This is a genomic window from Turicibacter sp. GALT-G1 (genome assembly GCF_025594995.1).
Lineage (GTDB): Bacteria > Bacillota_I > Bacilli_A > MOL361 > Turicibacteraceae > Turicibacter > Turicibacter bilis.
Genome location: NZ_JAMQUS010000011.1, coordinates 1 through 57,671, shown reverse-complemented (window position 1 = coordinate 57,671; position 57,671 = coordinate 1). Strand labels below are relative to the sequence as shown.

At 33.7% G+C, this 57,671-nt stretch carries 51 protein-coding genes, 1 pseudogene and 1 riboswitch; of the genes and pseudogenes, 12 read left to right on the top strand and 40 right to left on the bottom strand.

The features are described 5' to 3' along the window. Positions 1-276 precede the first annotated feature (276 nt). The 4 genes from NEH74_RS03025 to NEH74_RS03010 all read right to left on the bottom strand — a co-directional run bounded on the left by NEH74_RS03025 (position 277) and on the right by NEH74_RS03010 (position 5,369). Positions 277-918, bottom strand: coding sequence for an HD domain-containing protein (locus NEH74_RS03025; RefSeq protein ID WP_055242526.1), 642 nt, complete (start codon positions 916-918; stop codon positions 277-279). Positions 919-1,026: 108 nt separating this feature from the next. After that, positions 1,027-1,923, bottom strand: a complete 897-nt coding sequence (locus NEH74_RS03020) for an ROK family protein (protein ID WP_082417942.1) — start codon at positions 1,921-1,923, stop codon at positions 1,027-1,029. A 144-nt stretch (positions 1,924-2,067) separates the two neighbouring features. After that, positions 2,068-3,858, bottom strand: coding sequence for an aminopeptidase P family protein (locus NEH74_RS03015; RefSeq protein ID WP_055305069.1), 1,791 nt, complete (start codon positions 3,856-3,858; stop codon positions 2,068-2,070). 98 nt (positions 3,859-3,956) lie between these two features. Beyond that, complete coding sequence (locus NEH74_RS03010; protein ID WP_055242488.1) at positions 3,957-5,369, bottom strand: DUF6930 domain-containing protein; 1,413 nt, start codon at positions 5,367-5,369, stop codon at positions 3,957-3,959. A gap of 259 nt (positions 5,370-5,628) precedes the next feature. On the opposite strand from NEH74_RS03010, the gene NEH74_RS03005 reads away from it, so the two are divergent. After that, entirely contained in the window at positions 5,629-6,420 is a 792-nt protein-coding gene (locus tag NEH74_RS03005; RefSeq protein ID WP_055242487.1) for a YidC/Oxa1 family membrane protein insertase, read from the top strand. A gap of 638 nt (positions 6,421-7,058) precedes the next feature. After that, positions 7,059-7,853 (top strand): YidC/Oxa1 family membrane protein insertase, encoded by a 795-nt coding sequence (locus tag NEH74_RS03000; RefSeq protein WP_055275281.1) that lies wholly within the window; start codon positions 7,059-7,061, stop codon positions 7,851-7,853. Between the two features lie 111 nt (positions 7,854-7,964). Here the strand turns inward: NEH74_RS03000 and NEH74_RS02995 are convergent, their stop codons facing one another. Further along, positions 7,965-9,323 carry a DUF6930 domain-containing protein gene (locus tag NEH74_RS02995; RefSeq protein ID WP_147614348.1) on the bottom strand — a complete coding sequence of 453 codons (1,359 nt, stop codon included), beginning with the start codon at positions 9,321-9,323 and terminating at the stop codon, positions 7,965-7,967. A 303-nt stretch (positions 9,324-9,626) separates the two neighbouring features. Between NEH74_RS02995 and NEH74_RS02990 the strand changes: the two genes are divergently transcribed. Next, the gene (locus tag NEH74_RS02990) at positions 9,627-12,245 is read left to right on the top strand and encodes an FAD-dependent oxidoreductase (RefSeq protein ID WP_055275285.1); all 2,619 of its coding nucleotides are present in this window, start codon (positions 9,627-9,629) and stop codon (positions 12,243-12,245) included. A 686-nt stretch (positions 12,246-12,931) separates the two neighbouring features. Here the strand turns inward: NEH74_RS02990 and NEH74_RS02985 are convergent. The 8 genes from NEH74_RS02985 to NEH74_RS02950 all read right to left on the bottom strand — a co-directional run bounded on the left by NEH74_RS02985 (position 12,932) and on the right by NEH74_RS02950 (position 23,873). Then, on the bottom strand, positions 12,932-14,314 hold the full coding sequence (locus tag NEH74_RS02985) for a DUF6930 domain-containing protein (protein WP_055305066.1): 1,383 nt from the start codon (positions 14,312-14,314) through the stop codon (positions 12,932-12,934). A gap of 230 nt (positions 14,315-14,544) precedes the next feature. Next, positions 14,545-15,111 (bottom strand): DapH/DapD/GlmU-related protein, encoded by a 567-nt coding sequence (locus NEH74_RS02980; RefSeq protein WP_055242477.1) that lies wholly within the window; start codon positions 15,109-15,111, stop codon positions 14,545-14,547. Between the two features lie 132 nt (positions 15,112-15,243). Continuing rightward, complete coding sequence (locus NEH74_RS02975; protein ID WP_055305065.1) at positions 15,244-16,083, bottom strand: prephenate dehydrogenase; 840 nt, start codon at positions 16,081-16,083, stop codon at positions 15,244-15,246. A gap of 201 nt (positions 16,084-16,284) precedes the next feature. Next, a complete protein-coding gene (adhE, locus tag NEH74_RS02970; RefSeq protein WP_055305063.1) occupies positions 16,285-18,945 on the bottom strand; it encodes a bifunctional acetaldehyde-CoA/alcohol dehydrogenase in 2,661 nt (886 codons plus the stop codon). A 263-nt stretch (positions 18,946-19,208) separates the two neighbouring features. Further along, complete coding sequence (guaA, locus tag NEH74_RS02965) at positions 19,209-20,744, bottom strand: glutamine-hydrolyzing GMP synthase (protein ID WP_055242471.1); 1,536 nt, start codon at positions 20,742-20,744, stop codon at positions 19,209-19,211. A gap of 197 nt (positions 20,745-20,941) precedes the next feature. Continuing rightward, the gene (locus NEH74_RS02960; protein ID WP_055242470.1) at positions 20,942-22,237 is read right to left on the bottom strand and encodes an NCS2 family permease; all 1,296 of its coding nucleotides are present in this window, start codon (positions 22,235-22,237) and stop codon (positions 20,942-20,944) included. Positions 22,238-22,447: 210 nt separating this feature from the next. Next, positions 22,448-22,549: riboswitch (purine riboswitch) on the bottom strand. 193 nt (positions 22,550-22,742) lie between these two features. Continuing rightward, the gene (locus NEH74_RS02955) at positions 22,743-23,399 is read right to left on the bottom strand and encodes a VanZ family protein (RefSeq protein WP_055242468.1); all 657 of its coding nucleotides are present in this window, start codon (positions 23,397-23,399) and stop codon (positions 22,743-22,745) included. Between the two features lie 24 nt (positions 23,400-23,423). After that, entirely contained in the window at positions 23,424-23,873 is a 450-nt protein-coding gene (locus NEH74_RS02950; RefSeq protein ID WP_055305076.1) for an RDD family protein, read from the bottom strand. Between the two features lie 232 nt (positions 23,874-24,105). Between NEH74_RS02950 and NEH74_RS02945 the strand changes: the two genes are divergently transcribed. Beyond that, positions 24,106-25,146, top strand: coding sequence for a M42 family metallopeptidase (locus NEH74_RS02945; RefSeq protein ID WP_055242467.1), 1,041 nt, complete (start codon positions 24,106-24,108; stop codon positions 25,144-25,146). Between the two features lie 33 nt (positions 25,147-25,179). Here NEH74_RS02945 and dusB read toward each other — a convergent pair whose 3' ends face one another. The 3 genes from dusB to NEH74_RS02930 all read right to left on the bottom strand — a co-directional run bounded on the left by dusB (position 25,180) and on the right by NEH74_RS02930 (position 28,061). Continuing rightward, positions 25,180-26,187, bottom strand: coding sequence for a tRNA dihydrouridine synthase DusB (dusB, locus tag NEH74_RS02940; protein ID WP_055242465.1), 1,008 nt, complete (start codon positions 26,185-26,187; stop codon positions 25,180-25,182). Between the two features lie 326 nt (positions 26,188-26,513). Next, complete coding sequence (locus tag NEH74_RS02935) at positions 26,514-27,470, bottom strand: calcium/sodium antiporter (protein WP_055242464.1); 957 nt, start codon at positions 27,468-27,470, stop codon at positions 26,514-26,516. Positions 27,471-27,494: 24 nt separating this feature from the next. Beyond that, positions 27,495-28,061, bottom strand: coding sequence for a manganese efflux pump MntP family protein (locus tag NEH74_RS02930; protein ID WP_055242462.1), 567 nt, complete (start codon positions 28,059-28,061; stop codon positions 27,495-27,497). Positions 28,062-28,493: 432 nt separating this feature from the next. On the opposite strand from NEH74_RS02930, the pseudogene NEH74_RS13670 reads away from it, so the two are divergent. Both NEH74_RS13670 and NEH74_RS02925 read left to right on the top strand, forming a co-directional pair. Then, positions 28,494-28,610: pseudogene (locus tag NEH74_RS13670) on the top strand (hypothetical protein); the annotation flags it as partial. 211 nt (positions 28,611-28,821) lie between these two features. Next, entirely contained in the window at positions 28,822-30,039 is a 1,218-nt protein-coding gene (locus NEH74_RS02925) for a phosphodiester glycosidase family protein (RefSeq protein WP_055242520.1), read from the top strand. 185 nt (positions 30,040-30,224) lie between these two features. Here NEH74_RS02925 and folK read toward each other — a convergent pair whose 3' ends face one another. The 7 genes from folK to galU form a co-directional block, all read right to left on the bottom strand. Then, positions 30,225-30,707, bottom strand: coding sequence for a 2-amino-4-hydroxy-6-hydroxymethyldihydropteridine diphosphokinase (folK, locus tag NEH74_RS02920; RefSeq protein ID WP_055277645.1), 483 nt, complete (start codon positions 30,705-30,707; stop codon positions 30,225-30,227). A gap of 11 nt (positions 30,708-30,718) precedes the next feature. Continuing rightward, positions 30,719-31,081 (bottom strand): dihydroneopterin aldolase, encoded by a 363-nt coding sequence (gene folB, locus NEH74_RS02915; protein ID WP_055305061.1) that lies wholly within the window; start codon positions 31,079-31,081, stop codon positions 30,719-30,721. Positions 31,082-31,096: 15 nt separating this feature from the next. Continuing rightward, on the bottom strand, positions 31,097-31,936 hold the full coding sequence (folP, locus tag NEH74_RS02910) for a dihydropteroate synthase (RefSeq protein WP_055305060.1): 840 nt from the start codon (positions 31,934-31,936) through the stop codon (positions 31,097-31,099). A 98-nt stretch (positions 31,937-32,034) separates the two neighbouring features. Beyond that, positions 32,035-32,637 carry a rubrerythrin gene (gene rbr, locus NEH74_RS02905; RefSeq protein ID WP_055277651.1) on the bottom strand — a complete coding sequence of 201 codons (603 nt, stop codon included), beginning with the start codon at positions 32,635-32,637 and terminating at the stop codon, positions 32,035-32,037. 138 nt (positions 32,638-32,775) lie between these two features. Then, a complete protein-coding gene (locus NEH74_RS02900) occupies positions 32,776-33,195 on the bottom strand; it encodes a DUF3908 family protein (RefSeq protein WP_055277653.1) in 420 nt (139 codons plus the stop codon). Between the two features lie 51 nt (positions 33,196-33,246). Beyond that, entirely contained in the window at positions 33,247-34,215 is a 969-nt protein-coding gene (locus tag NEH74_RS02895; RefSeq protein WP_055305058.1) for a hypothetical protein, read from the bottom strand. Between the two features lie 122 nt (positions 34,216-34,337). Next, positions 34,338-35,321 carry a UTP--glucose-1-phosphate uridylyltransferase GalU gene (galU, locus tag NEH74_RS02890; protein WP_055305056.1) on the bottom strand — a complete coding sequence of 328 codons (984 nt, stop codon included), beginning with the start codon at positions 35,319-35,321 and terminating at the stop codon, positions 34,338-34,340. 194 nt (positions 35,322-35,515) lie between these two features. On the opposite strand from galU, the gene NEH74_RS02885 reads away from it, so the two are divergent. Continuing rightward, entirely contained in the window at positions 35,516-35,605 is a 90-nt protein-coding gene (locus NEH74_RS02885; protein ID WP_082411259.1) for a sporulation protein YjcZ, read from the top strand. Positions 35,606-35,663: 58 nt separating this feature from the next. On the opposite strand, the gene NEH74_RS02880 is transcribed toward NEH74_RS02885, so the two are convergent. The 4 genes from NEH74_RS02880 to NEH74_RS02865 form a co-directional block, all read right to left on the bottom strand. Next, the gene (locus NEH74_RS02880) at positions 35,664-36,536 is read right to left on the bottom strand and encodes a hypothetical protein (protein WP_070099778.1); all 873 of its coding nucleotides are present in this window, start codon (positions 36,534-36,536) and stop codon (positions 35,664-35,666) included. A gap of 163 nt (positions 36,537-36,699) precedes the next feature. Continuing rightward, positions 36,700-37,560 carry a class I SAM-dependent methyltransferase gene (locus tag NEH74_RS02875; protein ID WP_055305052.1) on the bottom strand — a complete coding sequence of 287 codons (861 nt, stop codon included), beginning with the start codon at positions 37,558-37,560 and terminating at the stop codon, positions 36,700-36,702. An 18-nt stretch (positions 37,561-37,578) separates the two neighbouring features. After that, positions 37,579-38,439, bottom strand: a complete 861-nt coding sequence (locus NEH74_RS02870; RefSeq protein ID WP_262941057.1) for a hypothetical protein — start codon at positions 38,437-38,439, stop codon at positions 37,579-37,581. A 400-nt stretch (positions 38,440-38,839) separates the two neighbouring features. After that, positions 38,840-39,340: a lecithin retinol acyltransferase family protein gene (locus NEH74_RS02865; RefSeq protein WP_055276995.1), complete on the bottom strand. Its 501-nt coding sequence runs from the start codon at positions 39,338-39,340 to the stop codon at positions 38,840-38,842. 151 nt (positions 39,341-39,491) lie between these two features. Here NEH74_RS02865 and NEH74_RS02860 point away from each other — a divergent pair, with 151 nt between their 5' ends. After that, positions 39,492-39,779, top strand: coding sequence for a hypothetical protein (locus tag NEH74_RS02860; protein ID WP_055242438.1), 288 nt, complete (start codon positions 39,492-39,494; stop codon positions 39,777-39,779). Positions 39,780-39,868: 89 nt separating this feature from the next. Here the strand turns inward: NEH74_RS02860 and NEH74_RS02855 are convergent, their stop codons facing one another. Then, on the bottom strand, positions 39,869-40,651 hold the full coding sequence (locus NEH74_RS02855) for a tyrosine-protein phosphatase (RefSeq protein WP_055305048.1): 783 nt from the start codon (positions 40,649-40,651) through the stop codon (positions 39,869-39,871). A gap of 178 nt (positions 40,652-40,829) precedes the next feature. Here NEH74_RS02855 and NEH74_RS02850 point away from each other — a divergent pair, with 178 nt between their 5' ends. Both NEH74_RS02850 and NEH74_RS02845 read left to right on the top strand, forming a co-directional pair. Further along, positions 40,830-41,081, top strand: coding sequence for a hypothetical protein (locus tag NEH74_RS02850; RefSeq protein WP_082411238.1), 252 nt, complete (start codon positions 40,830-40,832; stop codon positions 41,079-41,081). Between the two features lie 116 nt (positions 41,082-41,197). After that, positions 41,198-41,770 (top strand): hypothetical protein, encoded by a 573-nt coding sequence (locus NEH74_RS02845; RefSeq protein ID WP_055242433.1) that lies wholly within the window; start codon positions 41,198-41,200, stop codon positions 41,768-41,770. A gap of 34 nt (positions 41,771-41,804) precedes the next feature. Here the strand turns inward: NEH74_RS02845 and NEH74_RS02840 are convergent, their stop codons facing one another. The 6 genes from NEH74_RS02840 to NEH74_RS02815 form a co-directional block, all read right to left on the bottom strand. Then, positions 41,805-42,365 (bottom strand): class D sortase, encoded by a 561-nt coding sequence (locus tag NEH74_RS02840; RefSeq protein ID WP_055305045.1) that lies wholly within the window; start codon positions 42,363-42,365, stop codon positions 41,805-41,807. Between the two features lie 53 nt (positions 42,366-42,418). Further along, on the bottom strand, positions 42,419-44,074 hold the full coding sequence (locus NEH74_RS02835) for a hypothetical protein (RefSeq protein WP_055305043.1): 1,656 nt from the start codon (positions 44,072-44,074) through the stop codon (positions 42,419-42,421). Between the two features lie 705 nt (positions 44,075-44,779). Further along, a complete protein-coding gene (locus NEH74_RS02830) occupies positions 44,780-45,754 on the bottom strand; it encodes a siderophore ABC transporter substrate-binding protein (RefSeq protein ID WP_055305041.1) in 975 nt (324 codons plus the stop codon). Positions 45,755-45,791: 37 nt separating this feature from the next. After that, positions 45,792-46,547 carry an ABC transporter ATP-binding protein gene (locus NEH74_RS02825; RefSeq protein ID WP_055305039.1) on the bottom strand — a complete coding sequence of 252 codons (756 nt, stop codon included), beginning with the start codon at positions 46,545-46,547 and terminating at the stop codon, positions 45,792-45,794. Further along, positions 46,544-47,494, bottom strand: coding sequence for an iron chelate uptake ABC transporter family permease subunit (locus tag NEH74_RS02820; protein ID WP_055277008.1), 951 nt, complete (start codon positions 47,492-47,494; stop codon positions 46,544-46,546). The genes NEH74_RS02825 and NEH74_RS02820 overlap by 4 nt, the downstream gene beginning before the upstream one ends. Continuing rightward, positions 47,481-48,437 (bottom strand): ABC transporter permease, encoded by a 957-nt coding sequence (locus NEH74_RS02815; protein ID WP_055277010.1) that lies wholly within the window; start codon positions 48,435-48,437, stop codon positions 47,481-47,483. The genes NEH74_RS02820 and NEH74_RS02815 overlap by 14 nt, the downstream gene beginning before the upstream one ends. Positions 48,438-48,635: 198 nt before the next feature. On the opposite strand from NEH74_RS02815, the gene NEH74_RS02810 reads away from it, so the two are divergent. Then, the gene (locus NEH74_RS02810) at positions 48,636-49,007 is read left to right on the top strand and encodes a helix-turn-helix domain-containing protein (RefSeq protein WP_055305037.1); all 372 of its coding nucleotides are present in this window, start codon (positions 48,636-48,638) and stop codon (positions 49,005-49,007) included. Between the two features lie 29 nt (positions 49,008-49,036). Here NEH74_RS02810 and NEH74_RS02805 read toward each other — a convergent pair whose 3' ends face one another. Then, entirely contained in the window at positions 49,037-50,320 is a 1,284-nt protein-coding gene (locus NEH74_RS02805; protein ID WP_055305035.1) for an alkaline phosphatase family protein, read from the bottom strand. A 166-nt stretch (positions 50,321-50,486) separates the two neighbouring features. On the opposite strand from NEH74_RS02805, the gene NEH74_RS02800 reads away from it, so the two are divergent. Then, positions 50,487-50,663, top strand: a complete 177-nt coding sequence (locus NEH74_RS02800; RefSeq protein ID WP_156343902.1) for a hypothetical protein — start codon at positions 50,487-50,489, stop codon at positions 50,661-50,663. 44 nt (positions 50,664-50,707) lie between these two features. Here the strand turns inward: NEH74_RS02800 and NEH74_RS02795 are convergent, their stop codons facing one another. The 5 genes from NEH74_RS02795 to tilS form a co-directional block, all read right to left on the bottom strand. Then, positions 50,708-51,010, bottom strand: coding sequence for a CAAX protease family protein (locus NEH74_RS02795; protein ID WP_262941056.1), 303 nt, complete (start codon positions 51,008-51,010; stop codon positions 50,708-50,710). A gap of 16 nt (positions 51,011-51,026) precedes the next feature. Further along, positions 51,027-51,896 carry an Hsp33 family molecular chaperone HslO gene (gene hslO / locus NEH74_RS02790; protein ID WP_055277014.1) on the bottom strand — a complete coding sequence of 290 codons (870 nt, stop codon included), beginning with the start codon at positions 51,894-51,896 and terminating at the stop codon, positions 51,027-51,029. A 629-nt stretch (positions 51,897-52,525) separates the two neighbouring features. After that, positions 52,526-54,559 (bottom strand): ATP-dependent zinc metalloprotease FtsH, encoded by a 2,034-nt coding sequence (gene ftsH, locus NEH74_RS02785; protein ID WP_055242410.1) that lies wholly within the window; start codon positions 54,557-54,559, stop codon positions 52,526-52,528. Between the two features lie 15 nt (positions 54,560-54,574). Next, on the bottom strand, positions 54,575-55,114 hold the full coding sequence (gene hpt / locus NEH74_RS02780) for a hypoxanthine phosphoribosyltransferase (RefSeq protein ID WP_055242408.1): 540 nt from the start codon (positions 55,112-55,114) through the stop codon (positions 54,575-54,577). Further along, complete coding sequence (gene tilS, locus NEH74_RS02775) at positions 55,107-56,486, bottom strand: tRNA lysidine(34) synthetase TilS (RefSeq protein ID WP_055305033.1); 1,380 nt, start codon at positions 56,484-56,486, stop codon at positions 55,107-55,109. The genes hpt and tilS overlap by 8 nt, the downstream gene beginning before the upstream one ends. Between the last annotated feature and the right edge of the window lie 1,185 nt (positions 56,487-57,671).

Sequence of the window (57,671 nt, the reverse complement as noted above, 5' to 3'; positions counted from 1 at the left end):
CAAAATTCGAGTTTAGACTACGAACTACGACCTGTATGAAATTTCAATTGCCACTTTCAGCTTTTTAAATAAAAAATCCTCTTTCAGCTAACTTAGGTAGGCCAAAAGAGGATACACGAATTCCATTAAAGGAAGATATAGTTCTATTATCTTTTAAACGTGTTCTTCTCAGCCTCACGGGACCGAATTAAAGCTTTCTCAGTAATTATAGGAGAAACAGGAAAAAAAGTCAACCTTTAATCAATTTTAATCACAATATTCGACTCTATTTTTTATTTAGGCTTGTCCCTTCCATTCATTCAAAAATTCCTCGACGAACGTCACCATGAATTCATGGCGCTGATTAGCGATTTTTTTCGCTGTTTCTGTATTCATTAAATCTTTTAATTTAAATAATTTTTCATAAAAATGATTAATAACTGTTCCTTTATGTTGGCGATAAGCCGTCTCATCTTCAAACTCCATTGGTAGGATATTTTCATCATACATTTTAGTTCCTCTTGATCCACCATACATAAATGTTCGACCAACTCCAATTGCTCCAATGGCATCTAATCGGTCCGCATCTTGAACAATTTTGGCTTCAAGTGTGTGAACAGGTTCACCTGTTCCCCCCTTATAAGAAATATTTTCAATAATGTAGAAAATTTCTTTAAGCTCTACTTGGCTACATCCAAGTGTTTGCAAAAAGATTAATAATTTAGCCTGTTGCTCTCTTGAATCTTCAAATAACTTGGAGTCAATGACATCATGAACTAACGCTGAAATTAAAACGACACGTTCATTTCCACCCTCTGATTTTAAAATAGCTTTAGCATTTTTATAAACACGAATCGCATGATCTAAACTATGACCACTCGTATCTTTGCCTAGCTCCTCTTCTAAAAATTCAACAATACGTGGATAGACTTGTTCCATTTTATTCAGTCCTTTCATAGATGCTTGATTAAACTTATTATATCACCCTCACTTTAAAACGTCTTTTAAATTCATCAAACAAAAAAAGGAAGTCACTAAAGACTTCCCTTAAGCTGTATATGTTAAATAATGATAAAGCGCACCTATTAAATTCGAATCATTTCTAAACGTACATGGAACTACTTGGACACCAGGTTTATAGTTCCCAAAATTATCTGAGAAACTATCCACATTTTTTCTAATATATTCTAGCAATAATGGTTGAGCACTAATTCCCCCACCAATGGCCACACGCTGTGGATCAATTACACATTGAAGGTTAACAATTTGTGCTGCGATTTGTTTTGTAAATTCATCTAAAATTGCTAAAACTTCTTCATCTCCTTCATTTGCTTTTTCAAAGATGAAATAACCATCCACCTCATCTGGATTTAACTGTTTTACTTCAGCCACTTTACTTGATAATTGTCTTGCTCCACCGCTAAATCCCCACGTATATTCACCATCATCTAATTTTTGATTATTTAAACGCATTGAGCTAAACTCTCCTGCAAATGATGACGAACCTTTATGAACCTTACGGTTAATGACAACCCCTCCGCCAATACCTGTTCCAAGAACAATGACAATCGCATCATTCACATCTTGCAAGCTACCTCTCCACACTTCTGCTAAAGCTGCACATTTCCCATCATTTTCAATTGTGACCTTAACAGGACAGCGCTCTTGAATTAATTTGACAATTTCCACGTCTGTATTATATCTTAAAAATCCTCCACTATAAGCATAACCACGTTCAACATCTAAAACCCCTGGCATACTAATGGCTATTCCTTCAACTTCATCTTGATACTGATCATACAAAGAGCCAATAACTTCAATTAAACTTTCAACTTTATCAAGTGGTGTTTTAACACTACCTTTTTCTAAAATGGTAGCTTCTTCATCCATTTTTGCATATTTAACTGCACTTCCACCGATATCTAAAACTAAATACTTTTTCACGTAAAATCCCCCTCACTTAAAAATGAATTCGTTTACAGGGTTATCATATCACTTTAAGTCAGCAAAATTTCAAGCATTTTGTTAGTTTTATCTAATATTTAGTAATTCATTCGCACTCTCTCTATATTATAAGGATAAGGTTTATCATCTGCTTAATTGAATAGCCTCACGTTTTAACCATTCTAAAGCTTTTCCTGTTAAATGAGGAGATAAGGTTTCGACTACTTTTTGATGATACTGATTAAACCAAGCTAATTCTTCATCATTTAACATCTCAACAATGATTGCTTTTGTATCAATTGGGAAATACGAGATCGTTTCAAACTCATAAAACTCTCCATATTCAGTTGCACATTTTTCAACAACGAGTAATGTATTTTCAATGCGAATTCCATGGCGACCCGCTTCATAAACCCCTGGCTCATTTGTTGTCATCATTCCTGGTTGCAGAGGAACAGTTTGTGTTAATCTAAATCCTTGTGGCCCTTCATGAACACCACCAAAGTAAGAAACACCGTGTCCTGTTCCACAACGATAATCTAAACCATGCGACCAAAGTGGCTGGCGTGCTAAAATATCTAAATTTCCTCCTGAGCATCCTTTTTGGAAGACTGCTTTACTCAAATTAATATGGCCTTTTAACACTAGGGTATAATGAATTTTCTCTTCTTCTGTTAATTCACCTAAGACAAATGTACGTGTAATATCTGTTGTTCCATCTAAATATTGACCTCCAGAATCAATGAGTAAAAACCCTTTTTTCTCAATCAGTGAGCACTTTTCTTTTGTCGGATTATAATGCATCATCGCCGCATTTGCACCATAAGCAACAATGGCCCCGAAACTTGATCCATAGTTTAACGGCTGATGTCGACGATAAACTTCTAAAATTTCACGCACATCGTATTCTGTCACTAATTCCCCAGCATCTAATTTTTCATAAATCTCTTGCATGGCACCGACTAAGGCACAACTATCTTTGACTTGGGCATTGTGGGTATTTTTAATTTCGGTTTCATTTTTGACCGCTTTTAAGTTGTTTACAAGATCAAATCCCGCTACAACTTCAGCCCCTTCATGATTAACTAGCACATGATATAAATAATAATTCACCGTCTCAAGTGGACATAAAATACGCCCAGACACAACAGATGAGGCCAATATCTCATCGATTTCATCGTACTCCTTCAAGGTCACTCCATTAGTTGTTAAGTAGTTAGTCACCTCATCTGATAAGCGATGCGAATCAACAAATAAATAAGCTGACTCTTCTAATACAAGTGCATACGATACCACTAACGGATTAAATAAAATATCATCCCCACGAACATTAAATAACCAAGCGATACTTCCTAATGACGTTAACACATATCCGTTTAAGTTTGATTTTTTCATCTCTTGACGAACCATGTTTAACTTATCAGCACAGCTGTATCCCGTATATTTGGTCTCATGAATAAAAACATCTGTACTTGGAATCGCTGGACGATCCGTCCAAATTGAATCTAATAAGTCATGTTCTCCACAGACTTTGATTTTTTTTGGCTCAAATGTTTTTAACATTTCTAAAACATTTGAAGCGGCTAATACTTTTCCATCAAACCCCACACAACTTCCTTCCTGTAATGTATTAGCTAAATACTCAGTAATTGTCGGGACACCTGATTGTCCCATTTTAAATAATTGAACTTCACTACCAGCAAGCTCTGACTCTGCCTGAATAAAGTAACGACCATCTGTCCAAAGTCCACTTTCTGTCTCAGTAACAACTAGTGTCCCTGCTGAACCTGTAAATCCTGATAAGTAGGCGCGTCCTTGCCAATGTGTTGCGACATATTCACTTAAGTGCGCATCTGCACTCGGAATAATGTATGCTTGTACCCCAATTCGTTTCATTTCTGTTCTTAATGCTTTAATCTTTTCATTGACGTTCATAGTTTTCTCACTCCTTATTCACGTTAAGAAGATTGTAGCACGTTTCCTATCAACAGTCATTTATTGGAAAAAGAAAAAACGACTAAATCGTCGTTTCCTCAAAGACAATTATTAATCACGAGTAATAATGACCGATAATTCGGGATAATTTCATCTTCACCTAAAACGGTAACAAAGTGTGAGAGGACGGGTTTACACTGTGCTAAAACATCCTTTTCAAGTTGTTCTGGCAACACATTTAGACAAATATCTTTCACAGCATCTCCTGTCCATTCACTTGGAATTTGATCTCGAATCGTATACATCGCTAAGACAAATGTTTGAGTAATTAACTTATATTGTTCCTTCGCTTGTTCACTCAAATCATCAAGTGCTTGTTGGATTTGAAGCGTATCTGTAATTTGGTCTGCAAACATAATTAACTTATCAATATCTGACTGTTCACTCTCAATGACTTTAACTGTGTTAGAACTTGCATTCTGTAATTCTTCAAAAATATATTCGGCAAATTCATGAGCTCGCGCTGTATGATAATCGATAGAAAGTTTTACATCAATTTGTTTACAAACATCTTCAAGTAGTGCATAAGTATCTTCATCCTCTGCAATAATTTCACACGGTCTAATTTTAAGTTCAAGAAATTGCTTTGCTAGTTCTGTAACAGTATCTGTCAAGTAAAGCGCAGCTGTTTCCTGAACATCCAGATAAAAAAGTTGTCCTTCTTCAGAATCGACAAGTGCAGTAACAAGCATAAAAAATGGTTGGCCAGAACCGACCTCAACGACAGGATTAGGCAAATAAAACTGAATTGCTTCTAATGTAATTAGTAATTTAGGTAGCTTCTTCACTCGATAAGCTAACAAATCATTTTGAAAAATAGTTTTCTTAGGAGTAGGTGCTTTCTTATACAATGTAGCATCGACAAAAGTACCTTCCCATCCTTTTTCTTCTGTATAATATCTTAAATAATATTTACTATCATAAATCTCTGGAACTTGTAGATCTTTCGTCAACTCTAATCTTGCGATAATCATTGCTTGCTCTAATGCTTTCGTTAAAAATCGACATTGCCACCCATCCGTTAGATACCATGAATAAATTCCTGGATGATGATAACGAAATCTTGGACATTCATTTTTCCCTTTAAACTGATAGCCTAAAAACATCGCCTGCTCATCATCATGCTCTGTCAAAGTTTCTGGGTTTTCAAAGCTGACGGTTAAACAATTTTTCTTAACCTCTGCTTTCATGAAAATATGATCCATATACGCTAAACTCGCCTTATCATATAAATAGCGATACGATTGATAACCGGCCTCTCCTAAATAGACTGATAATGAAAAATGCTCTCCCATCATTCCCATAATGCTACAAAATCCATCTATATCTCTCTCATCATCGTGAATGATAAATACTTGAGAGGCATACATCCATTTCCATGGTTGTAATTTTCGAAAAGCAATTGCTGCTTCATACAATTTGTGCAGCTCAACATTTGTCGCAATCCCCATTACACATCACCCTCTCTATGCCCATTTTAAATCCCTCTACTTAAATAATATGTCGTTACATCAAGAATCATGTTAAATTAAAACATTTTCACATTTAGGGGGAATTTTAACACGATTTTTATTGAATTAGACCTTGTTTTAACTTATAATACGGGTATTGTAGGTATTTTATAGCATTATTTAGTTTATAGTATTGTTGATTATATTCTCATTATTTAACAATATACAAAATACACATTAGGGGAAAGAAGGAATTTAGTTGAAAAAGAAGTTAAGTTTAGTACTATGTTTTGTATTAGCAATTGGACTATTATCGGGATGTGCAATTTCACCAGAGCCAATTACTGCAGAGACAGCGTCTGGATTATGGGATAAAGTTTTCGTTTTACCATTAGCTTCATTTATTACATTACTTTATAAATTATTAGCTAATAACTTAGGTTTCGCGATTATCTTAGCAACAGCAATCGTTCGTTTAGTATTAATGCCATTATATTCAAAATCAAATAAATCAATGGCAGTTATGCAAGAAATCCAACCAGAAATGCAACGTATTCAAAAGAAATACGAGAACAAAAAGGATCAAGCGTCTCAAGTTAAAATGCAACAAGAGATGATGGAACTTTACAAAAAATATAACTATAACCCTATGATGGGATGCGTGCTACCATTCTTACAAATGCCAATCTTCTTAGCATTCTACCAGGCTATTTCTCGCCATCCATTAATTAAAGATGCTGGTGCAGCTGAGTTCTTTGGAATCAATTTAGGAGCAACAGGTACAATACCAAACTACGTTTTAGCATTCATCGTGGCTGGATTAACAATTTATTCTCAACGTTTAATGAATAAAAACATGGCTGCTAACATGAATTCTCAACAAAATCAAACAAGCAATATGATGATGAAGGTTATGACTTATTACTTCCCGTTTGCAATGTTCTCAATCACGATTGGGACACCATTCGCATTCGGTTTATACTTCTTAACTGGACAAATTATGACAATCGTTCAATCGTTAATCTTCAAACGTCCAGGAGCGAAAAAATAATAATGAATTTTAAAGCTTATTCTATTTGGAATAAGCTTTTTTTATAGCTAATCATCTCCACCCAACACCGATGTGACGAACTGGCTCTAGCAATGTCCTTAATTACTGTTTTATATGATATGTCTTTCATCTTCTTAAAATATAGCTACCAGTTGTATAACAAAAAAATTATAAAAGTATTGTATGTTCGGCATATTTAGACACATCCTAAAAAACTCTAATGTTATATTATCTATGACACAATGATTCAGAAGATGAAAAATCAATTAACTCTATAGATAAATAGAAATGTTTTTCATCTTTCTAAGTCAGTCTTAGTAATTAACCGTGTTCGATATTAAGGCATCCTATCGTCCAGGGGTCACCTAGTGATTTCTGAAAGAAATCTATTCCTCAACTGCTAGGGCTTGGGTCACCTAGCGATTTCTGAAAGAAATCTATTCCTCCATTACTAGGGCTTTAGTTTTTACACTGTGAAAAACTTATCTGAACTTATATATTTAATTTAGACAAAATCACATGTGGCGATATCCATTTATTGATCTTATTTTTTCAATTACAGTGATTTTATTCATAATAAATGAAAAATAAATTTCCTTTATGACAGTATTTCACCTTAAGAGAAAGAAGGCATTCAATTGAAAAAGAATTTTAGCTTATTATTATTTTTAGTTTTAACCATTGGATTATTATCGGGATGCAGTATTTCAACCGAGCCTATTACAGCCGCAACAGCAACAGGACTTTGGGATAAATTATTCGTATTACCACTAGCTAACTTTATTACCTTTTTATATAACATCCTTAATAATAATCTAGGTCTTTCGATTATCTTAGCAACAGCGATTGTTCGTTTAGTTTTAATTCCATTATATTTAAAGTCAAATCAATCAACCATGGTGATGCAAGAAATTCAGCCAGAGATGGAGAAAATGAAAAAGAAATACGAACATAAACAAGATCAAGCTTCCCAAGTTAAAATGCAACAAGAGATGATGGAACTTTATAAAAAATATAATTTTAATCCTATGATGGGATGCCTATTACCGCTATTACAAATGCCAATTTTCTTAGCATTCTATCAAGCCATTTCTCGCCATCCGTTAATTAAAAATGCAAGTGCTAATGAGTTCTTTGGAATTAATTTAGGAGCAACAGGAACGCCGGCAAACTGGATTTTAGCTCTAATCGTTGCAGGTTTATCCATCTACTCTCAACGTTTAATGAACAACAATATGGCAGATACTATGAAAAATTCTCAACAAAATCAAGCGAATAATACAATGATGAAAGTTATGACTTATTACCTTCCATTTGCGATGTTCTCGATTACAATTGGAACACCATTTGCATTTGGTCTATACTTCTTAACAGGAGCCATCATGCAAATCATTCAATTTCTTATTATCAAAAAGCCACAACGAAAAAAATAACAATAAACATTAAAGCTTATTTTATTTGAAATAAGCTTTTTTATATTCTTTAACCACTTAGGTAATCTTTAATGAAGCACAAAAAGCTATCATCTATTTGATAGCTTTTCATTAAGAATAACTTTCAGTGACACATTTTTGTAAGTGAATATAATTCGGAATGAGTTCTGCTTCTCCAACGACATCTAAATAATGAGTGAGAATATCTGGGACAATCTTTAACTCTTCTTCTGTTAATAAGCCAGGTAAGACCTCTTTACACGCACGTTCCACATTCTGTACACTCCAATGATCTGGCAATTCTTGAAAATGACCTAACATAACAACATGAAATAACTCAACTATATTCGTAAACTGCTGTTTTACCCCTTCTGGTAGATGGCGACTTAAAGCATCACACTCTAAAATATTTTGACAGATTTCCCTACTTGTTAATAAAACTAAATCGATATTTTCTTCAATATCTACTTCCATTGAGGCATCAAATTGCTCTTCAATCTTCATTAAATCACAAACAAAATCTGTGGCTGCCTCTAGCTCTGGAACTTTCATAAGTGGAATTTTTGTTTTATCTGAAAAATCTTTAAACTGTCTTAAAACCGCCTCACAATCCGTGACTAAGCATTGGGGTTTAAACTCTAAATCTTTTATTAATGTATTGGCGAATCGAGATAAAATTGTTTCTTGACTTTCTAAGCTAGGGCTTGACATTTCTGCAAATACTAATTGTTTCGTTTCCTTTTCTAAAATAGCCGTAATCATCGGATAGTATGCTCTTGAATCCCCCTTCTCTTCAATAGGACGAGGCATTAAAAATCGCGCGATTTCAAAAACCATATTCGTACTTGGAAGTTTAGAAATACGATAAGCTGCTAATTCATTTTCATAACGTACCCCTGTCTCTTTCATTTGCTCTAAGAAGACAGATAATGAAATTTTTAACGTTTTCCAATTCCCTTCAAAATCTTGTAACCTCATTAAGACCTGATCATCTTCTAACGTAAATGAAGGCGTTTCTTTAACCAGCTCTGCTAATTCACCCACTTGTTTTAATGCCTGTGTTAAAAAGCGGCACTGCCAACCACCTGTCAGTGAGATTGGGACAAAACCAGCTAAACAATCTCGAAATTGTGCTACAACCTCTCGGTTACGTAACTCTGAAACTCGATTAAACCCCACTGATAAACAAGTCTCTCGAGATAGAAGACTATCGAGTGTTTTATCTTCAATCGTCAATTGGTTAAAGTCAAGCATTTCGATATAATGACGAAGCCCATCAATGCCAAGATAGACTTTTAATCCTCTTTCATCTGATTTATTTCCAATAATGCAGCAAAATCCCATAATATGTGTTTCAGGATCTTCTACCACTAATAACTGGTATTCACTGATCCATTCCCAAGGCTGCAATCTTTCAAATTCATCGGCCGCTTCATATAATGATTTCAATTCTAATTTAGTCGCCTTCACCATTATCTCTCCCTTAATATTATTTTCTATATTATGGTATTTTTTATTTGTTTTTACACATACTAGAAAAATTATTAATGTAAAAATGTAATCAAAGGATAGGCTTAAAATAAAAATGCATCTTTCTTGCGTTATATTTGCTTGTGATTTATTTTATATTTAGAAATAAATTAAAATTCTCACAATATCATAATTGTAAAATCAAGTTATCCTGATAATACTATTTCTTAGGTGAATTAAACGATCCATTAAATATCTATTGCGAGCTAATCTATTTCTTAACTTGACTATTGGAGGGACCATATGATTCAATCTGTATTATTAAAAAATGACGTATATTGGTTAGGTGTCTTAGACCCAAATCTAGATGTCTTTGATATCATCATGGAAACAAAATACGGGACAACTTATAACTCTTATTTAGTAAATACGACTGAAGGAGCTATTTTAGTTGAAACAGTAAAAGAAAAATTCTTTGATTCATACTTACAAAAAATCGAAGAAGCAATCGGTGATTTAAGTCAGATTAAGTATATTATTACCAACCACACTGAGCCTGATCATGCAGGTTCAATTGGACGCTTAGTTAAATTAATTCCTGGTTTAACAGTCATTGGTTCTAAAACAGCCATCACTTATTTAAAAGATATTTTAAATATCAGCTTTAACTATTTAACAGCTGACAGCTTAAAAACATTCACACTTGGAGAGAAAACATTCGATTTTATCCCAGCTCCATTCTTACACTGGCCAGACTCAATGTACACTTACCTCAGTTCAGATAACGTGTTATTCACATGTGATTCCTTCGGATCCCACTATAGTCCAAAACACGGAATTAAGTTATCGGAAGTGCCTGCAAGTGAAGAGGAAGCTTTCCAAGATGCTCTACTTTACTACTACACAGCCATCTTCTCACCATTTAAGCCATACGTAATTAAAGCCATCAACAAAATTAATGATTTAAAATTAGATATGGTTTGTACCGGACATGGCCCAGTCTTAGATACACGTATCGATGAAATCATCGAAACCTATCGTAACTGGTCAACTCCTGCTAAAAAAGAAGGACCTAAAAAAGTGGTCATGCCTTACGTATCAGCTTACGGATATACAGGTGAATTAGCCGAAGCTATTACAAAGGGAATTCATGAAGTCGATCCAACGATTCAAGTCATTCCTTACAACTTAGATATTTTAAATTATCCACAGAAGAAAGATGAAATCTTAGCACACTTTGCAGATGCAGATGGAATCTTACTTGGTACATGTACCATTAACGGAGATGCGCTTCCAATTATTTGGGATTTATCAATCAACTTAAACCCAATCGTTCATGGTGGAAAAATTGTGTCCGCCTTTGGCTCATACGGATGGAGCGGAGAAGGTGTGGATAACATCATGGACCGTTTACACCAACTTCGTATGAAAGTCATCGATGGATTCAAAATCAAATTCCGTGCATCTGAAAGTGAAACACAAGCAGCTATCGATTTCGGTAAATTATTTGCTAACAGCTTATTAACAGGAAAAGTCCCAGCTCGTAAAAAAGAGACAGGAGCCGCTCTAACTGCAGAAGAATTAAATCCAAGTGGTAAAGTTGTATTATGGCGTTGTATCATCTGTGGAGAAGTTTACCCAGGTGTTCTACCACCAGAAGTTTGTCCTGCGTGTGGAGTAGGTTCTGATTTATTCGAAATTTATGAAGAAGAAGTAATCAACTTCAAATCAACAGCTGATGAAAAATTCGTCATTGTTGGTGGTGGAGTTGCTGCTGTGACAGCTGCAAATGCGATTCGTGTTCGTAATGAAGTTGCATCAATCACAATGATTAGTGCAGAATCAAGCTATCCATATTACCGTCCTGCTTTATCAGATTTAATCGTGAAAGATGTTCCAGCTCAGGAGTTTAACTTAAACCCTGAAAATTGGTATACCGAGAATCATATCAACGTTCAATTAAACACGAAAGTAACAGCATTAAATGTAGATGAAAAAGTATTAACGCTTGAAGATGGAAGTACAGTGGCTTACGATAAATTAATCTTAGCAACGGGAACTTCAAACTTCATCCCACCAATCCCTGGCACAGAAGCAGAAGGTATCTTCTCAATTAAATATAAAACTGATGCATTAGCATTACGTAATTATGCAAAAGGTAAACAAAATGCCGTTATCATCGGTGGTGGCGTCTTAGGATTAGAGGCTGCTGATGCATTACAAGAATTAGGATTAAATATCACGGTATTAGAAGTTGCTGATCGTTTAATGCCTCGTCAATTAGATGAATCTACTTCATCATTCATTTCAAACATTTTAGCCGAACGTAAAATTGATGTTCGTACAGGTGTTCAAGTTCAAGAAATCATCAATTCAAATGGTCAAGTTAGTGGCGTAAAATTAGCTGATGAAACAATCAATGCTGATGTGGTTGTGATCAGTGCCGGTGTTCGTGCAAATACACAATTAGCAACGATGGCTAACATTGAAACTAATCATGGGATTGTGGTTAATAATCAAATGCAAACATCAGTGGCTGATATCTATGCTTGTGGGGATGTTGCTGAATTTGAAGGGATTTCAACAAACTTATGGGCACCTGCTATCGATCAAGGTAAGGTTGCTGGTATCAATGCTGTTGGCGATCATGCAGAATTCTCTAATAAGGTGGAGCCATTATCATTAATCGCCTTCGATACAGAAGTCTTCGCAATGGGGACATATCCAACTGAAAATATTGAAGAGTACCAAATCTTATTAGACTCTAATGCAAAAACGGGTCACTTCAAAAAATTATACTTCAAGGAAGATGAACTTGTTTATGGTGTCTTATTCAAAGATATCTCAAAAGCAAGCGTGTTATTAACAGGTGTTCGTAACGGTGACGATTATGCAACAGTTGTTTCAAAATTATATCGTTAATTTAAAAAGGAGCTGTCTCAAAATAGCTATAAATAGTTAAAATTCGTTATAGAGAGCATCTCTTTGAATCATAAGTATTAAAATAACAAAAGGACTCTGTAGTCTACGAAAACATCTTAAATGGGCCGGGGAAAATAATTTCCCCATAAATAGCGAGCAAGCTCGCTAATCATCCCATATTTTGAGTTTTCTTGACCTTAGAGTCCCTTTTTAATACTTATTAAAAAGAATGATGAAGTTTTATTAGTTCTATAAGTTAGGATTCACTGATTACTTTAATTTTTTCTCTAATAAATGACACACTTTTTTGAAACTTTATATATTCATCTTGTACTAAAATCCTCTTCAATGAAGTAGAAATTTCATTTTTGATGATTAATAACCGATGCATTTCTTCTATTAAAATAAATTTGATATGAAAATTTTCATGATTTGAATGAGCCAATTAGTTTCAAAACCGTTGTGCCGCTTTATAGGAGAGAAAATATTTGCTAATCAGGGTATTTATATTATAGAGACCCTCTCTCTTCATATGAAGTGAGAATGGGAAAGATAAAATATCTTTGACGTGAGATGACTAGCGGCTAACCCCGCTAGTTATGCGTGAGTCGCCGACGGAATAAAGATACTAATATCGTCCCATTCTAACTTAAAAGGGGCCATCTCATTTTGAGATAGACCCTTGCTTATTTATAATATTTAGCCAATACATGACTTAAAACAAATGAATTTTTAAATAGTCCAAGCTCTTGTTGGCAATCTAAGTAAGCTTTAATTGATGAACCAATGTACGGTCTATAATCATTTTTGACACTTTCTTCTAAAAGATGAGATTGAAGTAAAGCTTCAAATCCTTCTTTACTCCACTCACCAGGAAGTTCATTAAACTCTTTATATAAAAATAAAACCGAATAAATCCAAATATCTTTCAATGCCGATTTTTGAATAGAAGTTAGCATTTGCCCTAAATCAGTCTCTAACATGACTTCATATGATTGTTCTGCAGCTTGAATAAGGTGTAAAAATGCTTGTTCTTCACCATTTAAATCTCCCATTTGAGTGGATAGAAATGAACTCATAAAAGCATCAGCTGCAACAGTCGGACCTAAATCACAGTCAATGTTCGCTTTCTCACAAAAATCACTAATTAAATCTAATAGTATTTCATCAGATACAATAATTTCACGCGGTCGGAATTGTAATCGAGTCAACATTAAATCCGCTAAACGATCACTGACTAACTCTAACTCTTCGCGAGTTGACTTATAAATTTCACCTGAATAAACTTCCCCACTTTCATGGTTAATAAATGTAGTAAGCAGCGGGAACAATTCACGATTATTTTCTTCATCCCAGAGTGGCGTAGGTAAATAAAATTGACTTCCTTCCATGATGACCGGTTGTTTAGGTAGCTTACTAACTCGATGAGCTTTTAATTCATTTGGATAAATGAAAATCTCTTCTTCACCCAGTAGTTCATCTTCTTCAGTATAGGTAAGTGTCCACTTCCCATTCTGAACACTTATTGTCAAATAAAAGTTTTCACGCAAATCAATTTTTCCTTGATCAAAATCAGTCAGTACTTGTACTAATTGATCTAAGTACATCGTTAATAATCGTACATCTTCATCTGTTTCAAGTAGCCAAGGCTTTGATCCTGGAAACAATCGTCTTAAAATGGGCCACTGAGCTTTTCCTCTAAAACTCATGCCCACTGATTTAATCCGTTCATAGTCCTCTTCAAACAGTTCATCGCGATTCGCATAAAGTAATAGAAATCCCTGTTGGCGATATGAGGACTTAATATAATTCATATCCTCTAATTCTTCAAAATCATAATTTAATGACTCTAAGTAGGCACGCATTCCGGCCTGTCCATGCAAAATATTAATCATTAACGTTCCATCTAAGGGGTCTTGTTCAACCACACAATAGCCCATCATCTTTGTAACCGGATCTTCAATTAAAATAATATCTTGATTGCTCCAAAATTCCCATGGATTTAACTTTCTCAATTTCTTACAAACCTCATACAAACGTGTCCACAACGCTATACTATCTTTGCTCATCATCTGACTCCTTCTCACATGTTTCTTTTATTATAGGTAGATTCTTAAAAAATTAACGCTATTTTTCATGCAAAATAAAAAGCAACTCTATTTTGCAGTCACTTTTCTATCCATCTTAATAAATTTTTGCTTCTATCGTTAATGTGTATAAAGGGCATTTGATAATTTTAAATCTGATATGCTAACGTACATCTCTTTGATACAAGACTGTCTTTAATTAAGGAGTTTTTTCATTCAATCATTTTAATCACTTTAGCTGGTACTCCTGCGACAACGGTATTGGCTAAAACATCTTTTGTTACGACTGCTCCCGCTGCTACAACGGCATTTTCCCCAATTGTAACACCCGGCATAATAGTCGCCGCCGCACCTACCCAAGCATTTTTCTTAATTAAAATTGGGGATGAAATAGTTGAGTGTCGACGATGAGGTTCTAATGGATGATTAATCGTAATTAAATTGACTTTTGGCCCAATTAAAACACCGTCTTCTAATGTAATTCCTCCCCGATCCATAAAGGTACAACAATGATTGATAAAAACATTTTTACCAACCCTAATATTCTTTCCAAAATCAGTATAAAACGGAGGGCGAAGGCGGAACGTTTTCTCAACTTCTATCCCCGTCAATTGAGAAAATAAACGTCTAACCTCCGGTTCTTCATGATACTTATTATTTAATTCAAAAAGAAGTTTTTGTGCCTCATCTATCATTTCACGAATCTTATGATATTCTGGATCCTGATGTGAGATTTCCTCCCCTAATTTATCTCTTTCAAAAATATCCCTTGCTTCCATCCTATTTCCCCCTTTGAATCTCCAATATCCACAGGTTATGATTTTTGAATCTGTCTCTAAATTGATTCAACCCATTTAACCCGGAACACCTTTATTCAAAATAAGTTCAATTTAATCAACTTAGACTCATTCTTACTGATCAAGCTTCTCTCTTCTTTTGGTTGATTTAATAAAGTATTGTTTTAATGTTTCTGCATCATTATCATAGATTGATTTCTTTATTAAATCTAATTCTAATTCAAAACGATTAATAGCGTTTAATAGATGGTCTTTGTTGCCTAAAAAAAGTTCACTCCATAAATCTTCATTAATATTAGCGATTCGAGTTAGCTCTCGATAACTATCCCCGATGAAACTTCCTGTATCTCTTCCTTCTATATCACTATTAATTAAAGCAACTGCCATTGCATGAGGTAATTGAGAGGTAAATCCTATCATTTCATCATGAAAGTCTGGTGTTATTCTTCTTACTTTTTTAAAGCCTATTTCATAAGCTAAATTCTCGATTAATTCAATATTCCTTTCTTGATTTCGAGGGGTTGGTGTAATCAGATAATTAGCTCCTTTAAAAACACGACTTGATGCAAAATCAATCCCTCTTTTTTCTCTTCCTGCCATCGGGTGTCCAAATACAAAATCAACTTCATTAGGTAGTATCTCTAAAATATCATTAATGAACATTCCTTTAACACCTGTTGCATCCGTAATCACACATCCAGGTTTAAAGTTATCTCTATTGCTCTGTATGAATGATTTCACTAACTTAGGATAAATAGACAAAATAATTAAATCAGCTTGCTTCAAAAATAACTCACCTGTTACCGATCCATCCTTAATTAACCCCATCTGTTTAGCTTTTTCTAGCGTCTGTTTATTCGTATCTATTCCATAAACTTGTTGATAACTCGCTTCCTTAAGAGCCATCGCAAACGAACCACCAATGACCCCTAAACCTACAACCACAATATTCATCCCAAGATTCCTCCTTTTTAAAATTTACTTCCTAAATTAGGTCAATCTCACTCCATCCTCCATGGTAACGTTTATTATCATTCCCATCTCTTTACAAATAAACTTCCATCACCATATTTCATTATATGGACAATGTTTTAATCGATATTCCTTTATAACTCTAACAAAAAAGAGCCTTTCGGCTCTTTTTATTAATGTTTATTAAAACTTACTTTCATAATCATAGATTACTCGTAAGATAGCTTCCATATCATGTACCATTGGCATTCTAGGGTTAGCTGGTGTACATTGATCTTCATATGCATTCATGGCCATACGATGAACAGATTCTTCCCAAGCTTCTTGATCAATACCTTGCGATTTGATATTAGCAGGAACTCCAACCTTTTTGCATAATTCTTCGCAAGCGTCCGCGAACATTGCAACACCTTCCGCTGGTGTTTGAGGATTTAATCCAATTAATTGAGCAAGTTCCATGTATTTCACATCTGCTTTATAGTTTTCAATTTTAGGCCAAATATTTAATTTTGTTGGAATCGTTCCATTATATCGAATGACGTGTGGCAATAAAATTCCGTTAGTACGTCCATGCGGTACATGCCACTCTCCACCAATTTTATGAGCTAATGAGTGGTTCATTCCTAAAAAGGCGTTTGCAAACGCCATCCCAGCGATTGTCCCAGCATTATGCATTTTTTCTCTTGCCTCTGGATCATTTTTACCATTTTTCACCGATCGCTCTAAGTAATCAAAAACTAATTTGACAGCTTGTTTTGCCAATCCATCTGTAAAATCAGAAGCCAAAATTGAGACATAAGCTTCAATGGCATGCGTTAAGACGTCAATTCCTGTATCCGCAGCAATTGAGGCTGGCATACTCATAGCGAACTCTGGATCAACAATCGCAACGGTTGGTGTTAAAGAATAATCAGTTAATGGATATTTCTTATTCTCTTGTTTATCGGTAATAACTGCAAAAGGTGTAACCTCTGATCCGGTTCCGGATGTCGTTGGAATACAAATTAATCGGGCTTTCTTTCCTAACTCAGGAAATTTAAATGCACGTTTTCTAATATCCATAAACTTTTGTTTAATATCATCAAAATTCACTTCAGGATGTTCATACATAAGCCACATAACTTTTGCAGCATCCATTGAAGATCCACCACCTAATGCAATAATCACATCCGGTTGAAATTTTCTCATTAATTCAACACCTGCATTAACGGTTTCAATACTTGGATCCGGTTCGACATCAAAGAATAGTTCTACATTAACTTTATTACGTCGTCTTTTAATCACATCTTCAATTTTATCCACATATCCCAGATTGTACATTCCTCGATCGGTTACAATCATGGCCTTCTCCATTTCTTTCATATCTCTTAAATAACGAATTGAATTTCGTTCAAAGTAGATTTTTGGAGGAAGCTTCATCCATTGCATATTATTGTTACGTCTTCCGATACGTTTAATATTTAATAAGTTGATTGCACTAACGTTATTAGAAACTGAATTGTGACCGTAAGAACCACAACCGAGTGTTAATGAAGGAATAAAGGCATTATAAACCGAACCAATTCCACCAAATGTCGATGGGGCATTTTCAATGACACGAATCGCTTTACATTTTAAACCGAATTCAATTGAAATCTCATGATTTTGAGTGTGAATCGCAGCTGAATGTCCTAATCCATTAAAAGCTACCATGGCCGCTGATTTAGCAATTCCATCTTCCGTCGATGTTGCTTTTAAAACAGCTAAGACTGGGGATAATTTTTCTCTTGTTAATGGTTCATTTGGTCCAACCTCTTCACATTCAGCACAAATAATTTGAGTGTCGTCTGGAACAACGAATCCTGCTTGCTCAGCAATCCATGTCGCAGGTTTACCAACAATAGCTGGATTTAATCGAGCTTCGTTGACTTTATCACTATAAGCAGTACATCCAAACATGTATGTTTCTAATTTAGCTTTTTCTTCATGATTTGCAAAATACACTTTGAAACGGCTCATTTCTACTTTAAATGCATCATAGATTTCTTGATCAACAATAGCCGCTTGTTCAGAGGCACAAATCATCCCATTATCGAATGATTTAGATAATACGATATCATTAACTGCTCGTTTTAAGACACAAGATTTTTCAACATAAGCCGGAACGTTACCTGCACCTACCCCTAAAGCTGGTTTTCCACATGAATAAGCCGCCTTCACCATTGCATTACCACCTGTTGCTAAAATTGTTGCAACACCTGAGTGGTTCATTAAAGCATTTGTCGCATACATTGAGCGCATTCCTAACCATTGAATACAGTTATCAGGTGCTCCAGCTGCAATAGCTGCATCTCTAATGACCTTTGCCGCTTGTACCGAACACTCATATGCCGATGGATGGAAAGAGAAAATAATTGGATTTCTTGTTTTTAAAGCAATTAATGATTTAAAGATAACGGTTGAAGTTGGATTTGTTGTTGGAATAATTCCACAAATAACACCAACTGGTTCAGCAATTTCAGTAATTCCAGTTAGGGGATCTTCATTAATAATCCCTACCGTTTTTAAGTGACGAAGGTTATTTGTCACATATTCACAGGCAAATAAATTTTTAACAGCTTTATCTTCAAAGACTCCTCGTCCTGTTTCATTCACTGCTGCTTCCGCTAAAACCCCATGTTGATCAAGTCCTGCAACCGAGCATTTTGCTACAATATAATCCACAGCCTCTTGATCAAACGATTCAAATTTTTCTAAAGCAGCTAACGCATTTTGAACTAATTCATCTACATGAGCATCAATCTGTTCATTTGTCCATTCTTGAACTGGCTTCACTTCTTGTTCTACTTTGTTTTGTTCACTCATCTTTTAAAATCTCTCTCCTGTCTTTTTAGTTTATACACGCTAGATATATTAAAAAATGAGAGCCATTATTCCAACTTCAATAAATTCAATTCACTGCTATTGAAAATTCTAGTAACTAAAGACAAAATCCGCTATCGATTGAATAATAAACATGATACTTTTAATGACTTATGCTCAAAAGTAACTCTTTCGTGTCTAACTTATCTATTCCTAAAATGTTATTTATAAAACTATAAAAAAAGAGCCTTTCGGCTCTTTTTTGATTATTCCCACTCGATTGTTGCAGGCGGTTTTGATGTAATGTCATACACTACGCGGTTAACGTGTGCCACTTCATTTACGATACGAACTGAGATTTTCTCTAATACTTCAAATGGGATACGTGCCCAGTCAGAAGTCATTCCATCGATTGAAGTTACGGCGCGAACAACGACTGTGTAATCATAAGTACGCTCATCGCCCATAACACCCACTGATTTGATGTTTGGTAAAGCTGTGAAGTATTGCCATACGTCGCGCTCTAATCCCGCTTTTTTGATTTCTTCACGTAAGATGAAGTCTGAATCACGAACGATTTCTAATTTCTCTTCTGTGACTTCTCCTAAAACGCGAATTCCTAATCCTGGTCCTGGGAAAGGTTGACGGAAGACAATTTCTTCAGGTAAACCAAGTTCTAATCCTAATTGACGAACTTCGTCTTTGAATAATGTGTTTAATGGTTCGATTAACTCAAATTCCATATCTTCTGGTAATCCACCTACGTTATGGTGAGATTTAATTGTTTGAGCTGTATCTGTACCCGATTCGATAATATCTGTATATAAAGTTCCTTGTGCTAAGAACTTCATGTCTTTTAATTTAGCTGATTCTTCATCGAAGCAGTAAACAAATTCGTTTCCGATGATTTTACGTTTTTGTTCTGGATCAGAAACTCCTTTTAATTTACTTAAGAAGCGCTCTTGTGCATCGATTTTGATGAAGTTCATATTGAATTTTCCATCAAATGTTTCAACAACACTTTCAGCCTCTCCTTTACGAAGTAATCCATGATCAACGAACATACATGTTAATTGATCCCCAATTGCGCGGTGAATTAATGCTGCAACTACTGATGAGTCTACTCCCCCACTTAACGCACATAATACATTGTCGTTTCCAACTTGTGCACGAATTTTTTCTACTTGGTCTTCAATGAAGTTTTTCATTGACCAGTTTGCTTGTGCACCACATACGTTAAAGATAAAGTTACGTAACATTTCTGTTCCATGTACTGAGTGTTGAACCTCAGGATGGAATTGTACTAAGTAAATATTGCGCTCTTCACATGAAGCTGCAGCAATTGGACAAGAGTCACTACTTGCATCAACAACAAATCCTTCTGGTAAGTTTGTTACATGGTAACCATGGCTCATCCATACGACTTGCTCTTCTGGTGTTCCTTGGAATAACTTGCTGTTATTCTTAATTGTAATTTCAGCTTTTCCATATTCACGTTGCTCTGCACGTTCAACAGTTCCACCATGCATATGAGTTGTTAATTGCATCCCATAGCAAATACCTAAAATCGGTAATCCTAAGTTAAAAATTTCAGGGTCTACTGTAAAAGCACCTTCTTGAGTGACACTGTTTGGACTTCCACTGAAGATAATTCCTTTTACATTAGACATTTTTTTGATGTCTTCAGCTGTTAATTTATGTGATTTTAATTCACTGTATACTCCAAATTCGCGAATACGTCGCGCGATTAATTGATTGTACTGACTACCAAAGTCAAGAACAATAACTTGATCATGTTGCATGCCTTTCACCTCTTTTTACTAGTATGACTATTACAATAAAAATTTATAGGTCATCACCCTAAAAATTTCTTATTACGATTATATAGTAAAAAATGAACTTTCGCCATCAAAATTAAGACAAAACGTTCACTTTTACTACTAATTACGACAAGATACCACTTTTAAATCTCCCAAATTTAAAAGTACCCAAAACGAAATTACGCTAATACGAAATGGATTAAGAAGATAACTGATAATACCCACATCACTGGATGAATTTCTTTTTCACGGCGTGCAGCTACCATCATAATTGGATATAATAAGAACCCAGATGCAATCCCTTCTGCGATTGAATATCCTAAGACCATCATAATGATTGTTACAAAGGCTGGAATTGATGTCTCTAAGTTCTTCCATTCAATATCTCCTAAAGAAGATGCCATTAAAATTCCGACTGTAATTAGTGCTGGTGCTGTTACTGCTGATGTAACAACTGATAATAATCCTGAACAGAATAACATCACTAAGAAACATAATGCTGTAAACACAGAAGTTAATCCTGTACGTCCACCTGCTTCAACTCCTGTTAATGATTCAACGAATGAAGTTGTTGAAGATGTTCCTAATACTGATCCAATAACTGTTGCAGTTGAGTCGGCTAATAATGCTTTATCTCCATCAACTAAATGACCTTTTTCATTGACTAATCCAGCACGAGAACCAACTGCCATTAATGTTCCTGCTGTATCGAAGAAATCAACAAATAAGAATGAGAAAATAACTGGAATCATTTCTGCTGTAAAAATTGATGGTAATGCTTCAAATAATGCTCCGAATGTTGGCTTTAAAGATGGAATTGGAGCAATAATTTGTGTTGGTAAATCAACAACTCCTAAAAAGATTCCTACAACAGCTGTCACAATCATACCGATAAAGATCGCTGCCGGTGTTTTACGAACTAATAAAATTAAAGTTACAATTAAACCGATAACTGTAATTAAAACGTTAGGATCTGTGAAGTTACCGATTCCGACTAGCGTTGCATCATTATTCACAATAATTCCTGAGTTTTGGAATCCTAAGAATGCAATAAAGAACCCAATCCCTGTTCCAACCGCATGTTTTAATGACGTTGGAATACTGTTAATGATTAACTCACGTAATCCTGTTGCTGATAAAATAATAAATAAAATTCCTGAAACAAAAATCCCTGCTAATGCTTGTTGCCAGCTATATCCCATCATTAAGACAACTGTATAAGCGAAGAAAGCATTCATTCCCATACCTGGTGCTAATGCCACTGGGAAATTTGCATAAAGTCCCATAATTAATGTACCCACAGCAGCTGCTAAAATCGTTGCAGTGAATACCGCTCCTGTATCCATCCCCGATGCTCCAAGCGTGTTTGGATTAACAAAGATGATGTAAGCCATTGATAAGAATGTTGTCAATCCGGCGATAAACTCTCTTGAAACCGTTGTACCACGCTCTTCTAGTTTGAAGAATTTGTTCATATAGGTTACTCCTCCTAATTGTTCATTCTTCTCTCGACTGTTTGTTTAAACAACTATAATGACCATGAATTATCTAAATTCCTACTCCCAATAGTTAGATATGAAATGGCCTTCTCCCATGATCATCATTTAAACAAAAAAAGACTTTCAGCAATTAGTACTGAAAGTCCCCACAGTGGAATGATTAAACCAGATAAACCTTGACCTGTTTATCTAGCAATTGCCACCCGTAGTCTACTCATTTACGGTGAGTAGGTAGAGACTTTCGGACCTTATTTCCGATAATATACGAGAGAAAAGATTAAATTTACTACTTAACTATAAAATCAATTAAGAAAAAAGTCAATGTAATTTCCACAAATTGTTTACATAAAATAAATAAAATCAAGCTAAAATGAAAATAACAAAAAGTTTTTTCATTAATCATTCAATATATTCTAACAAAGTATCACATGATTTCTCAAAAAATACTAAATTTCACCGATAAAAAAAGACTCCTGATTAATCAGCGAGCCTTTCGATAAAAGAATTGTATAAATTTTATGGTAATCAAAAAAAATCCTCTAACAATAGTAAACACCAAAAATCCAAAAATGACTCCTAGTGTATTCATCATCAAGTCATCAACATTAAATCCCCGATACGCATATCCTGTAACAAAATCGTAAGACAACTGGATCAATTCAATGGATAATGAAATAAAAAATCCAATGAGTATCATTCGTAAGAATCCCCAATCCCTTTTCTTAAATAATATAGGGCAATAAAAACTTAGGGGCATCAACATCAAGAAATTTCCGACTGTTGTAATATGAAAAAGATTTCCCCATTTCATAAAATCAAATAGCTGTAAATTATGTCTACGCTCCACAAGGATTCCACATTTTACTTGTTGTTTAAGCAATTCAATATATGTTTCATTAATTGGAATTGGAAAAAAAGCTAATCGAATCACATTTAACACATAAAAAATGAAGCTTGAGACAATCATAAACTGAAGTAATGACTTATTCACTGACCTCTGATGATATATAAACATAAACACTAATGTCAAAATGACTGTCATCAAAAAGCTAAAATGAATGACGGATGTTTTCTCGAGTGCAGTTACTTGATCGGCTAACTCAGATAAATTCCGACAGTCAGATAACTCCCAGTTCATAATGTCCACCTCTTTTTATCATTTTTATTTTACATGTACGACTTTCGTCTTAACTAGCATATCGTGTAACGCACGTAATTCTTGCTTACGAATGCATTGATATGTTAATAAAATCCCATTAAATAATACAATAACTCCTTGTATCAATGATGACAATAAGAACTTCACAACGAAATCACGTTGAAAATACTGTTTTGGTGTTAAATCATTTCCATCTAATGTAACTACTTTAATTTTTAATAATTTTTTACCAATTGTTTGTCCTGGCATTTTAACTGGAATATAAACAAAGTAAATCCACACATAAAATAATTGCAAAGCAACCATCATACCTAGTCCACTTAAGCTTAATGGATTATTCCCACTAGCCTGTAATGAAGTCATAATAAAACTAAAGTTCCCAAAAAAGATTAAAGCTAATAATAATGCATCCACTATAAACGCAGTCCCACGTCTTAATAACATATTAAACATTTCTATTCTTCCCTTCTCAATCATAATAAATTTCACTTTCGTTGATGTAAACTAATACTGTTTCATTATACATGAGATAAGAAAGCGTGTAAATTAAGCGCTCATATCTTTTAGCTTCTACCTATCTTTTATGCAGTAATATAGTGTAAATATTCCATATTATAGTATAATACTCTTAATAGCAGAATCTATACGGCTATTAAGAAAATCATTCGGAAAAGGGGAATTTTTTATGTCATTCGATTATTCATATTTTTATGAATTAGCTAAAGACATTTTGACAACACCAAGCCCTAGTGGCTACACACATATCGTAATCGATAAAATTAAAAATTATGCTGATGAATTAGGTCTGAAAAGCTTTAAAACGAATAAAGGAAATCTAATCGTTGAATTTGAGGGTGAAGATTCAAACAAAACTTTAGCTTTATCTGCTCATGTGGATACACTAGGTTTAATGGTTCGCTCAATCAATAGTGATGGAACATTAGCTATCACTTCAATTGGTGGGAATCAAATGATGACCTTACAAGGGGAATATTGTAAAGTTCATACACGCGACCAAAAGACATATACAGGAACAATTTTAAGCACTTCCCCATCTTCGCATGTTTATGAAGATTGTGCCCGTAAAGGTCAAACAGCTGATGAATTAATGATTCGCTTAGACGAAGTCGTTCATAGCAAAGATGATGCACTAGCTCTTGGGATTCAAAATGGTGATTTTATTTCTATTGATCCTAAAACAACTATCACGGACAGCGGATTTATTAAATCACGTCATATTGATGATAAAATTAGCGTCTCAATTATCTTTACTGTTTTTAAATATTTATTAGAAAACAACAAAAAACCAAACTACAATATCAAATTTATTATTTCAACATATGAAGAAATCGGACATGGTGCCGCACACTTACCAAATAGTATCGATCGTATGATTGCCGTTGACATGGGATGTATCGGAAAAGATTTATCATGTACAGAATATGATGTTTCAATCTGTGCGAAAGATTCATCAGGACCTTACGACTATCAAATGGTATCTGAATTAATTGAATTATCTAAAAAATATGACTTAGGTTATGCGGTCGATGTTTATCCATTCTACGGTTCAGATGCCTCGGCTGCTCTTCGTGCTGGGCATGATATTCAAGCTGCATTAATTGGACCAGGTGTTCATGCCTCACACGGTGTAGAACGTACACATATTGATGGATGTACGAATACGATGAAATTATTGCATGCTTATTTAACAGAAATTAAATTTTAATCCATAAAGAAAGGAGCCTAACGGCTCCTTTTACTATTCAACAACTAAACGTGCTGATTTATCTCCATTTAAATACGCTTGATAACGATTAATAATATCCATCATTTCTTCACGTGTTTTAACCGTTGTTACCATACGTTTAACATGAGTTGCCCCATCTAGTCCTTTGATGTACCATGCCATGTGTGAACGCATTTCAAGTAACGCTACTTTTTCACATTTTAAATCAATTAGACGATCCATATGATCCACTGCTAAGCGTAATTTTTCTTCAGCTGATGGTTCTGCGATTAATTCATCTGTTTTTAAGTAATGAACGATTTGTTTCATTAACCATGGGTTACCTAAAGCGGCACGACCAATCATGATTCCATCCACACCTGATTCTTCTAACACTTTTTTCGCAAATTCAGGTGAATTGATATCTCCATTTCCGATTACCGGAATAGTTTTGATTGCATCCTTAACATCTTTGATAATTCCCCAATCAGCTTTTCCTTCATACATTTGAGAACGTGTACGGCCATGAACAGCAATGGCACTTGCACCTGCTTGCTCAATCTTAAGTGCATTTTCTACTGCATAAATGTGCTCTTTGTCCCATCCAGTACGCATTTTTACCGTAACAGGCTTTTTACATACATCAACGACACTTGCGACAATGTCATAAATTTTATCTGGTTCCAATAATAAACGAGCTCCCGCTTCATTTTTAGTGACTTTTGGAACTGGGCATCCCATATTAATATCAATGATATCGCAATCGCAATTTGCATCAACATATTTAGCTGCCTCAACGAATGTTTCTTTATCTGCACCAAAAATTTGCATTGATAATGGACGTTCTGCTGGGTCAACATAAAGCATATCTAATGTTTTTTTATTTTGATAAACAACAGCTTTATCACTAACCATCTCAGCATAAATTAAACCTGTTCCCATTTCTTTAACAATCGTACGGAACGCTGCATTACAAACACCTGCCATCGGCGCTAAAACAACTGGGTTATCAATTTCAATCTCACGAATTTTCCAAGTCATATTTTCACCACTTTCTTTTTAATTCTCATTCATCTATATATCAATCAAAATTATTTCGACACAAAATCTCAAATCATCATTATACCTTATCCCATTGAAAACTTCAAGCCAAGCAACTTTCTCAATCCTTTTTGAAATATTACCTAGGTAATATTTTTTATTGAGATCTATTTTAAAAAAGTGTTTATATTTCTTTAAAACATACTAATTTATTTAAATTGTCGCTCCATCACTTCAAAATATAGCAGTTATTCATATCCATGTTTTGAAACCTCAACCTTTATCTCAAACACACTCAAAATAAAAAAGAGAGTCTCACTCTCTTTTTATCCTTTCCAAATAACAAATGCCATGTATGCTACATAAAGCAACACTAAGAAGGCACCCTCTGGTTTATTAATTTTACGTTTTGAAGCCGCAAATCCATAAGTAATGAATGACGCTGCTAACATAATGAACATATCAAAGAAGACGGCATTATTAATTGTGATTTCATGAATAAATGATGAAATACCTAATACGAAGAAAATATTAAAGATATTCGATCCAATTACGTTACCAAGGGCAATGTCACTTTCACCTTTACGAGCTGCCACAATTGATGTGACTAGCTCTGGAAGTGAAGTTCCCACTGCTACAATTGTTAATCCGACCATACTTTGACTCATTCCAAAGGTAATGGCAATATCAGAAGCAGCATCAACTACCCAGTCACCACCTAAAACAATTCCAACAATTCCGACTAAACATAATCCAATACTTTTTGGCATTGAGTACGTTTTAATCTCTTCTTCCTCATCCGTACCATTTTTACGAGAGGTTAAGGCTAATTCAATTAGATAGTACATAAAGATTCCAAGTAACACTAATAACATAATTCCATCTGCACGTGTTAAGACGTTATCGGGATAATTATGATATTTTGAATCATATCCTAAAACGATAAGAACGAAAGCCCCCATAATTGCAAATGGAAACTCCTTCGCAATAATGGAACGTTTAACATTTAAGGGGCAAATAAAGGCGGCTACTCCAACAACAACTAATAAATTGAAAATATTCGATCCAACAACATTCCCAACTGTAATATCATTTGCACCTGCAAATGCTCCTGTAATACTAACTGCTGCTTCTGGGGCACTTGTACCAAATGCCACAATGGTTAATCCAATAATTAAACTAGGAATTTTCAATGATTTTGCAATTGAAGACGCGCCATCTACGAACCAATCCGCACCTTTAATTAATAAAATGAAACCAATAACCAAGATAATATAACTCATTTATTTCACATCCTTTATTAAATTTTATCCTAGGATTGTATTTTGTAAGAAAATACTCAGACCAATAATAATTAAAATAATACCTCCGACAATCTCGGCATAATTTTTTAAATATTTTCCAACTTTGTTTCCAAGCACGACTCCAGCATAACTAATGACAAACGTAATTCCTCCAATTAAAGTGATCGCCCAAAGAATATTCACATTTAAAAAGGCAAACGTCACTCCAACTGCTAATGCATCAATACTCGTTGCAATGGCCAAAATCATTAAAGATTTCGTACTTAATGGATTGCCCTCTTCAAACTCATCCTCATCATCTTGAAAAGACTCATATAACATCTTTCCACCAATAGCACATAATAAAATTAAAGCAATCCATGGTGTAAAGGCATGAATATATTTTTCAAAACTTTGTCCACATGCCCATCCAATAAACGGCATTAGTGCCTGAAAACCACCAAAGAATAATGCAACTTTCGCTGCTTGGTGAGGTTTAGCTTCTTTCAAACTAATCCCTTTTGCGATAGCTACGGTAAAAGCATCCATCGCTAAACTAATCGCAACAAAGACCAATGTAATAAGCCCCATAAGTGACCTCCTATTTAATTTTTTCATTTAAGCTGAGAAAAGTACGCAATAAAAAAACGAGAATCTTACATAACAAAAAAAGCTGTTATGTATGAGTCTCGTTATTTAATATTAAGCCAGAAACTAAGTTCGCGGTTGTTGACTTAATCACATCAAAGATGCCAACTACTCCCTCATCATTAAATGAGTTATTTAATTATAACGAGATTATTATACTATATTTAGATTTTATAAATCAAGAAAATTATACCAATATCTAAAGAGACTATTCTTAGTATTTACAAAAATATCAATTTTAACACACTAATTCACAGATTCTGCTATATCTATGCCATGAATGGGTGATCAAGCTTGAACGACTTCAATCTAAACTTATTATAGGGAAATTTTAATATGAATGAAACAACTACTTGAACATGTAAATTTAGAAATTCACAAGGTCAATTACGTTCAATTAATATCCATAGTCTAGCTGATGACTTATCATCTGAAAAAATCACTAACTTTATGCCATATGTCATTGATAGTAAGGTCTTAGTTATTAACTAGGGCTAACCTAATTTAAAGTTCATCAGTATCATAGTCGCTTCAGTTACTAGAATATTAGTTTAGACTAGCAAGTAAAAGCCTCCATTCTTTTGATGAGGGCTTTTTAATTTATCTAAAATCTTATGACTTCTTTACAACTCAAACGACGTAAATCCAACTTTTTCGTCGCCTTCACAGTGTATAATGAGAAAATCATATGGAGGTGAATGCTGTGAGCCGTTATCAAAATAAACAAAAAAAGATTTGGTTTAATATTATCACACTTAATATTTTAACTTTAATTATTGGGGGATGCGCGTACTATTATTACGAAACAAGCACACTCATTAAATCATTAAATACTAAAATTGAGCAACAAAATCAAACAATTGATCAACAACATCATGCCCAAACAGCATTAATTGATGCCAATCATTCGCTACAACAACAACTAGAAGAGGCCCTACAAACAAAACTAACATTAGAAGATGAAAATACATCTCAAGAAGATCAACTTGTAGCATTAACTGAGCAAAATGAGCAACTCAATCAGAATATTAGTAGCTTGAGCAGTCAGTTAGATGAACTAACTAAATTAAACGAACAATATATCGCCGAACGACCACTCAGTGTTATAGATCTTGAAACAAAATATCGAAAACTTCTTGGAGAGGCACAAACTAAAGCGAGCGAACTAGAGACAGCAAAAAATGAAGTTCAAAAAGAACATGATAAAATCCAAAACTATTATAATGAAATTAACGAACATTTTTATATTAAAGATGATTTAAAAGTAAAACTTGTTGAAACAAGAACGGAAAATCAGCATTATTGGGTCACTGAAGTGATTTCGTCTGATACCACTCCTCTAAAAGGGGCGATGGCCAATGATACGTACAATGGAAATCGGGAGACTATCTCCTCTATGGCCAATCGTTTAAATGCCGTACTTGCCATTAACGCCTCAGGCTTTTATGCTAAAACAAATAAACCGATGGGAACTGTCGTTCGCAACGGAGAACTTATTAGCCTTGACTCTGCCTATACAGAGGAAATTTTATCTTTACAATCAGATGGCAATTTAAATTTTACAACTGTTAATACAGAAGAAGAATTTAATTCCGGTGATATTGAGCAAACCTTTACTTTTGGTCCTATTCTTATTCGAGATGGACAAGCTACTCAGTTAAGTGATAAAAGTCGTCATCCAAGAACCGCAATTGGTCAACTCAATGATAATCGATATGTGATTGTTGTTGTTGAAGGGCGAATGGAAGGTGCGGATGGAATGACCTTAAATGAACTTCAACAAATTTTTTTAAATCTCGGATGCAAAACTGCCTATAACTTAGATGGTGGTGGATCGACTAGCCTTTACTTCCAAGGAAAATTAATTAACACTCCCTCTGATGGAAGTGAGCGCTCAGTGGTCGATATGATTTATTTCTAAAAGAACTTTCTCATAAATGAAAGTTCTTTTTTTACATAACTCCATTTCTTTACTAAATAACAATCATCTGTATAAATAAAATAAAGTCTCCACCCATGTAAGTGATGAATTAAGAACATCTCTTTTACATAGAAAATTGGACTGTTTAAGTCAAAAACACAAAAAAAGAAGCCTTGGCTTCCTTTTTATTTTGATGAAATAATTTTTAAGGCTTCTTGATTAAAATTTTGTGCCCAATCTTGTACCTTTTTTTCTTTAACAACTAACTGTGGACAAATCTCTGCTAGTGGAATCATCACAAAATCACGTTCTGTCATATATGGATGTGGCACGATTAAACGTTCACACTCAATGGCCTCATCATTATAAATTAAAATATCCACATCGATCACACGAGGTCCCCACTTAAACTCACGTACACGTCCCAGCTCATTTTCAATCTGTTGACAAACATCCAATAGTTCAATTGGAGCTAACGTCGTTTCAATTTCAACAACCAAATTCATAAAAATATCTTGATCAACATATCCCCATGGGACTGTTTCATACAAAGATGATAACGTCGTAATCATTATTTGTTCGTGATGATTTAGTATTTGAATCGCATCATACAAATAACGCTTTTTATCTCCCATGTTTGAACCTAGTCCTAAATAGGCTTTATTCATTGTCATCGCTCCTAACGTGTCACTGTTAAACTAACAGCAGCTGTGCCATTAAAGTTTGCGATGGGTGGTTGCATTTTACGAACCTCAACTTTTACTTTCTCAACTGATGGATAAGTTTCAATTAACTTATTTCCAATACGATAAGCTAACGTTTCTAATAGATCAACATGTTCACCATACATCACATCTTCAACTAAAGCATACGCATCCGCGTAATTAATCGTTAAATTTAACGCATCAACTGCTCCTGCTTTTGCGACACAATCTGTTGTCATCCATACATCCACTTTAAATTTTTGATCAAATTCATATTCATGTGGACAAGCCCCATGGCGTGTAATAAAAATCATATCATTCAACATAATTTTTCCCATATTTATATCCTCACTTTATACATAATTTAAAAGGGTTTGCATCACTTTTGCTGCCCGCGAATTTTCAAGTACATCATGTACACGCACAATTTCAACTTCTTGACTCACAGCAAAGCAAGTAGCTGCCATTGTACCTTCCGTACGATTGTTAACATCAAGCCCGCCAAGTAAATGTCCAATCGATCCTTTCTTACTTACACCAAGTAAAATTGGATACCCTAGGTCATGTAATTCGGAAACTCGTTGCATTAATTCAATATTACCCTCAACAGTTTTAGCAAAACCAATTCCTGGATCAATAATAATTTTATCGTCTGGTACTCCAGCTACTTTCACTAGATCAATACACTCTTTCAGCTCAGCTTTCACTGTATCAACAATATCTTCATATTCTGTTAATTCACCACTAATCGTAGTGATACAATTTGTTTCATTTAAATTCGGCTTACGATTGTGCATTAAAATAACATAAGCACCACTTTGAGCCATAACTTCTGGCATTAATGGATCAAACTTAGCACCACCAATATCGTTAATAATTGTCGCTCCCACTTCAACCGCTTGTCTTGCCACTTCTGCTTTATAAGTGTCTACTGAAATGGGCACATCAATTTCACTCGCTAATCGTTTAATAACAGGAATTACACGCGCTAACTCTTCTTCAAGTTCTACAATAGTTGAACCCGGACGTGTCGATTCACCACCGACATCAATAATATCGGCCCCATCTGCTACCATTTGTTTAGCTCGAGCCACAATCTCATCTAAATCTTGATAACTTCCTCCATCTGAGAAACTATCTGGGGTAGTGTTTAATATTCCCATAATTAATGTCTTTTTTTCACTTGGCCACATCATAATCCCTCATTTTTCATCAATATCCATAACTTAGTATAAGTATAATTCATCTTTTTCATGAAGTAAATAAAGAAAAAGCATCGATTACTCGATGCCTATTTTTGTTCAGTTAGCTCTTCTCCATGTACTTTGAAATATCCCTTTGGATGCTTACAAACTGGACAGATAGTCGGTGCTGCTACTCCATAATGAATATGCCCACAAACTTGACACTCCCAGGCAACGGGAGTTGCCTTTTTAAACATCGTGTCATCCTCTAACTCTTTGGCTAATTTCGCAAATCGTTTACTATGTATTTCCTCAATTTTAGCAATCATATTAAATGAAGCTGCAATTTGATTAAATCCTTCTTCTTTTGCCACTCTAGCAAACGTAGGATAAACTTGTTCATGTTCATGACTTTCGGCAGCGACAGATGCTAATAAGTTTTTCACCGTATTTTCTTGATATAAATCAACAGGATAAGCCGCATCAATCTCAATTTCTTCTCCATTGAACTCTTCAGCTAAATACTCAAAAAAGATTTTTCCATGCATACGTTCCTGTTCAGCGGTATAGTTAAAAACATCCGCTACTAATGGATAACCTTGTTTTTGTGCAATCCCTGCATAAAATGTATATCGGTTTCTAGCCTGCGATTCTCCCGCGAATGCTCTCATTAAATTTTTATGTGTTTCAGTCCCTTTTAAAGATGCCATATTCCCAACCTCCGTTAATCTGAATGATAATTTTATTGTGGGAGGTTCAAAAAAGATTATTCAAAAAAATTCAAACTTTAATTAATCTGCTATCAGTCACACACAAAAAGGACTCGCTTTCTCCTATTTTTTTGTTCATTAATATTTTTCTTGTAAATATCTACAAATCAGTACAAGCTGTGAATTAAATTCTTTTACATACGGTAATGTCGTATCTTTTTTCGGTTGAAAGCAGATAATTTCATCATCAGCAAATGATAAGATTAATCGGTGACAATTCTCAGCTAATTGGTACTCACTTTTCACAAGATAACGAAGACTTCGTGTAACTACGCGAATCACTTCTAAATCATAAGTAATCGTGATGAGTTGATAGGTTGGCGTAAAAATATAAAGAATCAAATCCTCATCACGACAGTATAAGTTTTTAGGATAGACGAGGATTTCATTATCTAAAATAAGGATTTCATCTAAAGCTTTTAACATATAAATAAGCGCAATCGATTGTGAATCAATATAACGCATTGAACTTTCTCTTAACTGGCTAATCGTAATCATAAAAAAACTCCCTTCACAACAACATATGTCGAAAAGGGAGTAGACATGCTTTTATTCAGTGATTCGTAATAAGTAATTATAAATAGCAAGCTGATCTTGATTTACAGGGCTCAGCTTTGGTTCTTTTAAGGTACATGGAACATGAACCACATCTCGAATGAATTTCATTCGTTTTTGAGCGACTTTTTCATAAAATTCTTTTTTATCTTTCGTTCTTAAATAGTTTTTTAATGGTAAGCTTAATTGCTCCAGTTGTGGATATTGATCATAATACAATGCCACTAAGTCAATCGTCGCTACATTTGCACGATCGTACTTCATGGTTTTAGGATTCAATAACTGAGTGTAGTAGTAACTTAGCTCTGTCATAATAGTAACATCTTGTCCATCTTTAGCTAATCGTTTCGTAGATTGGCTGGCATACTTTTGACTGTGTAAACTATGTCTTAAATGACTCGATTCTGCAAAATGTGTATTGATAACATCTTGTGCCATTAACCAATTATAAACACTATAAAAGTTGGCTAATTCTAGATGCCCCAGTTTTGCTAACGTTACAGAAATTCGATTTCTCAAATGACATCTAGCCTTAGCATCCTCCTCATTATGATATAAAAAAACATAAACTTTTAATCGCAATTCAAGTGGTAAATAATCGAGTGGTGTCTTCGGATAAACCCTGAATTTTCCCTGATAAATCCATGCAATTCGCTGAGTTAAGAACTTATTTAAGGTATCCGTTTCTAATCTTGCATCTTGAAGAACATTTTGAAACGATGAATTAAAATATGACTCTAACCGATTGAGCTTTGATTTTGCTAATGAGACATACCAATCAGGTAACGTTTCAGATGCTTTTAACATCTGATAAACATATAAATATTTAATATTCAATAAATAACCTTTGCTTCCTATATCATTACTTGCTTTTTTAAATGGATTCAATAATGTAATATCAGGGTCATGTTGATAACTATCTAATAACTTCTCAGCTTTATAAATAGATTTTTTAAATTTCATATTTCTCACCCCACCTATATCAATTAAACTTTTAGGTTCCTATTACATTATATGCACGATGATGTCTATTTTTGTTAATGCTTTCCGAAAACATAAAAAAAGAAGGGAGGACTTCCCTTCTTCTATTCCACCGATAATTCTGTTTTTTCTTCAGAAACTTCTTCTTCAGTCACTAGCTCAATTGCTTCTTGTTCTGTTTCTAATTCTGCTTTTAAACGTGGTGCAATATCATTTAATAAATAATGACGAACTTGTTTTCCTAAATCTTCACGATTCAAAGCAAAATCAATTGTTGCTTTGATAAATCCAAACTTATCCCCAACATCATAACGTTGACCTTCAAAGTCATAAGCATACACAGCTTGACGATCCATTAAACGGTCAATTGCATCTGTTAATTGAATCTCTCCTCCAGCACCAGGCTCTTGATTTTCTAACATTTCAAAAATCTCTGGTGTTAAGACATAACGTCCCATTACCGCTAAATCAGATGGCGCGTCTTCTACCTTTGGTTTCTCAACCATGCCTGTTAACTTCACCATACGACCATTTTCGGTTGGTGTATGAGACTGAGATGGACGGACAATTCCATATTTCGACACCTCTTCATGGGGTACACGTTGAACTCCCATAATTGAGCATCCAATTTTATTATAAGCTTGAACTAATTGACGCGTAGCTGGATTTTCATCATTAACAACAACGTCGTCACCTAATAAAACGACAAACGGTTCATCTTTAATAAATGTTTTTGCGCATAAAATTGCATGCCCTAATCCTTTGGCTTCTTTTTGGCGCACATAATGAATTTGAGCTAAGTTAGAAATTCCTTGAACCATTTCTAACATATCCGTTTTTCCTTTTTTATCTAATGTATCTTCCAACTCATATGATTTATCAAAATGGTCCTCAATCGGACGTTTCATTGAACTTGTAACAATTAAAATTTCTTCAATTCCAGATGCTACAGCTTCTTCGACAATATATTGGATTGTTGGTTTATCAACAATAGGTAACATTTCTTTTGGTTGTGCTTTTGTTGCAGGTAAAAAACGTGTTCCTAATCCTGCTGCTGGAATAACTGCCTTTCTCACCGGTTTACGCATGATTTCATCTCCATTTCACTTTTAACCGCTTTTTCTAAAGCAATTATATCATAATTTATTCTTACACATTGTAAAATTATTATAGAGATTTAAATTGATGAAATTTCTTATGTATCTTACTCACCAATCCTCACCAAATTCATAAATTAAATTAGGTAGTAAATCTACCGATCACTTAAGTGGGGTGAATATTTATGTTTGGAAATGGAAATTCTTGTTGTTTTATCTTAGTTTTATTTATTTTATTGGCAATTATCGCATGCTGCTGTAATGGTGGATTCTAAGCCGATAAAATTCAGTTATAAAAGTGATAAAGGACTCGTTTAATAGAGTCCTTTTTTATTAATCTAATGATATTTCTTCTAATAAACGAAAGACGTCTTTATTGGTGGCATCTAAACTTAATATTTGTTCAATATATTTCTTTGCCACGATTTCATCTCCAATTTTATGAGATTCCTGCACTAATATCAGATAACGTTCGATATTCGTCTTTATTAACTCATCTTTTAGTTGTAAGACGTACTCTTTTTGCTCATCTGTGATGGCATATTTTAAAGCATTATCAATACTTGTAATAAATAATTGATAAAACAGTGGATCATCAAAATAAGTCAACGCCTCTGATTGAGCTTTATCAATATAGTATTTATATAAAAGGTCTTTATACTGGTCAATTTTTTCTAATGTCTCATCCACTCGGATATTATAATTTAAAGCAGATTCTAGTCTTCCAATAACAAGTAGATATAAATGTTCCTCATAATATTTTTCAACCTGTTCATAAATACTCTCAACAACCTTTTCAGCTATTTGCGGTAACTTCTCTTGTGCCCGATAATAACGTTCTTCATCAATAGAATCTACTTCATTATAGTAGTAATAGGCAGATTCATAATTTTGACTTTCTTCAGCCTGTTCCCCTCTTAAAAAATTGGATTTAGATTTAATTAACTGATTCAACCGTTCAATCTCCTGTTCTAATAATTCAGTTGGAACCAGTTCATATGCTTTCTCAAAACTAAGAAGAGCTCCTTTTAAATCATCATTATCCAGCGATACTTCAGCATTTAAAATATATTTATACATATCCACATAACGCGGAAGTTTACTAACAAATATACATCCTACCATTAGTACAGCAATAATTATTAATATCCATATACGACTTCGATTGTTTATCACCCAATGGTTCAAACGTTTTAATCTCGACATCTCTGTTGACTCCTTCACTGCAAAAGATGCGCCTAAAAAACTCATTCGCATCGATAAAACGATTTGAATGAGGAAATAATTATTTTTAATTAATCTATGTCTAGAGTACCAAAAATGCCTTAGTCATAAAAGCCTTTTATGATGACTATAAATAACCAGATTACTAAAATTGCTTTAATTGATTCTTTTTATTTTTACATTTAAATAGTCTGAATTTTCTCTTTAAAATAATGGGACCTTGTGTTTTAAACTTCATTTCAAGAAATTCATTAAATTGTTTTCCTAAATGACGCTTCACAATATAATTGATATAATTCTCATCCTCATACGATAAAAACAGAGACATACATTGCTTCACGTCACGGATTAAATGATTCGCCTCATATTCTGTCACGTCTATCTGTTCATAAAGCATTTTTAACTGCTGGTCAATATCTATCTGATGTTTTTGGTAAGGATAAATAATATTAAATTCATTACTGAACTCATTCATTAATTGATATAAGCTACTAATCAAACTTTGTTCATTTACTAAAATATAATGAATGCCGGTTGGCTTCAAAACTCGACTGGCTTCGTTTAATGATTCAATTTGTTGTTCTGCACTCTGAAGCTGAAAAGCAATTTTCGAAAAAACACGATCAAATGTATAACTTTCATAGATTAGATTAGTATATTCCATTTGACCAATAGAAATATTAATTCCTGTATCCATCAACTTTTTCTTTGTAACATTAACATTCAGTAATGACTGATCAATAATTTCAATCTCAAATCTCTCAACTTGTAGTTGGTGCGTCCATACTTCCTTCAAATATGTTCCGATATGGAGTACTTTTAAATCTTGATATAATTCAAACTTAGTATTGTTCTCTATCCAATCTGTAAATGCAGTAAGTTCTGTATCAGAATAGTACGCCATATATTTAATAAACATATTTAAAATCTTCAATTCATGATTCTCCATCATACTCACATTTCTTTTAGCTGACCTATTAAAATGCTTCTGACTTAATAAAGACACAATAACCAACCCCCAATATTAGCTATAAATTCTCTTCTGTGTACAAGAAATAACGATAACTCTCCTTATAACAGAAATTCCCCCAAGTTTTTCTATCTTGTTTTGTAAAAATGCTCTAAATTTAGAGATTCCCGATTTGAAAATTTGATTCTTAATATCTTTAAACTCTGGATCACATAAAATAAACCCAATTAAATCATCCACATTATCAACCATCCATTGAGTTTGATATTCGCTCGACTCAATCGTTGAAAAAGTACTAGCTAACAATTGTTCAACTTCTTGTATATTCGATTGGAGATGTCGTGATAGCAGTTGATTTACATATAAATTCAAGTCATATTCTTCTAATAAACGATAAATAGAGGCATAGTAATCTTCTAAGATATGTGTATAATAAAAAGTTCCATCGGCTTTAAGTACACGAATCACTTCCGATAAAAGTGACGGATGATAACAATCTAGTTTCAAATCCAAATTACTTGAATAAACTAAATCGACCGTTTGATTTTCAATATCTAATCCTTCACTGTGATGTAAGGTCATATTAACATTGGAATGTTTTTTTAAAATTCGTTTTGCTTGTAAAATATTATCGATTTTCTTATCGACTAAATATAATTTCTGAAAGAACTGCGCATATTCCAAATTATGAGTCCAATAAATTTTAGAAAAACACCCTAACTCTAGGGCAACTTCATTACCCGTTAAATTCATTTTTTTAATAGACCATTGTATAAAGCTTTCTGGATTTAGACTATATCGTTGAAACATATATACTAAATCATACTGATGCGATGGATATGGGACCATCTTTAAATTATTATTTGTGACTGAAGTTAATATCATCTTATCAATATTACAAATGGTATATGTCATATTTCCTAAATCCCCCTTTAAAACTCACACAGCTACTTCTATCCCCTACTTATAAACAATACTATCTACATAATAAAGTTGCTTATGTGGATAAATAAAAACTCGATTTTCGTCGAGTAAATCAATAGTTTGACGAAAAATAAAGAAATCTATCCACAAAATTGTGCATAACTATATTCTAACATAATGTGGAAAAAAATAAATATTTTTATTACCACTTTTTATATTATTTAAGAATTAAACGTTGATTTTTGTCTAATCTTTATCGCTTAATATAATATTTTGTCTATTTTCGAATTAAACATCTATCGATTGTCGAAAAAACGATAGCGTTTTATCCCCAGATTTGATATTTCCCTTAAATCTTCATCAAAAAAAGAGGATTATCTCCTCTTTCTGTTTATAAATCAATAGCAGATCCACTTCGACACCAACGTACAAAGTGTTCACAATTATTTGTTATCAAATGATACTTCTCTTCACCTAATCGACTTAAGGCTCGTAACATGACAACTTCCTTAGGATATTTGATGGGACTATTTACTGTAAAAATAGGCTGTCCCTTTGCAAACTCTTCTAACGATACAATACAGATATGACTAAAATCATAATGAATCACCAATCCAAAACCTAAATATAACCCATGATGGGTATACGGAGTAGGACGAAATCTTTTTACGCAAATATGATCAGCGCAATCTAGATTATATTTTGATTGAATATATTGTTGATTCATCCTAAGATTCAAATCACTATCTATTTTATTGCCAATCGTTCTCCCAATACGACTGAGTTGATCAAATGCACCATAAACCTTTGGATGCTTATCCTGAACGCTCTCCAATAAACTAGAGGGTTTTGATCCTCGATTAGAAGAATTACGTTTATTGTTATTGCTCAAGACTCTCACCGCCCTATACAATGGTTAATACAGTATATGTCAGTTGATGAAATTTGGCTCAAAAAAATGATGAGAATATCTCATAAAACACACCCTTCTAGCATATATATTGATATCAAAAAGCCCTATTAATTAAAAAAGGAGGAAGAGTATGAGATTTCAACTCGTTGATCCATCATATTGCGTTACCACTGATTTAACCTATCATAAACACGCCATCTATGAAGGCGTTCGTTCGCTTTATCCCAATGTTTCAATTAATGTCCACCGCTATTACTTCGAAATTGAAGATGAATCTTCACAAATCGTCTCTGACTTACCTTTGATTAATGAAGAAATAGCAGCTAGAGATCCCTACTTAAAATCTTTATTTAAAAATCACCCAGTTAAAACCGATAATGAAATCATTTTTTCACCTCTTTTATTTAAAAATGCGTAATCACTAACTACTCATATAAATTCAAAAAGAGCATGTAGCTCTATGACTCTAAAATTTCAGTCATTTTGATACATGCCCTTTTTATATACTTATTTTTGACGCTTTGAAAATAATGACTTCCAAAAACTCTTTTTAACAATCTCAATTGGTTGTCTCGGTTCAATTAGTTCATTTTGATAAACCTTTAATGGATTTTCAATAAATAGTTCTTTGGCTAAATTTGAATCTAACTGTGTCACCGCTTCTAATGCTTTTTGTACCTTTGGCGAACGTTTTCTCGGTGTATGCGCATCAGTGGCAATAAAGTGAATCATATGATGCTCAATTAATTTAAGTACTGTCTGTTGAACTCGTTCTCCAAAGAATCCACGAATACTTCCAACATTAGCTTGGCATAAAACACCGAGATTTAAGAATTTTAATAATAAATTCGGATCTTCCATAATCATTGGATAACGTTCTGGATGTGCCAAAATAGGTGTTAATCCCATTAATCTTAGTTCATAAAAAACATCTTCTGCATACATAGGAATATCGTTCATTGGAAACTCAATTAAAATGTACTGAGAGTTGTTTAATGTGCTGACTTCACCTTCTTGTACTAGCTTTGGTAAATCAGGTGTCATATATACTTCATGTCCTATTGATAAAGTCAAATTAATCTCTTCTTGAGCAAATCTCTCATTCATTTCAGCGACTAAAGCCTCAACTTGTGCTTTATTGTAATAGTCACTATATTGGATGTAGTGTGGCGTACAAATAATATGATGAATTCCTTCACTCACCGCAATACGCGCCATTTCTAACGTTTCTTCAATATCTTTTGATCCATCATCAATTCCCGGTAATATGTGGCAGTGTAAATCAATCATCTAATTCCTCCCCTGTCTATTCTTTTATTTATTTTATCATAATTTCTATAAAATTACTTTTTAGACATTTTGAACTATCTGTTTATTTTAATTTTTATTTAAAATGTGACTTATATCATATTTTTAATGACTGACGTTTGTTATAATGAGACTAACAATGTGAGAAAGGATGAGCCTCATGAGTGAAATGATTTCAATGAAATGTGGTTGTGAATTTGAAAACGGACAAGCTGTTGCAGATAAAGTCCGTATGAAAGGTTTTGCTGATCGTGAAATGCCTCAACCAGCAACAATTAACTGTTCTTGTGGAGAAACTTATACAAAAACAAAACTGATTGATAATTGTCCAAATTGTAAAATGACATACGCTGTGACACCATGTTCAGCAGATGATCATAAATATATTGTTCCAGCTGGAATTAATTATTAAAAATAAGCGCATTAAAGGATAAACTTTAATGCGCTTATTTTTTTACTTTTTTTGTATAGTGACTTTAAAACCGATGAATACTATATACGAACTTATTTCGAAAGGATCGTGTTAAGATGAAACGCTTATTAATGACTTTATTCATTGGTTTAGCACTTGTAGCTTGTTCAAACACTAAAACAGATACAACCGATCAAAACAATGCAAATCAGAATAATACCACTCAAAATCAAAACAACAACGATACAACTACTGATCAAACAGCTGATGCTGACGTTAAATATCTTGAAGATTTAGGATATAAAGATGTTAAAGCTGCTACTGGTACAAATGCCCATCAGACATATAAATTAAATGAAGCAACTGCAGTTGATCAAAACATCTATGGTCAATGGGTTTTTACATGGGTTGAACCAGCAGAATATGTTGAAAAAGATGTCAATGTTCAACAATATACTGCAACTAAACACAATAAAAACTATGATGTTTTCGTTATGACAGATGCTAATCAGAACGTTATTGGTGGATACTACTACGAAGCAGGTCAAACAATGAATGAAGCTAAAATCTTAGATGAAAAACATACACCACGTATCGTAAAAGATTTCGAATCAACTTGGAATCGATTATTCAACATTAACCAAACAAACTCAACTGATACAACAGATACACAAGGTCAAAATCGATAATATAAAAAAGTCCAACAATGTTGGACTTTTTTAATTATTTCGATAGAACAGCTTTAACGACATACCGTTCTGGAGTGGGCCCCATATAAATAAATGGATAACACGTGACTAAAGTAATCGTTGGTTCTTCAGCAGTATGATAGATATATGGATCTTCTGGATCAACAATTTGAATCTCACTAATCTCAAACGTTAGCGTTCCATCTAACGTTTCTACAGTAATGTTGTCACCAATTTCAACATCTTTCAGATTCCATAAAATATTTTCTCGATGTCCATATAAAACAGAATTCCCTACTTCCCCTGGCTTAACTGTGCTTTCATCTAATCCAATCCCTTGCTTTAAAATAGCATCTGTCGTTCCCATACGTATTGGAATAATGTTATCATAATCGGAAATTTTTAATGTCCCAATTACACCATCAACTAATAGCTCCTTATTGTCTACATTTGACTGTTGATGTTGAGCTTTAATCCCTTCCCACTCGTGTAATGATTCATTCACTTTTTGATTCATTTCGAAGATTGGATAAATTGCCATGACACAACATCCTACTCCAATCACAATTAATAAAATAGAAAACCATTTTCTCATCATCAATCCCCCTATAGTAAAGGAGAAGACTTTCGGCTTCTCCTTTTTATTATTTACTGATCAAAACTCAAGTTATCAAACGATACAATTGTTTTTGTTTTATTTTTAGCATCGATATACTCGATAGTCACTTGATCTCCTTCACGACTAATTGGTAATTCTGGCGAAATTGTTCCAGATCCCATTAACAGTAATTCAGGATGTTCTTTTAAAATAATTGTATAGTACGTATTTCCATCCGTTTGACTCATTCCTAAACGGTCAATTGTAGCCGTAATTGTTTTATGCTCACCTGATGAAATATCAGAGAAGTTTCCTTGTCCACCGAAGACTAACTTCGTATAATTTGCACGAGCTTCATCCAGTGTTTCACCCGTTCCAACTTTAGAATAATCTTTAACATTAACAAATGCATATTGTTTAACTAATCCTTGATTATCTTTTAACGTCATGAAATAAGTTGGCTCATTTTCAACATTTAATAGTAATGGGAAACTTGATTGATATCCTAAATGCTGAACTTTCCCTTCTGCTGATTTCATTGCAGCTGTTTCAGTTGCTCCAGCAATTTTATAGAATGTTGTTTCTTTCGTACGTGTATTTGATAACATAAATCCAACCGTCGATTCATCTGAACCTGCTGATGTCATCCCTGTATAGAAATACCAATCACCGTCAATGTACATATAATTTGTCCCATGTGTTGTTTGAATAATTCCTTTTTTCGCAAATAATGTATTGATAAATCCGTTTGTATACCATCCCCAATCATTAATTTGATTAATCACAAATGATTGCGGTTGGATACGATCAATCCATTTTGGAGCATCTTCAACTGAATACTTCGCAGTTTCACCTGTTTGAGCATCGACTACAACAACACCTGTCGCATCAGCCCCACCGTGAATTCCAACTTTTTTCGTATAAGTTGTTACCACCCAATATGGACGACCATTATCGTCTAATTCAAATGAATAGTCCGTTAATCCTTCAAACATATTTCCTTCGAAATAAACTTTACGTCTAATATCATCATTAAAATAAGCTGATGGTAAATATTTTAATTTAATAGGATTTCCTTCGGCATCTTGTTGGACTAAACGTACATCTTGAGCATCTGTTGCAGAAACCATAATATATCCTGGTGTTCCTTCACGATTTGTAAACCATTTAATAATATCCACATGCTCAAGTGGAGCAACCCAGAATAATTCATCATTCATACTAATTAACGTATAATCGCCAACATAAACTTGCGATCCCAGTCCAACATCTTCTCCTAATTTCTTATCTCCTAGGCGACGAGCATAAGCCTCATCTACTGTTGGAATTTTTGATAAATCAACCATCGGAATGTCTTCTGTGAAATCCTTTGTTTCGATGTCTCCGATTAAATCATGATATTGCTGACTTAAAAGGATTGGCGTAGATGAAACTTGATACCCAATATAAATCACAAACAATGTGATAACACACAATTTGATTGTCTTACCTGGAAAATGAATCGGTTGACCTTTGGATAAATCTTGAAAAATATAACGAACATCTTCATAGAAATAAGCGATAATCGCAATGACTAATAATGCAAAAAATAAATTAAATCCCTCTTCAAATCGAATATTTAGAGGTACTAGTAATACGTAGTCCGCTATTAAAAATAAAATAATCAACGGAACAATGGTTACTAAAATATTTTTTAACCTTTTCATTCTACTCACTCCATTAATCTCTCTTCGAGTTCCATATCATTTAATGAGGCTATTATACCAAATAGTCCAATCTAATACCATAGTTTAAAATAAATCTGCCTACCAATTAAAATGGCTCTTTTCACACTCAAAAGATATGAGAAATATACAGCTTAATTCACCTAATATTTTACATACTTATACTAATCAGCTAATAAAGACTTACAACATTCTGCCGAAAATTCTATTCTCTTGTGGATTCTTTTTATCATTTAAAATTACTTTTCTATTCTATAAAAAAAGCTCTGACAACTGTCAGAGCTTATTAAGAAATCGATTATTAAGATAGTATGAGAATTTGAAGTTTTTTAAATCTGCGCTGCAAATCATAGATTTAAAGTTAGTCTTATTTTATTTGAGGAGTACAAAACTAATCTATAGGGAATATGTACCGAAATAATCGGTTATTCAAATTCACATTTTAGTGGTAATAATAAGCCTAATCTCATGACTGATTAGATTCATTATACTATCTCAAATTTCTTAACAGATTCTATTATACTACAAAATTTTGTATTTTTGTGAAAAAACACGAAAACTTTGTGATTTTTTATACTTTTATTTTTTTTACTTCTATTATCCTATGACAGGCAGGGTATTATAATAAGCAATTTACGGTGCATGTGATAAAAATAGGGTGATTATAATCACCCTATTTTTATTAAATTACTGTTGAATAGCTGTTGAAACTTCATCAACCATTTTTAGTGTAGATGTAAATCCACCAGTTGCTGTGTACCAAACTGCTGCATCTAAGTAAATAATATTACCATTTTTAGCTGCATCTGTTGAATTGATTAATTCGTTATTTAATGTTCCTTGTGCTGATGCTTCTCCACCAACAACTGCACCGCGATCAACAACGAATAAGTAATCCGGATTTAAGTCAGCGATATATTCAAATGAAACTTTAGCGCCGTGTTGTCCAGCTGACTCGATGTTTTCATCTGCTTCACCAAATCCAAAGCTATTATGAATAATACCAAAACGAGAAGACGCTCCGTATGCACTAACAGATCCTTCATTCGTTAAAACAACTAATGCATTTGATCCTTGAGCCGTTACTTCTTTATTTAAAGCTTCAATTTTTTCATTAACTTCTTCTAATCCTTTTTTCACAACCTCTTCTTTATTAAAGATCTCTCCTAATACTGTCATATTTTCTTCAAAAGATTGTAAATAATTATCGTTATCAATTGCCATGTAAATAGTAGGAGCAATTTCATTTAGTTCTTCATAATAATCTGATTGACGACCAGAAATGATGATTAAATCTGGATTCATTTCATAAACTGCCTCTAAATCTGGTTCTTTTAACCCCCCTGCATTTTGGTATTCATCTGATTCAAATTTTGATAAATGGGCTGGTAATGAAGTGGATTGTGGTACCCCTATCACTTCTACTCCTATATAATCTAATGCATCTAAAACACCTAAATCGAAAACAACAACATTTTTAGGTTCTTCATTCACCGTTGTTTCACCATATTCATGAGTAACTGTGACTGTTTTTGGTTCTTCTGCTTCTCCTCCACCTTGTGTAGTTTCATTACCTGCTGATGTTTGAGCACATGCTGTTAAAGCAACTAACCCTGCTAATACCGCTGAAGTTGATACTAATTTTTTTAATCCTTTTTTCATTTTCTTCTCCACCTTTATTTTATATTTTCAACTAAGTTTAGTAATACACACAGATTTTTTTGTCATTGATTTCTTGAACATTAAAATCCATGTCATATAACTTACTTAATGTTGATGCCTGCATAATTTCATCCACTGTTCCTGTCACCGCGATCTCACCATCTTGTAGGGCGATAATTTCATCTGAATAACAAGAAGCAAAATTAATATCATGAATAACAATCACAACGGTTTTACCTAATTCATCCGTAATTCGGCGTAGCATCTTCATAATCTGAACGCTATGTTTCATATCTAGATTATTTAATGGTTCATCTAAGAAGATATAATCCGTGTCTTGAGCTAAAACCATTCCAATAAAAGCACGTTGTCGTTGCCCTCCACTTAATTCATCTAAGAATTTATGTTGAATATCTTCTAGTTGCATATAGGCTAATGCCTCATCAATCTTAACCTGATCTTCTGCTGTTAGATTTCCTTGACTATGTGGGAAACGTCCAAAGGCAACTAAGTCACGAATGGTTAAACGAACATTTAAGTGATTACTTTGTTTTAAGATTCCCATCACTTTTGATAATTCTTTTGTGTCCCATTTAGAAATCTCTTTTCCATCGATAAATACTTCACCTGAATCTTTTTTAAGCAATCGACTCATCATGCCGAGAACAGTACTTTTTCCTGCACCATTCGGACCTATAAATGAAGTAATTTTACCACGCTTGATTTGGAAAGAAACATTATTCACGACTGCTTTAGAACCATATTTTTTTGAAATATTTTTAACCTCAATCATAAACGTTCCTCCTTCAATAAGATATAAATAAAGTAAAGTCCACCGACGAAGTTAATAATAACCCCTATGGTTGTATTAAATTGGAATACTCGTTCGACTAAGAACTGCCCTCCAATTAAAGCTAATAAGCTAAGTAAGATAGACGTTGGAATGACGATACTATGACGATAATCTTTAATCATTTGATAAGCTAAATTCGTGACTAAAATCCCTAAGAAAGTAATAGGCCCTACTAAAGCTGTAGAAACAGAAACCAAGATGGCTACAGCAACAAGCATTTTTCTAACCATTCGGTCATAATCAATCCCTAAATTAATAGCCTGTTCTTTTCCCAAAGCTATAACATCTAACTTTTTAGCATCTTTTAAAACCCAAAATAGAGTAAGTCCCATCGTAATAGTTGAGATACCCAATAAGGAGGACTTAACATTGTTGAAACTTGCAAACATCTTATTTTGAACAATTAAGAACTCATTTGGATCCATGACCATTTGCATAAATGATGATAAACTACTAAACAATGTTCCAAAAATCATTCCAATCATTAATAAGAAGAATAAATTTGTATTTTCTCTTCTAAACATCATTTTAAATAAGAATAATGAGAAGACAATCATTAATCCTCCTGCAATCAAGAAGTTTAAGTTTGATCCCATTAAAGCGACATTCAATGATCCTAAAGAAAAGACAATTAATGTTTGAAATAAATTATAAAGTGAATCTAATCCTAATACACTTGGTGTTAAAATTCGATTATTTGTAACTGTCTGGAAAATAACTGATGAAACAGCGACTCCACTTCCTGTCATTGCAATTGCAATTAATTTTGGTATACGTCTTGATAAGGCGTATTGATAAGAGTTGGGGTTCAATCCATAAACTAAGAATAAAACACTACATACTACTACTAATAGGAATAGGATATATAAAACTTTATGCCGACGCATTTGAATCCCTCCTCATCAACATGTATAAGAAAATGACACTTCCGATAATTCCAACAGTTAATCCAATCGATACTTCATACGGATAAATGACTAAGCGTCCAATCACATCACAAATCAGTAAGAATACTGCTCCTAGTAATGCAGTATGTCCTAAACTATGTTTTAAGTTATCGCCTAAGTACATCGATACAATATTTGGAACAATTAATCCGATAAACGGAATCGATCCAATGGTAATAATGATGACCGATGTAATTAAAGCGACAATCGTTAATCCTACATTGACAATCCATTTATGATTAAGCCCTAGATTAGTTGAAAAATCTTCTCCCATCCCAGCAATCGTAAATTTATTGGCATATAAGAAAGCGACAACAACAAGAGGAATACTTAAATAAAGTAACTCATAATTTCCTTTCATGATGTTCGTGAAATCTCCCTGTGCCCAAGAAGAAATATTTTGTACAAGATCAAACTGATAAGCAATAAAGCTTGTGATCGAATTGACGACATTTCCAAGCATCATCCCGATTAACGGAATAAATAAGGAATTTTGAAATTTTACTTGCTTCATAATCCCCATAAATAAAAATGTTCCAAATAATGAACAAATAAAAGCAAACAGCATCTTATGGACGAGTGAAGCCCCTGCAAAGAATACCATTGCAATTAACATTCCTAACTTTGCAAAATCCATCGTTGCTGCTGTCGTTGGTGAAACAAATTTATTTCTTGTCAGCTGCTGCATAATTAAACCGCAGATACTCATTCCAATCCCAGTTACACAAACACTTAATAAACGTGGTATACGACTGACAAATAAAATATATAATTGATGACTATCGCCATTTAAAATTGCTGATAGTGTCACTTCACTGACTCCAATAAACACGGAAATGACGGATAAGATGATAAGCAAAGTTGCTAAATATCTCTTCTTCAAGTCTACCCCCTCTTTCTTTATCTTCTATATGCTATAATAACCTCAACGCAATTGATAATCGTTATCAAATTACTGATTATATTATAGCAGTTATAAAATTTAATTTCTTTGATTATATTTAGATTTTTATAACTATTTTTACGTTAGTGGTGTTTTCTGTAAATAAGCACCTTTTAATATAATGAGCGAGGTGTGGATATGAAGCAAGAAACTATAAATCAGTCTAATAAAGTAGGTTTATATGGACAGCGTGTTTACCTCTATGTAGAGCAAAATTTTGATCGTCAATTAAAACTTGAAGATGTTGCAAGCTATTTTCACTTGAATAAATGCTATTTTTGTTCTGTTTTAAAAAAAGAGTTAGGAAAGACATTTTCACAAATTGTGAATGAAGTTCGAGTTGAAAAAAGCAAAGAGCTATTAAGAGAAGGAAATCTCTCAACATTATCAATTGCTCTCTCAGTAGGATTTAATAATCAAAATTACTTTAATATGACATTTAAAAAACTAACAGGAATGACTCCTTTACAGTATCGTAAAATTGCTCATCTCAACGAAAAAGAGGCGTAAGTAACTAGTTACTTACGCCTCTTTTATTATTAATCAACTAAAATTTCTCGTAACACACGTCCATCTGCTTCAGGCATTTCAAATCCTAAAATAGCTGCACATGTTGGAGCAATATCCACAACTTTAGCAACAGAAAGCTCTTTTCCTTCTAACACTCCTGGACCACTTAAAATTAAACATGGCTGTTCCCCTTTACTTGGAATATGACCATGTGTCCCACGACTTACACGGTAATCTTCATTCATGATAGGATTTTGGTAATCCGCCATAATATTAAATCCAAATGAAGATCCTTCTTTTGCTTCTAAAACAAAGGTGAAGTTTCCATCTAAACGATATGTTTTCTTCACTTGCTCACGAGTAAAGATATGCTCAATATATAATAACTCACGATTTTCATTTAATAATTGATACACTTTATCTGTTAACTCTTGATCAGTTGGATCTTTTAAATAAACATGAGCCGAAACAGCACTTGATTGAACATAGGCTTGCCAATCTGTCATATTTCCTTCTTCATCTACTGTTAACAATCCATTTTCAATTAATAATTTATTGGCATTAACGCTCATATCAATATCTACTTGACCGTGGTCTGAACAAAATACAAATGTTGTTTGCTCGTATAATCCTTGAGCTTTTAATTCATCCACAACAATAGCTAACATATCATCTAAATACTTATAAGCATCTACTAGCTTTTCAGATAATACACCATGTGAATGACGATAATGATCTGGTAATGTCATATGCATTAATGTTAAATCTGGCTGATAGCGATTAATCACATATTTTGAAGCTAATGCAGAGAATTTATCTGTTGAATAGTAATTTGGTAATGTCCATGCTTCCGCACAGTAATCCCACATTTCTTGTGTTAAAACAGCATTTGAGTTTTTGCGAATTTCTGATTCTTGTTCTTCTTTTGGATAATGAATCCCTGCACGTTGAATAACATAGTCTACGTTAGCTCCTACTAAAGTTGGCCAACTATTAATGAATGCTGAATATCCATTTTCTTGCGCCAACTCAGGTAAAATTTGAGCTTTGTTTTGTGTACGTAATTCATACCAAGGTGCTTTATTCATTAATGGTGTGAACACTTCATTTGTAATAACACCATGCTTTTCTGGATAAGTTCCTGATACAATCGAGGCATGTGCTGTATAAGTCATTGATGGATAAACTGTTTCAACTGACTTAACAATTGATGCTTTTTCTAAAATGGGGGCGAATGTCGGTAAAGTTTTTAAAATTTCAATATCTTTACCAATCATTGCGTCTAAGGAAATTAATAATAATTTTTTCTTCATTGATTCCACTCTCTTTCTTGCTGTACTCCTCTAACTTGATGCTACAAATCACTCTATTCATTTATAATGATGACATAAATTAATTTAATTGTCCAACTTTAAGTCGCACACTCGTTATATTTAGGACGTACAATATATTAGTTAAATAGGAAATGGAGCGATATTTATGAAATTGCTTAACACACTTCTTATCATTTGCGCTTTTCTGCTCTTTTTTATTGGAATTGAAACACCTGTTTCAGTTGAACCAGATATCTCCTATCTTAAACGTTCAACAAATTTAAGAGAATTGGATTTAAGACCTAATATTGAACAGGTGATTAATCTACTTTATCCAATGTAAAATAAAAATCCATTATTTCATAATGAAATAATGGATTTTTGTTTTTAGTAACCAAAAAGAATTTTATAAATGACGTAAAACCATCCTAATAGACCATGGATAATAGCCCATAAGATGGAGTGATGAATACTAAATGAGACAACAACTGCAATCATCATTCCAAGATTATAACTTTTCCCTAAAGCAGACAGTACTCCTTTACAAAGTTGATGATGATAATCTTCACGCAATTCTGCTCTTAACTCTTCCTTCAGCTGTTTACGCCAATAATCTTTTTCCGAAGACTGGCTACCATCACTGATAACTTCTGCTTCTACAACTTCTACTTGCTCTTCATATTGTCCCATTGATTTTTATCCTTTATTATCTATTTTTTAATTCCTCTAACTCCTCAGCTGTAAATTGATAACGTTCCATACAGAAGTGACAAACTGCTTCTGCACCATTATCCTCATCAATCATTGCTTGAATTTCATCTTTACCTAAGCTCATGATTCCAGTTTCAAATTTCTCTTTTGAACATTTACATTCAAAATGAACATCATGACGATCTAAAATACGAACTTCATCTTTACCAAAAATCGCTTCTAAAATAGCTTCTGGTGTATATCCTTCATCAATCATTGTAGAAACTGGCTTGATATTAGCTAATGCTGTTTCTAATTTAGTTAGTGTTTCTTCTGTTGCACCTGGCATCACTTGAACAATGAATCCTCCTGCTGCACGAACAGAGTTATCTGGATCAACTAAAACCCCAACTCCAACTGCAGATGGTACTTGCTCAGATACTGCAAAATAATAAGTGAAATCATCACCTATTTCACCTGTTTGTAATGGAACTTGTCCTGTGAAGTAATCTTTTAATCCTAAATCTTTTGTTACTGATAATTGTCCATCTGTTCCAACAGCCATTCCAACATTTAATTTTCCTGAATTATATTGGAAATGAACCTCTGGGTTTGTTACGTATCCACGAACGATTCCTTTTGAATCTGCATCAACAATGATTGATCCGATGGGCCCGTTCCCGTTAATACGAATTGTAATTGTTTCTTCACCTTTTAATTGACTTCCCATCATCGCTGCAACTGTTAAAGTACGACCTAATGCAGCAGATGCTGTTGGCCAACATCCATGACGACGGCGCCCTTCTTCAACTAAATTCGTTGAACTAATTGCAAACGCACGAATTTGATCATCAAAGGCTAAAGCTTTTACTAAATAATCTTTCATCTATGATTCCTCCTGATTGATAGTTATTTCTTAGGAAATTAGAAACTAATATCTCGTTTATCAATTTTACACGAATGGTGTCTATTTGAAAAGTTACTTTCATTATCCATCTACTTCATTATCCCAATAACTATATGATTTTTTCCTATAGATAAAACTACACGATATATGCATATATTTTACTCTAATTTTATAAACTAATAATGGGCTATTCAACCCTTATTTTTAACGGATAGGGGGATTTTATTTGTACTATTTAAGAAATTTTTTAGCATTAGGACTTATTCTTTGTTTGATTCCACTCCTAATTTTCAGTCCAATAAATCTTCAACCCTATGAACGTTATATTTGGATAGGGATTTTATTCCTTTGGTTTATTCAACGACACCAGATTAATGACCAATGCCTAATTATCCTGAGTGCTTCCTTTCTGACTTTTCTTTTCTTATCCTGTCAGATATGGGAAATAAGTCGTCGAATTATTATTGGATTAATTTTGATTATTGGAATTCTCTTAATGATTATTATTTGTTCCCTTGATTATACGGTTATCCGTCACTTAAAACACCGAATCAAATAAAAAACCGCTCTTCATACAAGAAGCGGTTTTTTTATATTTATTCAAAAAATTATTCTTTTGTTAAATCAATGATTGGTAACTTTTCTTTCGAAACAGTTAAGGTTGATTTTAACTTATAGTTACCTTCACGAACTAACTTAAATTTAGGTTGTTTTTTATCTTCTTTTGAATCAGCTACACTATAAGCAGTTGTTTCTAACTTCCCTTTTTCAACTAACTCATCAATTTGTTCTTTAGTTAATGTTTCGTATTGTAATAATGTCTCAGCAATTAATTTTACTAAGTCTTGATTTGATAGTAAAACTTTTCGACAACGATTATAACACTCACTAATAATCTTATGAATTTCTTCATCAATTTGACGTGCTAAATGATCAGAGAAGTTTTTATCTTTATTATAGTCACGTCCTAAGAAGACATTTCCACTACGTTGTTCGTATTGGATTGGACCTAAATCACTCATCCCATACTCTGTTACCATTGCACGTGCAATCGCTGTAGCTTTTTGGAAGTCATTATGAGCTCCTGTTGTTACTTCATTAAATGTAATTTCTTCTGACACACGTCCAGCAAGTAAACCAGTAATACGGTCTAATAAATCTTGTTTTGTTTGTAAATATGTTTCCTCTTCAGGAAGCATTAAGGCATAACCACCTGCTTCACCACGCGGAATGATTGTAACTTTATGAACAACCTCAGCATTTTCAAGTTTGATACCAACAACAGCATGTCCTGCTTCATGATAAGCAACAACACGACGCTCTTTCTTCGAGAAGACTTTCGATTTTTTAGCAGGTCCCATCATAACGCGGTCTGTTGCTTCATCCACGTCTTTCATTTGAATTTGCTTACGATTATCACGAGCAGCTAATAACGCTGACTCATTTAATAAGTTCTCTAAATCTGCACCACTAAATCCTGGTGTACGACGGGCGATATCCTCTAAACGTACTTCAGGTGCTAAACGCTTATTACGAGCATGTACTCTTAAAATTGCTTCACGTCCTTTTACATCTGGACGACCAATTGTAATTTGACGGTCAAAACGTCCTGGACGTAATAAAGCTGGATCTAATACGTCTGGTCGGTTTGTTGCAGCCATAACAATAATTCCAGAGTTTGGACCGAATCCATCCATTTCAACAAGTAACTGGTTCAATGTTTGTTCACGCTCATCGTGTCCTCCACCCATACCAGCTCCACGTTGACGACCCACAGCATCAATCTCATCAATAAAGATGATACATGGTGCTGTTTTCTTAGCTGTTTGGAACATATCACGAACACGGCTTGCTCCAACCCCAACGAACATCTCAACGAAATCTGAACCTGAGATTGAATAGAATGGCACACCAGCTTCACCAGCTACGGCACGAGCAAGTAATGTTTTACCTGTACCTGGAGGCCCGACTAATAAAATACCTTTTGGTACACGAGCACCCATTTCATTATATTTAGCTGGGCTTTTTAAGAAGTCCACAACTTCTACTAACTCTTCTTTTTCTTCATCATTTCCGGCTACGTCATCAAATGAAATCCCTTCTTGTTTTGATAACTTCGCACGGCTCTTACCGAAGTCAAATGCTTTATTATTCCCGCGTTGGGCTGATCTAAACATGAACATGATAACCCCTAGGAATAATACTGTTAATACAGCATAAGATAAGAAACTCCATACCTTACCAATCGTTGGTGCTACACCATTTGTTAAGCTAACATTATGGCTAATAGCTAAGTCACTTATTTTATCATAAGCAGTATCAGCTACAATGATTGTATAAGGAGTTTCCTTCCCATTAACTTTCATCTTACCTGAAATAGTCCATAAGTTTTTATTATCTTCTCCATCGATTGGACGAGCATCCATTGAAAGGACATTCTCGTTTTCAATTTGTGTAACAAATTCATTATATGTTGGTTCTTCAATAACTGTTTGTTCCGGTTCAATAAATATAAATCCATATAATCCTAAAACAATAATAAATAGAATGAAGTAGATTCCAATACTTTGTGGACCTTTTTTATTAAAACTACTTTTCTTTTTAATGCTATTAATCTTATCCTTTGGATTAATTGGCGGCATTTTCGCACCTCTTTCTTAATTCATATAGACTTCTTCTTTAAGAATACCTACATATGGTAAATTACGATAATACTCATCATAATCTAATCCGTATCCTACAACGAATGCTTTTGGAATATTAAATCCAATATATTTAGGTTCCATGACAACGACGCGTCCTTCTGGTTTATCTAACATTGTTACCACCTCAACTGAAGCTGCTCCACGATGTTTTAATAACGCAATCACTTTATCTAATGTGAACCCTGTATCTACGATATCCTCAACAATGATGATATGACGATTTTCCACTGAAGTATCTAAGTCTTTTAAAATTTTAACTTGTCCAGAAGAAGTTGTTCCCCCGTGATAGCTAGAAACATCCATAAATTCGATTTGAACTGGAATGTTCATGTGTTTCATTAAATCTCCGATAAAAGGAATTGATCCTTTTAATAAACCTAATAAAATTGGTTTTTTATCCGCATAGTCGATTTCTAATTGTTTTGCTAATTCTGCTGCTTTGGCCTCAATTTGCTCAGTTGTAAATAAAATTTCTTTAATATCGTTATGCATCTTTTTCATTCCCTCCACGGTGGCAATAATCAATTGTAATTACATGACCTTTTACTTGTCGATGACAAAGCGCTGACTTTTTTAAAAGCGGGATCCAAATGATTTGATCATTGGCATCTGTTACAATAGGCCAAGAATCTCTTAGTACCCTAGGAATCTTATTTTCAATCATAATTTCCTTTACTTTTTTAGATCCATAATCATTCATTAACTGAATACGATCGCCTGGTCTACGCGTTCTAACTTTTAAAGGTAATTCTATTTCATTATAACACAAATGAACTTTATTAATGCAAGATTTTTCCGTTTTTTCATCGACTTTGTTCTCACTTACTTTAATCACAGAACCAATGGGTAAAACTGTCCTTGTATCAAATGATAGAACCACTTCATAGTCATGCTCCAATAGAGGTATTGTAGAGAATTTTACTACATCATATGCGATTATACAACTGATTTGATGTGGTAAGGTTAACATTAAATTAGGCTTCGGATTTTTAATAAGTTTTTGAATTTCTTCAATATGCATCGTTTGAATATCTTTGAGTGTAAACTTCTGTAAAATCCGTTTAATAAGACGTCTCATTAAACTTGGAGGTAATTCTTGAAGAAAACTTCGCGAGACTTCAAAAGTTCCTTCACTTTGAAAAACATGACTCATTAATTGATCAACTTGTGCGGAAAAGTAGGCTTCATCTTCACTTAATTGCTCACTAATCATCCTTGCATGTTCATAAATAGATGGACTTTCTTTCACCAACACCGGAACAATATACTTTCTAATACGATTTCTTGTATAAACATCACTTTTATTAGATTCATCTTCCCTGAACAAGACTTGCTCTTTTTCACAATATTCATAGATTTGTTTCTTAGTAACAGCAATTAAAGGTCGAACAACTTTTAATCCTTCATTTATAGTCGTTGGTTCAATGCCAATTAAACCACTAGGAATATTTTGATATAAGAACCGATGAAGCTGAGTCTCTAGTTGATCATCTGCGTGATGTGCTGTCACTAAACATCCCGCCCCGTAATCGTTGGCTACTGACTTAAAGAACTCATAACGTTTATTTCTCGCATATTCATGAAAGTTTTCAACCTCATTCGTTTTAGGTAAGTAATAGACCTCATAGGGAAGATCATAAGCACGTGAAACTTGTTCAACTAAGATTTCATCTAACTCTGAGTTTTCTCGTTTTTTATGGTTAACATGAGCCACGATTAAACGTAGTTGATGAGTTGTAGCAAAGTGCTTCATGAAATGCAATAATGCCATCGAATCCGCACCTCCCGACACAGCTACAATAACCGAGTTGTTTTTCTCAAATAAATTGTATTTTTTTATCGTCTCTAATATAACCTTTTGCATTAAAATCTCAAACTCCTTATAACTCATAAAAAACGCTTATAATCTATTATATCCATTTTGAGGTAAAAAAAAAGTATCGCCTAAAGTTTCATACACTTTTTCCCCATTATCCAATTATAATTAAAAACGATCAGATAAAATTCTGATCGCTTTTAATTGTAATGAGCTCTATTACAATCTATAAACTTGCACAAAAGGTGCGTTACTAAAGAATATTAAACAAGATTACTTGCGCACATAATCTTATTAATTTCCTTAGCCTTAAGCATCAATTTTTATTAACAGATAAAATTACTTATTAGTGGTCCTTCATCTTAGGCGGACCTCCGAATACGGCCCTGTATCCGGTAAAAACGATATTTCTATCGTGGCATCTATTCAATTGTCTGTCCGAACACGGCTTCTCACATGGAAAAGCACTATTATACTACATTAATTTTTTGAGCCACCAGCAAACGTTGGTAGCTCTTTTTGTTTTCTTAGAATCTTTTCTTAATTTTAAATTACTTATGTATAACCACCTGGATATTTGACTATAATAAATAATCTTTGATTTATTACTTCATACATTTTTATTCTCATCCATTCTTTATGGCTCTTTCTAGAGTATGAATTCATAAGTCCTTTCATATTTTTAATCTTCGTCTTACTCAAGACTTCATTCAATTATTAAGTGATCGATCAACAAAATTGGCTCCGACCCCAATTATGAGATATTCTATCTATAAGATAGCCTCTACTTTTATAAATTCCTGTACATAAAATCAATTTCGTTTCTGATTTTTTTAAATTGTGGATAAGTTCCACTATTAATATGCCCACTCCGACTGGAACCTATTAATCAATTAACTCGCATATACATTCTTTAACTCATTTTAATCAGATTAGCTCTGACCTTAATCTGATTTTCATACCTATTTGTTACAAACTAGCTCTGAATCTGGATTTACTTACCAAACTCATACACATACTCACACATGGAAAACTTATCTCAACTCCATCCATACGTTTTACCGACTAAATCATTCATCTGATTCAATAATTAATTTTCTTACATTTTGAAACCTTAATTATCATACTACCCTACTATTAAACTTTAGCAATTTTTATTACTAACTAAACGTCTCTATATTAGCTCAACGTTTTACATATAGATCATTAAACTTCATACACACATCACACACT

Excerpts from the sequence above, each read along its gene's own strand:
- guaA (WP_055242471.1), bottom strand. The coding sequence starts at position 20,744 with ATGCAACATGATCAAGTTATTGTTCTTGACTTTGGTAGTCAGTACAAT.
- NEH74_RS02860 (WP_055242438.1), top strand. The coding sequence starts at position 39,492 with ATGAGATTTCAACTCGTTGATCCATCATATTGCGTTACCACTGATTTA.
- NEH74_RS02800 (WP_156343902.1), top strand. The coding sequence starts at position 50,487 with ATGAAATTGCTTAACACACTTCTTATCATTTGCGCTTTTCTGCTCTTT.
- adhE (WP_055305063.1), bottom strand. The coding sequence starts at position 18,945 with ATGAGTGAACAAAACAAAGTAGAACAAGAAGTGAAGCCAGTTCAAGAA.
- NEH74_RS02885 (WP_082411259.1), top strand. The coding sequence starts at position 35,516 with ATGTTTGGAAATGGAAATTCTTGTTGTTTTATCTTAGTTTTATTTATT.
- NEH74_RS02855 (WP_055305048.1), bottom strand. The coding sequence starts at position 40,651 with ATGATTGATTTACACTGCCACATATTACCGGGAATTGATGATGGATCA.
- galU (WP_055305056.1), bottom strand. The coding sequence starts at position 35,321 with ATGCGTAAACCGGTGAGAAAGGCAGTTATTCCAGCAGCAGGATTAGGA.
- NEH74_RS03010 (WP_055242488.1), bottom strand. The coding sequence starts at position 5,369 with ATGGGGATTGCGACAAATGTTGAGCTGCACAAATTGTATGAAGCAGCA.
- NEH74_RS03015 (WP_055305069.1), bottom strand. The coding sequence starts at position 3,858 with ATGAACGTCAATGAAAAGATTAAAGCATTAAGAACAGAAATGAAACGA.
- NEH74_RS02870 (WP_262941057.1), bottom strand. The coding sequence starts at position 38,439 with ATGACATATACCATTTGTAATATTGATAAGATGATATTAACTTCAGTC.
- NEH74_RS02820 (WP_055277008.1), bottom strand. The coding sequence starts at position 47,494 with ATGCGTCGGCATAAAGTTTTATATATCCTATTCCTATTAGTAGTAGTA.
- NEH74_RS02935 (WP_055242464.1), bottom strand. The coding sequence starts at position 27,470 with ATGAGTTATATTATCTTGGTTATTGGTTTCATTTTATTAATTAAAGGT.
- tilS (WP_055305033.1), bottom strand. The coding sequence starts at position 56,486 with ATGCAAAAGGTTATATTAGAGACGATAAAAAAATACAATTTATTTGAG.
- folB (WP_055305061.1), bottom strand. The coding sequence starts at position 31,081 with ATGGGAAAAATTATGTTGAATGATATGATTTTTATTACACGCCATGGG.
- NEH74_RS02985 (WP_055305066.1), bottom strand. The coding sequence starts at position 14,314 with ATGAGCAAAGATAGTATAGCGTTGTGGACACGTTTGTATGAGGTTTGT.
- NEH74_RS02955 (WP_055242468.1), bottom strand. The coding sequence starts at position 23,399 with ATGAACTGGGAGTTATCTGACTGTCGGAATTTATCTGAGTTAGCCGAT.
- hslO (WP_055277014.1), bottom strand. The coding sequence starts at position 51,896 with ATGAAAGATTATTTAGTAAAAGCTTTAGCCTTTGATGATCAAATTCGT.
- rbr (WP_055277651.1), bottom strand. The coding sequence starts at position 32,637 with ATGGCATCTTTAAAAGGGACTGAAACACATAAAAATTTAATGAGAGCA.
- NEH74_RS02960 (WP_055242470.1), bottom strand. The coding sequence starts at position 22,237 with ATGAACAAATTCTTCAAACTAGAAGAGCGTGGTACAACGGTTTCAAGA.
- folK (WP_055277645.1), bottom strand. The coding sequence starts at position 30,707 with ATGAATAAAGCCTATTTAGGACTAGGTTCAAACATGGGAGATAAAAAG.
- NEH74_RS02900 (WP_055277653.1), bottom strand. The coding sequence starts at position 33,195 with ATGATTACGATTAGCCAGTTAAGAGAAAGTTCAATGCGTTATATTGAT.
- NEH74_RS02845 (WP_055242433.1), top strand. The coding sequence starts at position 41,198 with ATGAAACGCTTATTAATGACTTTATTCATTGGTTTAGCACTTGTAGCT.
- folP (WP_055305060.1), bottom strand. The coding sequence starts at position 31,936 with ATGTGGCCAAGTGAAAAAAAGACATTAATTATGGGAATATTAAACACT.
- NEH74_RS02850 (WP_082411238.1), top strand. The coding sequence starts at position 40,830 with ATGAGTGAAATGATTTCAATGAAATGTGGTTGTGAATTTGAAAACGGA.
- hpt (WP_055242408.1), bottom strand. The coding sequence starts at position 55,114 with ATGCATAACGATATTAAAGAAATTTTATTTACAACTGAGCAAATTGAG.
- NEH74_RS02980 (WP_055242477.1), bottom strand. The coding sequence starts at position 15,111 with ATGGAAGCAAGGGATATTTTTGAAAGAGATAAATTAGGGGAGGAAATC.
- NEH74_RS02810 (WP_055305037.1), top strand. The coding sequence starts at position 48,636 with ATGAAGCAAGAAACTATAAATCAGTCTAATAAAGTAGGTTTATATGGA.
- NEH74_RS03025 (WP_055242526.1), bottom strand. The coding sequence starts at position 918 with ATGGAACAAGTCTATCCACGTATTGTTGAATTTTTAGAAGAGGAGCTA.
- NEH74_RS02895 (WP_055305058.1), bottom strand. The coding sequence starts at position 34,215 with ATGAAATTTAAAAAATCTATTTATAAAGCTGAGAAGTTATTAGATAGT.
- ftsH (WP_055242410.1), bottom strand. The coding sequence starts at position 54,559 with ATGCCGCCAATTAATCCAAAGGATAAGATTAATAGCATTAAAAAGAAA.
- NEH74_RS02805 (WP_055305035.1), bottom strand. The coding sequence starts at position 50,320 with ATGAAGAAAAAATTATTATTAATTTCCTTAGACGCAATGATTGGTAAA.
- NEH74_RS02835 (WP_055305043.1), bottom strand. The coding sequence starts at position 44,074 with ATGAAAAGGTTAAAAAATATTTTAGTAACCATTGTTCCGTTGATTATT.
- NEH74_RS02950 (WP_055305076.1), bottom strand. The coding sequence starts at position 23,873 with ATGTTTAATATGTTATTAAGACGTGGGACTGCGTTTATAGTGGATGCA.
- NEH74_RS02825 (WP_055305039.1), bottom strand. The coding sequence starts at position 46,547 with ATGATTGAGGTTAAAAATATTTCAAAAAAATATGGTTCTAAAGCAGTC.
- NEH74_RS02795 (WP_262941056.1), bottom strand. The coding sequence starts at position 51,010 with ATGGGACAATATGAAGAGCAAGTAGAAGTTGTAGAAGCAGAAGTTATC.
- NEH74_RS02990 (WP_055275285.1), top strand. The coding sequence starts at position 9,627 with ATGATTCAATCTGTATTATTAAAAAATGACGTATATTGGTTAGGTGTC.
- NEH74_RS02830 (WP_055305041.1), bottom strand. The coding sequence starts at position 45,754 with ATGAAAAAAGGATTAAAAAAATTAGTATCAACTTCAGCGGTATTAGCA.
- NEH74_RS02880 (WP_070099778.1), bottom strand. The coding sequence starts at position 36,536 with ATGTCGAGATTAAAACGTTTGAACCATTGGGTGATAAACAATCGAAGT.
- NEH74_RS02945 (WP_055242467.1), top strand. The coding sequence starts at position 24,106 with ATGTCATTCGATTATTCATATTTTTATGAATTAGCTAAAGACATTTTG.
- NEH74_RS02840 (WP_055305045.1), bottom strand. The coding sequence starts at position 42,365 with ATGAGAAAATGGTTTTCTATTTTATTAATTGTGATTGGAGTAGGATGT.
- dusB (WP_055242465.1), bottom strand. The coding sequence starts at position 26,187 with ATGACTTGGAAAATTCGTGAGATTGAAATTGATAACCCAGTTGTTTTA.
- NEH74_RS02975 (WP_055305065.1), bottom strand. The coding sequence starts at position 16,083 with ATGAATATTGTGGTTGTAGGTTTAGGGGTCATTGGTGGTTCGTTTGCG.
- NEH74_RS02930 (WP_055242462.1), bottom strand. The coding sequence starts at position 28,061 with ATGGGGCTTATTACATTGGTCTTTGTTGCGATTAGTTTAGCGATGGAT.